The 57671-nt window shown below is 45.9% G+C and carries 48 protein-coding genes (2 of these 48 cut by a window edge); 42 read left to right on the forward strand and 6 right to left on the reverse strand.

Annotation, left to right across the window (positions count from 1 at the left end; translation table 11 throughout):
- The 4 genes from ABEW32_RS22425 to ABEW32_RS22440 form a co-directional block, all read left to right on the forward strand.
- A protein-coding gene (locus tag ABEW32_RS22425; protein WP_430191888.1) for a glycogen/starch/alpha-glucan phosphorylase crosses the window boundary here: on the forward strand, positions 1–308 show its 3' end. It extends 2146 nt beyond the left edge of the window; the window shows 308 of its 2454 coding nt (coding positions 2147–2454); its start codon lies off the left edge, out of view; the stop codon is at positions 306–308.
- Between the two features lie 133 nt (positions 309–441).
- A complete protein-coding gene (locus ABEW32_RS22430) occupies positions 442–1050 on the forward strand; it encodes a DUF2062 domain-containing protein (protein ID WP_013370880.1) in 609 nt (202 codons plus the stop codon).
- A gap of 322 nt (positions 1051–1372) precedes the next feature.
- Positions 1373–4048: a YhgE/Pip domain-containing protein gene (locus tag ABEW32_RS22435; protein WP_430191890.1), complete on the forward strand. Its 2676-nt coding sequence runs from the start codon at positions 1373–1375 to the stop codon at positions 4046–4048.
- 280 nt (positions 4049–4328) lie between these two features.
- Complete coding sequence (locus ABEW32_RS22440) at positions 4329–5303, forward strand: aldo/keto reductase (protein WP_430191892.1); 975 nt, start codon at positions 4329–4331, stop codon at positions 5301–5303.
- A 113-nt stretch (positions 5304–5416) separates the two neighbouring features.
- On the opposite strand, the gene ABEW32_RS22445 is transcribed toward ABEW32_RS22440, so the two are convergent.
- Positions 5417–6397 (reverse strand): DMT family transporter, encoded by a 981-nt coding sequence (locus tag ABEW32_RS22445; protein WP_430191894.1) that lies wholly within the window; start codon positions 6395–6397, stop codon positions 5417–5419.
- Positions 6398–6578: 181 nt separating this feature from the next.
- Here ABEW32_RS22445 and ABEW32_RS22450 point away from each other — a divergent pair, with 181 nt between their 5' ends.
- Positions 6579–7766: a GTP-binding protein gene (locus ABEW32_RS22450; protein ID WP_430191896.1), complete on the forward strand. Its 1188-nt coding sequence runs from the start codon at positions 6579–6581 to the stop codon at positions 7764–7766.
- Between the two features lie 4 nt (positions 7767–7770).
- Here ABEW32_RS22450 and ABEW32_RS22455 read toward each other — a convergent pair whose 3' ends face one another.
- Positions 7771–8637 (reverse strand): LysR family transcriptional regulator, encoded by an 867-nt coding sequence (locus ABEW32_RS22455; protein WP_430191898.1) that lies wholly within the window; start codon positions 8635–8637, stop codon positions 7771–7773.
- 131 nt (positions 8638–8768) lie between these two features.
- On the opposite strand from ABEW32_RS22455, the gene ABEW32_RS22460 reads away from it, so the two are divergent.
- The gene (locus ABEW32_RS22460; protein WP_430191900.1) at positions 8769–9098 is read left to right on the forward strand and encodes an antibiotic biosynthesis monooxygenase family protein; all 330 of its coding nucleotides are present in this window, start codon (positions 8769–8771) and stop codon (positions 9096–9098) included.
- A gap of 126 nt (positions 9099–9224) precedes the next feature.
- Here the strand turns inward: ABEW32_RS22460 and ABEW32_RS22465 are convergent, their stop codons facing one another.
- Complete coding sequence (locus ABEW32_RS22465) at positions 9225–10094, reverse strand: DUF421 domain-containing protein (RefSeq protein WP_430191902.1); 870 nt, start codon at positions 10092–10094, stop codon at positions 9225–9227.
- A gap of 271 nt (positions 10095–10365) precedes the next feature.
- Between ABEW32_RS22465 and ABEW32_RS22470 the strand changes: the two genes are divergently transcribed.
- The 26 genes from ABEW32_RS22470 to ABEW32_RS22595 all read left to right on the forward strand — a co-directional run bounded on the left by ABEW32_RS22470 (position 10366) and on the right by ABEW32_RS22595 (position 39447).
- On the forward strand, positions 10366–10635 hold the full coding sequence (locus ABEW32_RS22470) for a glutaredoxin family protein (protein ID WP_430191904.1): 270 nt from the start codon (positions 10366–10368) through the stop codon (positions 10633–10635).
- Between the two features lie 77 nt (positions 10636–10712).
- Positions 10713–12053 carry an LLM class flavin-dependent oxidoreductase gene (locus ABEW32_RS22475; RefSeq protein ID WP_430191906.1) on the forward strand — a complete coding sequence of 447 codons (1341 nt, stop codon included), beginning with the start codon at positions 10713–10715 and terminating at the stop codon, positions 12051–12053.
- A 17-nt stretch (positions 12054–12070) separates the two neighbouring features.
- Positions 12071–12601, forward strand: a complete 531-nt coding sequence (gene ssuE / locus ABEW32_RS22480; protein WP_430191908.1) for an NADPH-dependent FMN reductase — start codon at positions 12071–12073, stop codon at positions 12599–12601.
- 107 nt (positions 12602–12708) lie between these two features.
- Complete coding sequence (locus tag ABEW32_RS22485; protein WP_430191910.1) at positions 12709–13599, forward strand: LysR family transcriptional regulator; 891 nt, start codon at positions 12709–12711, stop codon at positions 13597–13599.
- A gap of 160 nt (positions 13600–13759) precedes the next feature.
- Positions 13760–14611 carry a transporter substrate-binding domain-containing protein gene (locus ABEW32_RS22490; protein ID WP_430191912.1) on the forward strand — a complete coding sequence of 284 codons (852 nt, stop codon included), beginning with the start codon at positions 13760–13762 and terminating at the stop codon, positions 14609–14611.
- Between the two features lie 76 nt (positions 14612–14687).
- Positions 14688–15467 carry an amino acid ABC transporter permease gene (locus ABEW32_RS22495; protein ID WP_430191914.1) on the forward strand — a complete coding sequence of 260 codons (780 nt, stop codon included), beginning with the start codon at positions 14688–14690 and terminating at the stop codon, positions 15465–15467.
- Positions 15464–16174 (forward strand): amino acid ABC transporter permease, encoded by a 711-nt coding sequence (locus ABEW32_RS22500; protein WP_430191916.1) that lies wholly within the window; start codon positions 15464–15466, stop codon positions 16172–16174. The genes ABEW32_RS22495 and ABEW32_RS22500 overlap by 4 nt, the downstream gene beginning before the upstream one ends.
- The gene (locus ABEW32_RS22505; RefSeq protein WP_430191918.1) at positions 16171–16923 is read left to right on the forward strand and encodes an amino acid ABC transporter ATP-binding protein; all 753 of its coding nucleotides are present in this window, start codon (positions 16171–16173) and stop codon (positions 16921–16923) included. Before ABEW32_RS22500 ends, ABEW32_RS22505 begins: the two co-directional genes overlap by 4 nt.
- Before the next feature lie 16 nt (positions 16924–16939).
- Positions 16940–17956, forward strand: a complete 1017-nt coding sequence (locus tag ABEW32_RS22510) for an LLM class flavin-dependent oxidoreductase (protein WP_019687083.1) — start codon at positions 16940–16942, stop codon at positions 17954–17956.
- A gap of 57 nt (positions 17957–18013) precedes the next feature.
- Positions 18014–19171, forward strand: a complete 1158-nt coding sequence (locus ABEW32_RS22515; protein WP_430191920.1) for an amidohydrolase — start codon at positions 18014–18016, stop codon at positions 19169–19171.
- A gap of 190 nt (positions 19172–19361) precedes the next feature.
- A complete protein-coding gene (locus tag ABEW32_RS22520) occupies positions 19362–20312 on the forward strand; it encodes a dockerin (protein ID WP_430191922.1) in 951 nt (316 codons plus the stop codon).
- A 230-nt stretch (positions 20313–20542) separates the two neighbouring features.
- Positions 20543–21481 (forward strand): ArsR family transcriptional regulator, encoded by a 939-nt coding sequence (locus tag ABEW32_RS22525; protein WP_430191924.1) that lies wholly within the window; start codon positions 20543–20545, stop codon positions 21479–21481.
- 127 nt (positions 21482–21608) lie between these two features.
- Entirely contained in the window at positions 21609–22523 is a 915-nt protein-coding gene (locus tag ABEW32_RS22530) for a class I SAM-dependent methyltransferase (RefSeq protein WP_113050558.1), read from the forward strand.
- A 220-nt stretch (positions 22524–22743) separates the two neighbouring features.
- Positions 22744–24468, forward strand: coding sequence for an ABC transporter substrate-binding protein (locus ABEW32_RS22535; RefSeq protein ID WP_430191926.1), 1725 nt, complete (start codon positions 22744–22746; stop codon positions 24466–24468).
- A 107-nt stretch (positions 24469–24575) separates the two neighbouring features.
- Entirely contained in the window at positions 24576–25529 is a 954-nt protein-coding gene (locus ABEW32_RS22540; protein ID WP_430191928.1) for an ABC transporter permease, read from the forward strand.
- Between the two features lie 15 nt (positions 25530–25544).
- Entirely contained in the window at positions 25545–26471 is a 927-nt protein-coding gene (gene opp4C / locus ABEW32_RS22545) for an oligopeptide ABC transporter permease (RefSeq protein ID WP_430191930.1), read from the forward strand.
- Positions 26472–26484: 13 nt separating this feature from the next.
- On the forward strand, positions 26485–27468 hold the full coding sequence (locus ABEW32_RS22550) for an ABC transporter ATP-binding protein (RefSeq protein ID WP_430191932.1): 984 nt from the start codon (positions 26485–26487) through the stop codon (positions 27466–27468).
- Positions 27461–28429, forward strand: coding sequence for an ABC transporter ATP-binding protein (locus ABEW32_RS22555; RefSeq protein ID WP_430191934.1), 969 nt, complete (start codon positions 27461–27463; stop codon positions 28427–28429). Before ABEW32_RS22550 ends, ABEW32_RS22555 begins: the two co-directional genes overlap by 8 nt.
- Positions 28430–28711: 282 nt before the next feature.
- Positions 28712–29704 carry a cation diffusion facilitator family transporter gene (locus ABEW32_RS22560; RefSeq protein WP_430191936.1) on the forward strand — a complete coding sequence of 331 codons (993 nt, stop codon included), beginning with the start codon at positions 28712–28714 and terminating at the stop codon, positions 29702–29704.
- A gap of 201 nt (positions 29705–29905) precedes the next feature.
- Positions 29906–31822, forward strand: a complete 1917-nt coding sequence (locus ABEW32_RS22565; RefSeq protein ID WP_430191938.1) for a heparinase II/III family protein — start codon at positions 29906–29908, stop codon at positions 31820–31822.
- A 16-nt stretch (positions 31823–31838) separates the two neighbouring features.
- Positions 31839–33749 (forward strand): glycosyl hydrolase, encoded by a 1911-nt coding sequence (locus ABEW32_RS22570; protein WP_430191940.1) that lies wholly within the window; start codon positions 31839–31841, stop codon positions 33747–33749.
- A gap of 55 nt (positions 33750–33804) precedes the next feature.
- Positions 33805–34941: a glycoside hydrolase family 88 protein gene (locus ABEW32_RS22575; RefSeq protein WP_430191942.1), complete on the forward strand. Its 1137-nt coding sequence runs from the start codon at positions 33805–33807 to the stop codon at positions 34939–34941.
- Positions 34942–35338: 397 nt separating this feature from the next.
- Complete coding sequence (locus tag ABEW32_RS22580; protein ID WP_430191944.1) at positions 35339–35857, forward strand: RDD family protein; 519 nt, start codon at positions 35339–35341, stop codon at positions 35855–35857.
- 100 nt (positions 35858–35957) lie between these two features.
- On the forward strand, positions 35958–36962 hold the full coding sequence (locus tag ABEW32_RS22585; protein ID WP_430191945.1) for an ABC transporter substrate-binding protein: 1005 nt from the start codon (positions 35958–35960) through the stop codon (positions 36960–36962).
- Positions 36963–37186: 224 nt separating this feature from the next.
- Positions 37187–39154, forward strand: coding sequence for an ATP-dependent DNA helicase (locus tag ABEW32_RS22590; RefSeq protein WP_430191947.1), 1968 nt, complete (start codon positions 37187–37189; stop codon positions 39152–39154).
- Positions 39148–39447 (forward strand): DUF6509 family protein, encoded by a 300-nt coding sequence (locus tag ABEW32_RS22595; RefSeq protein ID WP_430191949.1) that lies wholly within the window; start codon positions 39148–39150, stop codon positions 39445–39447. Before ABEW32_RS22590 ends, ABEW32_RS22595 begins: the two co-directional genes overlap by 7 nt.
- A 115-nt stretch (positions 39448–39562) precedes the next feature.
- On the opposite strand, the gene ABEW32_RS22600 is transcribed toward ABEW32_RS22595, so the two are convergent.
- Positions 39563–39925, reverse strand: coding sequence for a hypothetical protein (locus tag ABEW32_RS22600; RefSeq protein ID WP_430191951.1), 363 nt, complete (start codon positions 39923–39925; stop codon positions 39563–39565).
- A 253-nt stretch (positions 39926–40178) separates the two neighbouring features.
- Here ABEW32_RS22600 and ABEW32_RS22605 point away from each other — a divergent pair, with 253 nt between their 5' ends.
- The 3 genes from ABEW32_RS22605 to ABEW32_RS22615 all read left to right on the forward strand — a co-directional run bounded on the left by ABEW32_RS22605 (position 40179) and on the right by ABEW32_RS22615 (position 45184).
- Positions 40179–41102 (forward strand): PLP-dependent cysteine synthase family protein, encoded by a 924-nt coding sequence (locus tag ABEW32_RS22605; RefSeq protein WP_063212712.1) that lies wholly within the window; start codon positions 40179–40181, stop codon positions 41100–41102.
- A gap of 1 nt (position 41103) precedes the next feature.
- Complete coding sequence (locus ABEW32_RS22610; RefSeq protein ID WP_430191953.1) at positions 41104–42234, forward strand: bifunctional cystathionine gamma-lyase/homocysteine desulfhydrase; 1131 nt, start codon at positions 41104–41106, stop codon at positions 42232–42234.
- A 193-nt stretch (positions 42235–42427) separates the two neighbouring features.
- Positions 42428–45184 carry a PHB depolymerase family esterase gene (locus ABEW32_RS22615; RefSeq protein ID WP_430191955.1) on the forward strand — a complete coding sequence of 919 codons (2757 nt, stop codon included), beginning with the start codon at positions 42428–42430 and terminating at the stop codon, positions 45182–45184.
- 138 nt (positions 45185–45322) lie between these two features.
- Here ABEW32_RS22615 and ABEW32_RS22620 read toward each other — a convergent pair whose 3' ends face one another.
- A complete protein-coding gene (locus tag ABEW32_RS22620) occupies positions 45323–46240 on the reverse strand; it encodes a hypothetical protein (protein ID WP_430191957.1) in 918 nt (305 codons plus the stop codon).
- Positions 46233–46385 carry a hypothetical protein gene (locus ABEW32_RS22625; RefSeq protein WP_430191959.1) on the reverse strand — a complete coding sequence of 51 codons (153 nt, stop codon included), beginning with the start codon at positions 46383–46385 and terminating at the stop codon, positions 46233–46235. Before ABEW32_RS22625 ends, ABEW32_RS22620 begins: the two co-directional genes overlap by 8 nt.
- Positions 46386–46685: 300 nt before the next feature.
- On the opposite strand from ABEW32_RS22625, the gene ABEW32_RS22630 reads away from it, so the two are divergent.
- The 7 genes in view from ABEW32_RS22630 to ABEW32_RS22660 are tightly spaced (at most 45 nt apart) and all read left to right on the forward strand, a layout consistent with a single transcriptional unit that may run on beyond the window.
- A complete protein-coding gene (locus ABEW32_RS22630) occupies positions 46686–48488 on the forward strand; it encodes a vWA domain-containing protein (protein ID WP_430191961.1) in 1803 nt (600 codons plus the stop codon).
- A gap of 24 nt (positions 48489–48512) precedes the next feature.
- Complete coding sequence (locus tag ABEW32_RS22635) at positions 48513–51902, forward strand: tubulin-like doman-containing protein (RefSeq protein WP_430191963.1); 3390 nt, start codon at positions 48513–48515, stop codon at positions 51900–51902.
- A 2-nt stretch (positions 51903–51904) separates the two neighbouring features.
- Positions 51905–54271 carry a transcription initiation factor TFIID gene (locus tag ABEW32_RS22640; RefSeq protein WP_430191965.1) on the forward strand — a complete coding sequence of 789 codons (2367 nt, stop codon included), beginning with the start codon at positions 51905–51907 and terminating at the stop codon, positions 54269–54271.
- Between the two features lie 45 nt (positions 54272–54316).
- Entirely contained in the window at positions 54317–55606 is a 1290-nt protein-coding gene (locus ABEW32_RS22645; RefSeq protein WP_430191966.1) for a vWA domain-containing protein, read from the forward strand.
- Positions 55607–55624: 18 nt separating this feature from the next.
- The gene (locus ABEW32_RS22650; RefSeq protein WP_430191968.1) at positions 55625–56269 is read left to right on the forward strand and encodes a beta-mannanase; all 645 of its coding nucleotides are present in this window, start codon (positions 55625–55627) and stop codon (positions 56267–56269) included.
- 16 nt (positions 56270–56285) lie between these two features.
- Positions 56286–57551 carry a TRAFAC clade GTPase domain-containing protein gene (locus ABEW32_RS22655; RefSeq protein WP_430191970.1) on the forward strand — a complete coding sequence of 422 codons (1266 nt, stop codon included), beginning with the start codon at positions 56286–56288 and terminating at the stop codon, positions 57549–57551.
- A protein-coding gene (locus tag ABEW32_RS22660; protein WP_430191972.1) for a GAP1-N2 domain-containing protein crosses the window boundary here: on the forward strand, positions 57548–57671 show its 5' end (the start). It continues 2900 nt past the right edge of the window; 124 of the gene's 3024 nt are visible here — the first part of the coding sequence; the start codon lies at positions 57548–57550; its stop codon lies beyond the right edge, outside the window. The genes ABEW32_RS22655 and ABEW32_RS22660 overlap by 4 nt, the downstream gene beginning before the upstream one ends.

Consider the following 57671-nt stretch of genomic DNA (forward strand, 5'->3'; position numbering starts at 1 on the left):
AGGTGCTGGACCAACTGGTAAATGATGCACCTTTTACGCGGCATGAACGGGAATTTGAAGCCATTTATCAATCGCTGATTGATCATAACGATGAATACTTTGTGCTTAAGGATTTTGCAGCTTATGTGGATACGCAGGTTCATATTGAACAGGTGTATCGCAATCCTTCGGAGTGGACGCGACGAGCCATTGTGAATATGGCCCATTCCGGAAAATTCTCCAGTGATTGTACAATTCAGCAGTACGCGACTGAGATTTGGGACCTTTTACCTTTATCCAGCGATGTCAATAAGCGAATTGTGTTCTAAAATAGCGAAACAGGCGGAATGGCATTGCTTTTCGAACGCTGAGGGTTATAATGACAGTATAGACTAAGTAAGGGTGGGGCGATGGTTGTACTCATCCTAAACTTGAATTTGTACTGTTGAAGGAGTCCTCCTATTGATAAAGTTCAATCCGAAAAGGCTCAAACCTCATAAATCAAAGAAGAAATACAATGTGTTTCAAAATATATGGCGGGCGATTCGTCTAAATTTTATCAAGCTGTTGCGCGCCCCTGGTGGAGTTAAAAAAATCTCTTTGGGCTTCGCCATTGGCTTTGGGCTGGAGATGATCGTGATTTCTACGGCCTCTCTGGTATACCTCGTGTTCTATCCGATTGTTCGGCTGTCTGGTGGTTCACTGCCTGCAGCCATCGTGGGTAATGTTGTAGGCAAGCTGACCTTTTTGCCGATTGTGCTAATGCCCTTTGCCAAGCAACTGGGAGCTTGGATTTATCCATCACATTATCCGGTACATGTTAGGGGCGGTCGGCTGCACGAGCATTCTTTTATGGAGCTTTTTCACGGTAACTGGTCTGTATTCAGAGACTTACTGCATGGAGGCTTGCACATTCTAATTGGTATGTCCATTTTTGGTATCGTACTGGGTATAATCTCGTATTTTGTTATTCAGGTTTTGTATAACCGTTCGCTGCACAAACGCTTGGAAAAGCGGAAGCTGCGTCATGGAGCAGGATTTTCGCCTACCCGATTGCTGAAGAATGGATAATTTAATGCAAAAGAAGCTCCTTGAGCCTGTCTTGTAGGCCTAAGGGGCTTCTTTGGTATTAAGCAACCTTTTACTTTTGTGTCACTACTGTTGTGGGAAAAATCAATAAAAAGGGTACATTCTATTCACTGGAAGTTATGCCTGTAAATAGAGTTCGGAATTAGCCAAATTGATTTTTACAAAAAGCGTATGATTTTCACCAGAGTCATACGCTTTTTTAGCAACAAGGTTTATAGCATTAGCTTCATTCGCTCGAATCGTTTACAATACGGTGCATACAACATTGGACGAAAGGTTAATGTACATATGAGGAGTGGTGAAGTTGCGGAAGATATGGCAAATCTACTTAACAGACTGGAAAAATGTATTCAAAGTATCGACCGGGACTTTATTAGTCATTGGCATCATTCTTTTGCCTTCTGTCTATGCTTGGGTCAATTTGAAAGCAATGTGGGACCCGTATGCGAATACGTCTGGTATAAAAATTGCAGTAACCAGTCAAGATCAGGGTGCTGAGGTGAATGGTAAAAAGATTAATATCGGCGACGAGGTTATACATAACCTTCAAAATAACAAGAAGCTGGGCTGGACTTTTGTCAATGAAGCGGAAGCACGAAAAGGGGTGCTGAACGGTGATTATTATGCCAGCCTGCTGATCCCAAAAGATTTTTCGAAGAAAATTACAAGTGTGCTTACAGAAAATCCGCAAAAGCCGGAGATTGATTATGCTGTGAATGAAAAAATCAACGCGGTAGCTCCGAAAATTACATCTTCAGGGGCAACCTCTCTGACAAACCAAATTAGTCAAAACTTTATTGAAACGGCCAGCCAGGCTGTTTTGACGAAATTAAAGGAGGCCGGAGTAAAGCTCGAAGAGGAACTTCCGACGATTCGCAACATTGAAAATCGGGTGCTGGAGCTGAATAATCGATTGCCTGATATCGATCGGTTGGGTAAGCAGGCATTGGAGCTGGAGCAGAATTTACCAAAAATTAAGGCTCAAGGGCAAAAGATTATTGCATTGAAGGAAAAAATACCTGAAATCAACCGCGCTGGCGATCTGGTGCTCAAAATTGACAAGAACCTCCCTGAACTGGACAAGGTAGCCGCAGTGATTTTGGATATCCAAAAGAGATTGCCTGATATTCAAAAAGCCGGTGATCGAATTGTTGAACTGGATCAGAATTTCAGTAAGGTAGAAAGTGCACTCGCTACCGCTTTGGAGGACACGCAAACAGCCCTTAAGGTCATTAATGCTGCCCGGACAGCCCTGCCGGAAGTACAAAAAATAGCCGATACAGGCAAGGATTTTACAACCGGTATACTTGACTTTCTGGATAAAAACGAGGGTGCGCTTGATTCGATTGGAACTGTAGTTAAAGAAGACTTACAGCTGGTGCAACAAATTGCGAATGAAGTTTCACAGATTACAGGCATCATTCGTGGCGTGGATTTTGATCCTAAAGCCGCACAAGCTGCGGCGAATCGGATTAGCGGCAGACTAACGACTGCTGTGGGTGTGCTGGATCATATTTCTCAATTGTTGAACCGTGTGAACGGATATTTGCCTAGTCAGCCTCTGAATTCACTTATTTCCCGGGTAAACGGGGTAGAGGATCGCTTTCGCCGATTGAATAGCACGGTCACTAGCATCGGGGATGCTATTCAGCGTGGTGAGAAACCAGCCCAAAATCTACTGGATGACGCTGACCGCCTTGCAGGCGAAATCAGTAGCGGAATTGACAGCATTTTGAACAATTATGATGCGGAATATGCACCTGCCATCCAAAAAGCGCTGGATCAAATCAAATCCGTTGCCCGCAACTCTGCCAATGTGCTGGCTACAGCTCAAGAACAGCTTCCTAACATTGAAAAGCTACTAAATGACGCACAGGTTGCGGCCGAATTCGGACAGCAAGAGCTAACACGTCTCCAGCAGGACTTGCCACAATACCGTCAAAAATTACACGAAGCCGCTACGACAATTCAGGGACGCATGGGTGAGTTTACGAATGCTGTGAACAAAGCCGCAGACTTCGTGAAGCACGATTTGCCAACGGTTAAAAGTAAAATTCATCAGGCAGCAGACTTTGTACGTAATGATTTGCCAAAAGCGGAACAACAGTTTGTTAAAATGGCAGACTTGATTGAAAACAAATTTCCTGAGGCTGAAAAAGCGGTACACCAGGTAGCCAATTTTGTGAGAACCGATCTTCCTGCTGCCGAGGATTCCATACGTCAGGCCGCAGACACAATCCGCAAGCTTAAGGGCGAAAATGCACTTGGCAGAGCGATTGCGTTGCTTAAAGGGGACGTAAAAAAAGAAAGTGATTTTCTCGGCAGTCCAGTATCGCTGAAGCAGGAGCGGATATACCCGATTCCTAACTATGGCTCTGCGATGTCGCCTTTTTACACTACCTTATCGATTTGGGTAGGTGCGATGTTACTGGTCTCCATGTTCAGGGTAGATGTGGATGACCCGGAAGGGCAATATAAAAGCTACCAAGTATATTTTGGACGGCTAATGACATTTTCCACAATTGGTATTTTTCAGGCGCTGAGCGTATCGCTAGGAGATTTGTTCCTGCTAGGAACATATGTAGATGCCAAAGTAGCATTTGTACTCTCCTCTATGCTGATCAGTCTGGTATTTACGGCCATGACCTATACCTTGGTTTCGGTGTTCGGCAATATCGGGAAAGGTCTGGCAGTCATCCTGCTGGTACTTCAATTCTCCAGTTCAGGGGGGACATTTCCCATTGCGACGAGCACATCTTTCTTTCAGACCTTGAATCCGGTCGTACCGTTTACTTACGCGGTTAGTTTGCTGCGGGAAACGGTAGGAGGGATGTTGCCTTCAACGGTCACACGAGATGTAGTGATGCTATTTGTGTTTATCGGCATTTGCTTCCTGTTTGGCTTGGTGCTTAAGAAACCGCTCAGCAAAACTACGAAGAAAATGGCTGAGCGTGCAAAAGAAACAAAATTGATTCCTTGATGGTAAAAAAGAGAGTGAGTTACGGTGGGTGAAGAGTGCTCTGCTGGCAACCACCGTATAGTCATCTTTCTTAACATTTGGCGGGTAGTGTAGGGGAGGGCCTTCGCATGTAATGCTTCGGCATGGTGCGGAGGCCTTTTTTGCATGCGCTATCCAACTTTTCAAATCCATTTTGGGGTGTTTCAAAGGGGGTTATTCTGGTGAATGAAGTGGGTATGGTCTTTTTTTATGCAATTTTTGCGGAATTTAAAAAAATCCTTAAGCAAAGGCGGGAGACAGTATGGAATATTCATACTTAGGCAAGTCAGGCCTGAAGGTTAGTCGGTTATGTCTGGGCACAATGAATTTCGGACCGGAAACTGAAGAAAAGGATGCTTTTAAAATTATGGATGCCGCGCTGGATGCGGGCATTAACTTCTTTGATACGGCTAATGTATATGGCCATGACCGCAAAGGCTGGACAGAAGAAATTATTGGACGCTGGTTCCAACAGGGCGGTGGAAGACGCGAGAAGGTCGTATTGGCGACCAAGGTATATGGAGACATGAAAAATGAAAATGACGGACCCAATGCAGGGTCGGGCTTATCTGCATACAAAATTCGCCGTCATTTGGATGCGTCGCTGAAACGTCTGCAAACAGACCATATAGAGCTATATCAAATGCATCACATTGACCGCAACGTGTCATGGGATGAGCTATGGGGCGTATTTGAGTCCGTGGTGGATCGGGGACAGGTTGGCTATATCGGTTCCAGTAATTTTGCGGGCTGGCACATTGCGGTGGCGCAGGCCGAAGCGAAGGCACGACGTTTTCTGGGACTGGTATCGGAGCAGCATTTGTACAACCTGAACGAACGTTCCGCTGAACTTGAAGTATTACCGGCAGCTCAAGAGCTCGGTCTGGGTGTAATTCCATGGAGCCCGTTGGCGGGTGGACTGCTGGGGCGCAATGCGTTAGCGGGTACAGGTTCCCGCAGCGCACGTGCCAAGGAAAAGGTTGAGCAGAACCGTGCGAAGCTGGAGCAATTTGCAGCATTGTCACGCGAGCTAGGCGAAAAGGAAGATGTGATTGCCCTAGCATGGGTGCTATCCCATCCGGCTGTAACGGCTCCAATTATCGGACCACGGACATTAGAACAGTTAGAAGATGCTCTGCGGGTACCTGAGGTTAAATTAAGTGAAGATGTGCTTGCCAAGCTAAATGAGATTTTCCCGGGCCCAGGTAAACCTGCACCAGAAGCCTACGCTTGGTAATATGGATTGATCATAAATCGGCAAAAAGCAGCAGATCAGAAGCATCCTTTCTGATCTGCTGCTTTTTTGGTTCTTTATTGAAGCTTAAACGATCAGGCAAGAACATATATGCGCTAAATGGAATCTGCCTTTTTAGATCGTATGTGCTGAACAGCCGTCTTTTGATGGGATATAAAGCTGTGCAGACTCATGCCAAGGATGACGATGAACATTCCCAGCCATGACCAAGCAGACGGGATCGGGATTGATAAAAAGATTAATTCTCCTATTAGTGCAAAAAGCACTTCCAGCGATTGTGTGGCTTCTACTGTAGCCAGCTTTTGCATATTTCCATGTACCTGATCTGTAGCTTTAAAAAATAAAACCGTAGCCGTTACCCCTGAGAACACGGCCACCAGTGCAGACTGCATGGCCTGATCCTTGCTTGGCATTCCTGCGCTGAACATCCCATACAACGAAAGCAATAACCAAAAAGGCAGGCTGGCTATAGTCATTCCAAGCACACGTTGATAGGCATCTAACCGCCCCGCACAGACTTCCATCATTTTGCGATTTCCTAATGGATAGGCGAAGGAGGCCAGTATGACAGGCAATATACCGAATAAAAGATCTTGAGTAGAAATTGATTGCGCCTGTTCGACCTGCATCACAATAACTCCGATTAAAATAACCAGAGACATTAACAGTCCTTGGACGGGGATTTTCCCTCTTACTTTGACAGGGCCGTTCTCCGTTTGGAGAACCTCAGTAAATAAAGGGACAAGCAAAGAACCGGAAATAATGGTTAATTGCCAAGTCCCCGCGATCAACCACCCCGGTGAATATGCCGATGCGAAGCATAACGGAGCATAAAATAAACCAAATCCAATAAAGCTCCACCACAGCCACGTTCCCGGTTGTTCCTTCATGACTTTCCACAGAGGCTTGAGCTTATGCTGGGCCATGACAATGACGAATAGCATAGGAACCATAAACAGATAGCGTAATGAAGCACTCCAGACCCAGCTCCCGCCAGACAGCTCCATGGACCGGTTAAGAACAAATGTAAAAGCAAAAAAGAAAGCCGCTAACACACCTAACCCGATTGAACGCATAGCATTCTCCTAATCCTTAAGTATCGTTATTTTTCATTTAATAACTTTAGATCATTGATTTCAAGAGTTTATTTACAGTTGACAAGGAATAAGGAATGCTGTATATTTCTGAATGCTGATTTAATAGTAATGATTACGATTAATATGATGATAAGCCAATATTTAAGGGAGTGGAGAAGTAATGAATAAGAAACCAATCCCGGTAACCGTGTTGAGCGGGTATCTGGGTGCAGGAAAAACAACGATTTTAAATCATATACTAAACAATCGAGACAAAATGAAAGTAGCAGTCATCGTTAATGACATGAGCGAAGTGAATATAGATGCCGAGCTTGTTAAAAAAGAGGGTGGCTTGTCCAGGACAGAAGAGAAGCTAGTCGAGTTGTCTAATGGTTGTATTTGCTGCACATTGCGTGAAGATTTATTGCTTGAGGTCAAGAAGTTGGCAGAACAAGGCGCGTTCGATTATATATTAATTGAATCTACAGGCATCAGTGAACCCGTCCCCATTGCTCAAACCTTTACATACGCAGATGAAGGAACGGGCATTGATTTAGCTTCGCTGGCAAAACTGGATTGCATGGTGACTGTAGTCGATGCAAACCGTTTCTGGCATGACTTTAAATCGGGAGAAACGCTGCTGGATCGCAAGCAGGCTACTGGTGAAGATGATACACGTGATATTTCTGACTTGCTGATTGACCAGATTGAAACATGTGATGTGTTAATTCTGAATAAGTGCGATCTCGTTCAGCCCGTAGAGCTGGACAAGCTGGAAGGTGTGCTGCGGAGATTGCAGCCTGAAGCCCGAATCATTCGCACCTCTAAGGGAAAGGTCGCGCCTTCCGACATTCTGAATACGGGGCTGTTCAACTTTGACAAAGCTAGTCAATCCGCTGGCTGGATTCGCGAGCTGGAGCTGGAAAGTCACACACCGGAGACGGACGAATATGGAATCAACTCCTTTGTTTATCGCCGTAGAAGACCGTTTCATCCTGCAAGATTGGCAGAATTTATGAGCTGCTGGCCGGAGGAAATCGTCCGCGCCAAAGGTTTGGTCTGGCTTGCGACCCCGCAGGATTGGGCAGCGAGTATCAGTCAGGCAGGACCATCTATTCAATTTGGTCCAGCGGGAAGCTGGCTTGCGGCGTTGTCAGAAGAAGAACGGCAGGAAATCGTCGCAGCCAATCCTGAGGCTCTGGACCATTGGGATGAGCAATGGGGAGATCGCATGAACGAAATTGTTATGATCGGTATCGGAATAAATCGAATGAACCTGGAAGAAGAGCTAAATGAATGTCTGCTGAACGATCGCGAAATGGATATGGACTGGTCCAGCTTTGAGAATCCGTTGCCTTGGCCGACATGAAAAACTAATTGATCCATTCAGTAATAAAGTCCATACACTTTTTGGCGGCCGGAGCCATGTTCTTTAACGAGCCAGTAGCGATACCAACGGAACGGAAATATAGTCCATCCAAAGACCGAATACAAATTTCATAAGGATTTTGAACTAACATCATTTCCGGCAAGATGCTTACGCCCAAGCCATTTTGTACCATAGCCATAATGGCATGATCGTCCTCTAATTCATATTTGATTTTCGGAGCGAGCTTGTGCTGGGAAAAAATTCTCCGTACATCTGTGTCACAGCCTGAAGCCGGCATAATGAAGGGTTCGTTGAGAAGCTGTTCTACACGTATGGTTGTCTGCTCTCGAAGCAAATGATTAGATGGAAGTATGCACAGCATTCTTTCTTTTTTTAACGGCAATACTTCCAGTCCATCGAGAGTGGGCAAATTAACGAAGCCAAAATCAGCCTCTCCGCTGGCTATCCAATTCTCAATGTCATGGTAGTTCCCGTCGAGTAATTTCAATTCAATAAGTGGGAACTGCTCGTTAAACTTTTGGATGATCCCAGGCAACCAATGGATGGATACACTTGAGAATGTACCTATTTTTACAGTTCCGGTTTCCAGTCCTTTGATGAGGGCGACCTCCTGATACAGCTTTTCATTCATTTGTATGATTTCTCTGAAATGCTTCACCAGACGTTCTCCATTGCTGGTCATTTGTATACCTGAGCGACCTCTAATCAAAAGAGTCAGCCCCAGTTCATGCTCCAAAGCAGAAACGGCATGACTAATAGCGGATTGTGTAAGATTGAGGAGTTCTCCTGCTTTGGTAAAGCTTCCTGCCTCTATTACGCTAAGAAAAACCTTGTATTTAAACAAATTCATATGTCCTCCAACTTAGAATGAAATATATTCATATATAGTATCATATATATTCATTTTTTTTATCTCAGCTATGCGGTTATAATCGAAATTGAGAAAAATGACGATTAACCATTCATTTCTGGGAGGTACCTATGAGTTCAATTGCAAAAACACCACAGCCCCCTTATTATGCAGCTATTTTCACTTCTGAGCGTACGGAAGGGGATGGCGGATACGGACAGATGGGAAATAAAATGGTGGAACTGGCTGCCAAGCAGCCTGGATTTCTAGGTGTGGAAAGTGTTCGGGATCAAGACGGAGTGGGCATCACAGTATCTTATTGGGAATCCTTGGACGCTATAAAACATTGGAAACAGAACGGGCTGCACAAGGTAGCACAGGAGAAAGGGAAATCCGAGTGGTATAAAACATTCGGTTTGAGAGTGAGTAAGGTAGAACGAGATTATTTTTTTACAGTGTAAATAAATATGCATAGCGGCTCTGTCGTCAAAAAAAGAGCGTCTTCCAAGCCATAAATGGCTGGTAGGACGCTCTTTTTTTCCTTTTTAGTTCCCATGTTTATACGCTTATGGGCTATACGTATGTGGTCAGGAGTTAGAGGTATTTATCGGCTTCATCTCTTGTATAGCTTCCTTCAAACTTTGTGAGCATTGCTCATATAGCTGTTTTCTTTGCTGCTCACTGGAACCAGATGCGAGCTTTTGCAGTTCAGTAGTGCATTGCTCCAATAGAGTCAGCACGGCTTGATTAGAGTCTTGTACTTTGGATTGTTGTACATTATCGCTATATTGGTCAATGTAGAGTTCTCCTTGTGTATCCACTTGGGCGAAAAACACATCTTTGACCTTTAGACTCTTTTCCTTAAGCTTGGCATCCAGCCATTGCTGAGTAATTCCCATATATGACATTTGCTGCTCCATGAGTTGTCCATCCATAATGACTACTGTTGGTTCCTTCTCCGGTAATTGCAGCATATTTAGATCCTTAAGCGTCACAGGCTGTTTGTCTTTGGTTAACAGCACATTGACTTCGCCACTGGTTTCCATAAGAGCAAATTCCACGTCAGATACTTTAAATACATTCTTGCTTCGAAGCTGCTCCATGAGCTCATCCAGAGTGAGCCGTTCTTTTCTCAGATTATCCTCTAAAATTTTGCCGTCTTTGATCAGGATTGTTGTCCTTCCATCTGATATATCTCTGATTTTCTTGCTTTTAATTTGCAGATATTCTATGCCAAGTGTTGTCAATACCCATACTGACAAGGCTATGAGGCCTAAATACCAAGTGGATTCACGCTCCATAGGAATGGTAGCGGCCAGGTTACCTATCGTGATTCCTGTTATATATTCGAACAAGGAAAGCTGGGATACCTGACGTTTTCCAAGAATTTTGGTGATCAAAAATAATATAGCGACAGCCATTAATGTGCGTGTAGCAACCTCGGCCCAATCCTGCATTTGTCCAACCCCATTTCATTCCGCCGCAAGGGCGCTAATATTCCAAGGATATCCGCGTCAAGGCTCATTTAAACTTCAATTCCTCTAAATTAAATATCCATGCTGCTAAAAAGCGCTGAAATACAATACAAAATTAAAATTTTCTATCGTTGAATTAGGATTGTCTATTACACAAGCGATTGACGGAGAAGAGGGTGGCAGGATACATTGTATATATAATTCTTATTTAATTCATCGGGATTATAAACATTAAACTCACGGAGGTATGTACATGTCGTCCAAACCTAAAGTTGTATTGTGGAGCAAAACCGGCTGTCATTTTTGTGGAGAGATCAAATCGTACCTGGAATCTCAAAATCAGCCGTATGAAAATATTCAAGTGGACGGAAATGATGCACTGCGTGATGTGTTAGAAACTAAATATGGTATTCGTTATGTTCCTGTCGTAGAGATAGGTAGAGATAACAAATATGAGGCACTCCTTAACCCGGATCTAGAGGAGCTGGAAAAAGTGCTGGAAAGATATAATCAAGCGGTATAAAACGTTAGGAAAAGATAGCAGCGAAAACAATCGTTAGCCTTAGAATAACAATTATATTTATGAGAGGTGGAAGGGTTATGGCTAAGAATAGACAAATTAAATTTGGTGCAATTATTCACGGTGTGGGCGGAAGCATGACGACCTGGCGTCATCCTGATGTACCTGCGGATGCAAGTGTTAACTTTGAATTTTATAAAACGCAGGCGCAGAAGGCAGAGGAAGGGAAATTTGATCTCGTATTTATCGCAGATGGCCTGTTTATTAACGAGAAATCTATTCCTCACTTTCTGAACCGTTTTGAACCGATTACGATTTTGTCTGCTTTGGCTGGGGTGACAAAGCATATCGGACTGGTAGGTACGTTATCCACTTCCTATAGCGAACCGTTCACAGTAGCACGTCAGTTTTCCTCCATCGATCATATTAGCGGAGGGCGCGCAGGCTGGAATGTGGTGACTTCCCCGCTGGAAGGTTCTGCGCTCAACTATAACAAAGGTGAACATCCATCGCATCCACAGCGCTATAAAATTGCCGATGAATATTTGCAGGTCACCAAAGGACTGTGGGACTCATGGGAAGAGGATGCGTTTGTTCGTGATAAGGAAGCCGGCGTATTCTTTGATCCCGACAAACTGCATACACTGAACCACAAAGGTGAGTTTTTCTCTGTACAGGGCCCGCTAAACATTGGACGATCCAAGCAAGGACAGCCGGTTATTTTCCAGGCAGGTTCCTCAGAAGATGGCAAAAACCTGGCTGCCAAGGAAGCGGATGCTGTATTTACAGGACATGAAACATTGGAGGAGGCGCAGCAGTTTTACCGTGATGTGAAAGAACGTGCGGTACGCTATGGCAGATCGGAAGAGGATATTGTCATTTTGCCTGGCATTTCGCCGATTATTGGCAGCACGCCAGAGGAAGCGGAACGTAAGTATGAGGAGATTACTAATCTGGTGACGATTGAGGCTGCATTAAAATATTTAGGCCGTTTTTTCGATCATCATGATTTCTCACAATATCCGCTGGATGAGCCATTCCCTGAGCTTGATGGTATTGGCAGTAATTCATTCCGGAGTGGTACAGATAAAATCAAACGAACAGCCAAAGAGCAGAATTTGACCCTGCGTGAGGTTGCATTGCGTTCAGCAACGCCGAGAACCTCTTTTATTGGAACTGCTGAGCAGGTAGCGGATCGAGTGCAAGAGTGGTTTGAAGGAAAAGGCGCAGACGGATTCATTATCGGTTCCGACGTGCCAACGGGCCTACATGATTTTGTAAATCTGGTTGTGCCTATTTTACAGGAGCGCGGTATTTACCGGCAGGATTATGAATTTAGCACACTGCGTGAAAACCTGGGCGTGCCTATTCCTGAGAATCGTTATACAGCAGCCAGATCCAAAGTGAAGATTGATGCATGACAGAAGGAGGGAATGAGATGTCCAAGGTTGTCATCCTATCAGGCAGTCCGTCCACACAATCCCGTTTGTACGGCTTGATTCACTATACAACTGAGCAGCTGCAGGAGGTTGGAGCAGAGGTCACGCTACTGAATGTGGTCGACCTGCCAGCTGAGGATTTGATTAAAGCCAACTTTAATAGTCCGGACGTCACAGCATCGCTTGCGTTGCTTGCAGACGCAGATGCCGTCATTGTGGCTTCACCAGTCTATAAAGCCGCCTATTCAGGGCTGTTGAAAATATTTCTGGATCTGGTTCCACAGGAGGGACTGAGAGAAAAACCTGTCTTGCCTTTATTTATTGGCGGTACACTGGCCCATTTGCTGGTCATTGACTATGCCCTGAAGCCGGTGCTCAACGCGCTGGGGGCAAGACATATTCTTGGAGGTGTATATGCGGTGGACCAGTGGGTCGAGCGCCTGCCGGATGGAGCATATGGATTGTCCGAAGAGTTGGTTGTACGATTGGAACGTTCTGTTAAAGAACTAAATGAGCTATTGAAGTTATAGATATTTTCAATATTTCCATTGACAGGTCGTTCAGTGAGTTTTATGATACAAAAAACCAAGTTAACTCATTGGATAAATGTATATAAAACTTACTGGGGGACTTGCGTATGAATATCGAGAATATGGAAGCCTTTGTATACGTGAATCATTATGGAAGTTTTAACAAGGCGGCAGAAGCGTTATTCTTGTCACAGCCCTCTGTCACAGCCCGGATTCAGACGCTGGAACGCGAGCTTGAATGCAAGTTATTCGACCGCCAAAGCAAGCAAACAATTCTGACCGAGGATGGACGAAAGTTCCTTCCTTATGCGGAGCAGATGCTCCAAGTGCTGCAAAAAGGGAAGCAAAAGCTTCAACAGCGCAAGAAAGCCCCTCAGCAAATTCGAATTGGCTGTACAATATCGGTGTCGAACTATATCATTCCTGAAATATTAAAACAGCTTCGTGCTCGTTATCCGGAAGTTAACTACAAAATTGTGACGGCTACGACGGATCAACTGGTACATAAACTGTTGAACCGTGAGGTAGACATTAGTTTTGTCCGTAAAGTCATGCATCCGGCTATTCGTACGCTTGCCTTTTATGAAGACCCGATTTCTCTGTATGTATATGAAGGCCACCCGTTTACGAAGACAGGCAAGGCTAGTATACAAGATATCCAACGTGAAACACTGGTGTTTTTTGAATGCGGATCATTAGATTGGATGAGGATTCATCGATCTTTTGAATCACTGGAGCAGCCACCGGATATCGCTTTTCAGGTAGATAATGTGGTCACGGCCAAAAAGCTGGTATTGCAAGAGGCGGGCATTGCCTTTTTGCCGGATGTCTGTGTGAACCGTGAAGTGAAGGATCAGAAGCTGTTCCGCATTCATGTTCCAGAGGTGGCTGGGGTATCTATGCAGATTAGCATAATCGCGACCAAAGAAGACTGCGCAGTGACCTCGGATTTTGCAGATGCACTGACAGAAGGCTTCCGGGAGGCTGTTTTGTTATAGAAAAGTTCTATAGGTTGGTGGATTGACGTATTGATTTCCAAGTGTTAAATTAATCACATCCTAAAACCAATTAAGTTTATAGGAATTATAAAATATGAAATGTTATAGCTATCATGTATGTCGCAAACTGCTGATATGCAAAGAGATGAGGGGGATTCATATGAAAAAGTGGTTTGCAATATTGTCTGTTATGGCAATCATTCTGGTGTTGGCAGGCTGCGGTTCCTCAGATGACACGTCTAGTGCGTCAGGTTCAAGCGGAGACGTGAAGAAAATTATCGTAGGCACAGGCACTCAATTTAAAAATGTATGCTTTATTGACGAAAATGGAAATTTAACAGGCTTTGATGTGGAGCTGATTAAGGAACTGGACAAGCGCCTGCCTCAATACGAGTTTGAATTCAAAACAATGGATTTTGGAAATCTGCTGCTCAGTCTCGATGCCGGCAAGATTGATATGGTATCGCATCAAATGGAGAAAAACCCGGAACGCGAAGCCAAGTATCTGTTTAACAAAAATCCGTATAGCATTTTTCTGAACAGAGTGGCTGTAGCAAAGGATAATAATAACATTCATTCCATTGATGATTTGAAAGGGAAAAAGGTACTCACCAGTCCAACCAGTAATGCGGCGTATGTGCTGAAAGAATATAACAAAACCCATGGAGATGCTCTGAATATCGTGTATACGTCTGGTGCAGCCAATGATACAGTGCAACAAATTACGAGCGGTCGTATAGATGCGACCATTACGACAGATTTTGCGAACCGTTTTAACACTGATGAAAAAGGAGAAGTAGCATTGAAAACCGTTGGTGATCCTTTGACTCAATCAGATGTACTGTATGTACTGAACAAAAATGAGCAAGGATTGGCGGATGATCTGGACAAAGCCATTCAGGAAGTGAAGGACGACGGCACGTTGTCGAAGCTGAGCATCAAATGGCTTGGAGAGGACTTCACGAAGTCCCTGGAGGATGTGAAAAAAGAGGGCTCCAGCAGTAAGAAGTAAGGATAGACTTGGACATTTCAGCGGTCAGGGTACTTCATGTATTCTGACCGCTGATGTATAGAAAGGAGGCAGGCATATGAGCAGAGAGTTCAATATTGATTATGTTTTTAGCTTCATCCCGAAAATGCTGTCCTATTTGCACATCACCTTGTTTATTGTGGCAAGTTCGCTTGTGTTGGGACTGATCATTGGTCTGTTGGTTGCGCTGCCTCGCATGTATAACATTCCATTTCTCAAACGTGTTTCTCAGGTGTATGTCTCCTTTTTCCGTGGAACCCCTATTTTAATTCAATTGTTTCTAGTGTATTACGGCCTGCCAGAACTATTAAAGCTGGTGAATATCAATTCCTCCAGGTGGGATGTGCTGTGGTTTGCCATAGCGACCTATGCGCTCAATAGCGGAGCTTTTATTTCTGAAATCATCAGGTCTGGCGTAGAAGCTGTAGATCGGGGACAAATCGAGGCTGCACAGTCAGTCGGCATGTCAGGGTATCAGACTTTTACACGTATCATCTTGCCGCAAGCGCTGGCTGTGGTGGTTCCGGTATTTTCCAACCTGGTCATTGGCAATCTGAAGGATACTTCGCTGGCGTTTACGATCGGTGCGATGGAGATGACAGGAAAATCGCAAACACTGGGTTCGGCTACCCAGCATTTTGTGGAAACGTATATCGCATTGTCTCTTATCTATCTGGTGATCAGTCTGATTGTACAAAAATTATTCAAGGTGCTGGAAAATATACTTCTCCGGCATGAGCATAGAGATTCGGTGCAGAAAGAGCCTGCAAAACGAAAAGGTTTTGTGGTGCGTTATCTGAGAAGTCCTCATCTGAGTAAAGGAGGTAAAGGCATATGAGTCTGGACTTTGGATTTGTATACACCGCCTTTTTAGGATTGTTCTCCGCGTTGCCCAACACTTTAATCATTACAGTGGTTTCCGTGCTGGCAGGGTTGGTCATCGGAATTATAACGGCGTTGGCACGCATTTATAACATTCCTGTGTTGTCCCAGATCTCTCACGGATACGTTACTTTTATTCGAGGCACACCGATGCTGATGCATTTGCTGCTTATTTATTTCAGTTTGCCCTTGTTGATTGATGCAGGAGCGAAGCATTTCGGATGGTCGCTGCATTCCAAAGATATACCTTATATGGTATTTGCACTCATTTCGTTCTCCATTACCAGCGGCGCTTATATGTCTGAGGTCGTTCGCTCTGGAATCCAATCGGTCAACAGGGGGCAAATTGAGGCGGCCTATGCGGTCGGTATGACGACATGGCAAGTATTGAGACGCATCGTATTTCCGCAGGCGTTCGTGGTGAGCTTGCCGAACCTGACGAATTCCGTTATTGGGATGCTGCATGGCTCCACCTTGGCCTTCACAGTTTCGGTCACCGAAATCCAGGCACAGGCTGAAATTATGGCATCCACAAACTGGAAATATTTAGAGGTGTATATCGCGGCAGCACTGCTATTTTGGGGTTTGACGGTATTAATTGAGCGGATTTCCGGCTTGGTGGAGAAAAAAATCAACGTGTTTAATGGAGGTCGAGCATCATGATCCGTCTGCAAAATATTACAAAGTCGTTCGGCAAACATGAAGTGCTCAAAGGTATTGATTTGACTGTGAACAAAGGCGAGGTTGTCGTTATTTTAGGACCAAGCGGTTCAGGAAAAACGACCTTGCTACGCTGCATTAATTATCTGGAAAAGCCGAACGACGGAGAAGTCAGCATTGGCGATTTTACCGTGAACTGCAAGCGGCCTGCGCAGAAGGATGTTTTGGCCTTGCGTAAAAAGACAGCTATGGTCTTCCAGCAATATCATTTGTTCAAGCATAAAACTGCGCTGGAAAATGTCATGGAGGGACTCGTTGTTGTCCGCAAGGTTAAGCAAGAGGAAGCCAAAAAAATCAGTATTGAAGTGCTGGAAAAGGTTGGCCTCGGCGAAAAACTGAATCATTATCCGAGCCAGCTATCCGGCGGGCAGCAGCAGCGTGTCGGCATCGCACGCGCTTTAGCGCTGAACCCGGAGGTAATTTTGTTCGATGAGCCGACTTCGGCGTTAGATCCTGAACTGGTAGGTGAGGTGCTGTCGGTGATCCGCAAAATCGCAAAGGAAGGCATAACAATGATTGTTGTGACACATGAGATGGGCTTTGCGCGTGATGTTTCTAATCATGTGGTTTTTATGGATGGTGGTCATATTATCGAGGAAGGCACACCGGACGCTATTTTTAATCACCCCAAAGAGGAACGTACCCAGCAATTTCTGAAGCGAATTACACCAGAATATAACTATTCCATTTAGACGGGAGAGGCAGAAAATGAGCATAAAAATCGGAGTATTGGATCAAAGCCCTATACACGAGGGTGAAACGGCGGCACAGGCCCTTCGCAACACAATTAAGCTGGCGCAGCGTGTAGAAGAGCTGGGATTCACACGCTTTTGGGTATCAGAGCATCATGATTCCGAGCAGGTTGCAGGCTCATCACCAGAGGTGCTTATTTCCCATCTATTAGCACGTACCGAGCGTATTACCATCGGGTCTGGCGGGGTAATGCTTCAGCATTACAGTCCATATAAAGTGGCTGAGAACTTTAATGTGCTAGCCTCTCTTGCACCGGGACGTGTAGATTTGGGTATCGGACGTGCGCCAGGTGGGTTGCCGAAATCTACACAGGCGTTACAACGCAACGTGCATGATGCGCCTTCTCTTGAAGAGAAAATTGATGAAGTAAGCCGCTATATTCATAATATCCCGCCTGAAGAAGGACCGCTCGCCGGATTACAGGCGAATCCGATTCCAGAAACACCAGCAGATATTTATGTTTTGGGCACTAGCACAGACAGTGCTGGCATTGCCGCGCGTTTGGGGTTGCCCTATGTTTTCTCGCAATTTATTAATAGTAGTGAACAGGTTGCACTGGATTCATTCCGTACGTATCGGGAGTCTTTCGATTACAGTTATGGACGTGAGCCGAAGGCTCTTTTTGCACTATCGGTTATTGTGGCGGATACTTCCAAGGAAGCAGCGGAGTTGGCCGGTGAGCAGAAGCTATACAAGATTCACCTGGCCAGTGGCAAAACGGCTACGGTGGGCGCGCTGGAAAGTGCAGAGGAATTTGGTAAGCAATCGGGTGAAGAATATACAATTGAAGTTACAGAAGCACAAATTAACAAAGGAAATAAAGACGAAATCTATGCTGCGCTGACGGATATACAAGCGAAGTATCAGGCTGATGAACTGATCGTGACGACAGGCATACGGGATATCGAAAAGCGTGTGCGCTCATTCGAGTTGTTGCATGAGGCTTTTGCCGGATTGCCTGTGCAGTTCTAGATACTATTGACATAAGAAAGTTATAGCCAATAATGGATTCACAAAGGAGGAATAGGGATGAGTGGATCAACCGGGACAAAGGAGCAGGTTTTGGAGCAGAAGCTGGTGGAAATTCGCCGTCATCTGCACCGTTATCCCGAGCTGTCTAACGAGGAGGTTGAAACTACTGCCTATATTCGCCGCCTGCTCGAAGAACAGAATATAACGATTCTGGATGTGCCGCTGCGTACCGGATTGGTAGCGGAAATCGGCGGACATCAGGAAGGTCCAACGGTCGCGCTTCGTGCAGACATTGATGCGTTGCCCATTCAGGAGGAGACGGGATTACCTTATGCCTCGGTACATCCCGGCAAGATGCATGCCTGTGGGCATGATTTTCATACGGCATCCCTGTTAGGTGCAGCCGCATTGCTGAAGCAGCGGGAGCAGCAGTTGCAGGGTACAGTCCGATTGGTATTCCAGCCGGCTGAGGAGAAAGCCAAGGGTGCTGCCCAAGTGCTGGCCAGTGGTGCGCTGGCAGGGGTGCAGGCCATCTTCGGCCTGCATAACAAACCAGACCTGCCCGTAGGCACGGTCGGTATCAAAGAAGGACCGCTGATGGCAGCGGCAGACGGATTTTACATCGAGGTGGAGGGTCAGAGCACACATGCGGCGGTTCCGCATGCAGGGATTGACCCCATCGTGGTGTCGTCACATATCATTACGGCGCTGCAATCGATTGTGAGTCGGAGCGTTAATCCGCTCGATAGCGCGGTCATCAGTGTCACGAAGCTGCACAGTGGCAATGCCTGGAACATCATTCCAGACCGCGCTCATTTGGACGGAACCATTCGCACCTTTGACGAGAACGTCCGAGCTCAGGTGGCTGAACGCTTCGAGCAGGTCGTCAAGGGTGTAGCCGATGCTTTTGGCACGAAAGCGACCATTCGCTGGATCGAGGGTCCGCCACCTGTACTGAACGACGGTAAGTTGGCTGTTATCGCGGTGCAGACGGCCGAAGCGGTTGGTCTGGAGGTCGTTCGCCCTATACCTTCCTCGGCAAGCGAGGACTTTGGATTTTATCAGAAGAACGTCCCAGGTGTGTTTGTCTTTATCGGCACTGCGGGAAGCCAGGAATGGCATCATCCTGCCTTTGATCTGGACGAACGCGCACTGCCTGGAACAGCGAAGCTGCTGGCTTCACTGGCTGAAGCGGCTTTGAAATCCATAGAGTAGGAATACAATTCTACTCTATGGATGCTGATCCCCTCTTTATGAAGAGGGGATCTTTTTGTTTGACGGCATATTATTCCAATGATAATATAAAATTGCTATTTTATTCAAAAATGAGAGTGGGTGTAGATGATAGAATAAACGTTGTCATTTTAAATGTGCTCTTACAATAACAGGTATGGAGGTTGAAGAAATGCTGAAGAAAAAAGGAATGCTGATAGCTTCTTTTTCATTGGTAATGGCTGCTTCTTTATGGGTTAGCGGGGCTAATGTCGGTTTGGCAGCCTCGGATTTGGAAAGCACTTCGAATATAGAAACAACGAGTAATAGCTTGGCTGCCGCTGACTTACCTGCCGCTGACTTACCTGCCAAATTTAAGTCTTCGGTAGAATGGGTTTGGAAGAATAGGATGGTCAAAGAAGGCTCAACTAACCGTAAAAACTTGATTTTTGATCAAATTTATGCGGGTAAAGGAACGCTCAATTATGTAGTGCGCTGGCAATCCTCTAAAAATATCACTCTTCAGCAGCGTAAAGATATGGCTTCCATGTTAAGTCGCCAAATAAATAACTGGAATAAGCAGCTAAAAGGATATGACGGCTGGCCGTATGATTATATTACTGTAAAAATAGTAGGCTGGGCTGTTGCAAACCCGTCGCAGATTCTTAACAAACAATCTAATGAAATCGTTTACACAGATACGATTATTGATGACTTAAGTAAAACAGACCCGAATATTCCAGCTAAGCTTCCGGTTGCTCCTAATGCACTGTCGAGATTTGAACATTTTATGGACCCTAACTATACGTATCCGGGCGGACTGGACAAGCGGTTTGATATGTATTTATGGGGAACGTCTAATTTTCAGGGTGGAGCCGGTGGTGACTGGGGACAACGCATGCCTGATGATTATATCCTGAGCACCTTGAATTCGGATGAAGTTCAGATTACAGAGCATGAGATGGGGCATGGATTCGGCTTGCCTGATTTCTATGAAGAGCACGAGCGTCCACCTGGCGGGTTCCCTGTGCCTACGATTATGTGGGCCGGAAATTCTCCTAAGATCACCGAGTGGGATACCTGGATGTTGCGTTATACCTGGAGCCAGGTCAAGAAGGACACCTCTCGTTTTCCTACCCGTTAAGAAATACGTAGAATAGAAATGTATGTATTCAAAGGTTGTCTCCTGCGATTTTTGGTGGGAGACCACCTTTTTTATTTTATAGATAAATAGTTTGACTCGGGTGGGACTGGCTTTGGCTTTGCATCAGTATTGTGTCTTCATTTTCGCAAGAATGAATCACTAAGAATGAACGGATGTACGATAGTATGTATAATGGACATCAGATATGAAAGAAAAGAGGACAGAAAGCGATGAGTCACGACGTGAATGCTCCTTATGATGTACATGTAGCATATGGACCAGTGTTTGAGCTGCTCAGCAGCTTACACACTTTTATTTGTCGTAAAGCGTATAAGAAGACAGATTTACTAGCATCCAGATGGGCGGACCAAGTGCGTGGAACGCTGTCTCCGAGGCTGTCCGCGTTACTGGAGTCCATGGAGATCAATACAGACTGGAAAATTATTTATGGACTTGTCTGTATGCTTTCTGATCAGGGAGGCATTGAAGAGGTCGTGGACCGTTTGGAAAGTCAGACTTTACAGCATTTAAAACAACAGGCATCAGCCTATGGGATTCCGCTGTCTGACGACATGGAGAACCTTCGTAAACTTGCTTTGCAACTGCTATCTGGCTGGAACGAGGAGTATTTTCGTCACGTGGATTCAAGGATTCTCAGCGGCCTGGAACTGGAAGCTGAATGCAGAAAACGGGAGGAGAACGCGTATAGCTCAATGGAGCGAGTGGATCGTATAACTAATGGCTTCCGGTTCGAGCCTTCCGCTGGACTGACGCAGGTGTTGCTGGTACCGCAATATCATTTTCAGCCGATGAATATTATTTATCGCTTTGGTTCACTTCTGTTATGTCATTATTCCGCAGGAGTATATGTTCAGGAGGACGATTTTTTATCACCGCAGGAATACCGAATGATTCGAAGTTTAGGGGAGAAGAGCAGGCTCAAGATATTAAAATATTTGTACCAAAGCCAGTCTCCGCGAACTTTTATTGAGATTGTCCGTCATCTCAAGCTATCCAAGGGAATCACGCATGATCATATATTTAAGCTCCGTGCCGCTGGCTTTATTCATGCACATTTTGATGGCGAAACATTGCTTGGCTACAGTGCACGGCTTACGGCTGTGGATGAGATGCATGGGAGTATCCTTGGTTATATGGAGCGAAGGTAGATCGCAATATTAATTATTGACAAAAATATTTATTTGTGCTATAATTTACAATTAATCCTATTGATATTATAATAAGATTCTCCTGGCCAGGGGAATCTTATTATTGTTTTTATAGGAGGATCAATGTATGAAGCCAAATGAGTCTAGTTTAACTTCCTTAATATCAGCTTTTGGCCGAGCATATCATAGTCAACATGACACACCCAAAATTTTTGATGATTTTATGGCTAAAGATTTAATTTCCCAAAATGAGTTTTCAGATATCAGAGAGAATATGATTAAAGGAATAGCGTTTTTCAATAAAGATATTGCGCAAAGGTTCCAAGATGATCCGGATGAAATTTTAAAATGGATTACACAAGTTCAACTTTCTCCAACGACCTTAGCACGTGCTGCATATTGTGAAAAAGTATTACTTAATGAAGTTAGGTTAGGATTACAGCAGTATGTCATACTAGGGGCCGGGTTAGATACGTTTTGTTTCCGACATCCAGAATTGAAAAATAGCTTAGAAATATTTGAAATGGATCATCCAGCAACACAGGAATCTAAAAAGAAAAGGTTAGCTCATGCAAATTTAAAAATACCGAGCAATCTTCATCTGGTTTCTATGGACTTTGCCCATCCATTTTCGTATTCCAATCTATTGGATGAAGGGTTTGCTAATAAAAAAACATTCTTTAGCTTCCTAGGCGTTTCTTATTATCTAACTAAAGAGGAAATTCCAAGATTAATGAGTCATTTGTTTACCAAGGTCCCGTCGGGGAGTTCGATCGTTTTTGACTATGCAGATGAAAACCTTTTTAAAGAGAAAGGCATGTCTAATCGAGTTGAAAATATGGTGAAAATGGCTTCAGTAAGTGGTGAACCCATGAAATCATGCTTTGCTTATGATGAAATTGAGGGAATGTTAGAAGCTTCAGATTTACTAATTTATGAACATCTATCCCCGGATACAATAAATAGCCTTTTCTTTGGTGAGAGGGCAGATTATTTGTCCGCATTCGAAACGATTCATTATATCCATGCTATAAAAAAATAATATAACAATAAATAAGAGACAGCCTCTCAATCTACTATTAGGGATTGAGAGGTTTTATTTATATTTGCACATGAATTCGGATTGATGCTTATGGGCAGAGCTTTTGTATAAAAAAATGCAGTTCTCCCTTTACAGAACCCCAATAAATTCCTATAATGAGGTTTATCTTATTAATTGCAACTTGTTCTATCGGAATTTAATTATTTAACTCGGGGGGATTATGTTGAAAAAAGGGATTATTTTACTTAGTAGTATATTATTGGCGAGCTCTACCTTGCTGGCGGCTTGCTCCAACGGTGGATCGGATAGCGCTAACAATACGACAGCCCAAAATAATGGTGACTCACAGACAACTGCTACAGCGCAGCCATTAACAAGTCTGGTAAAGGCTTCTGATATGTCCAAATTGCCGGAAGTGTCTCAAAAAAGAAACGACACCATTATTGTCGGGCTGACTGACCCGGCAGGGGTATTTACCCCGTATTTTAACCAAAGCGGCTATGACGGGAATGTCATTTCACAATTATGGACTCCGCTGGTTACGGTGGATGAGAAAGGGCTTCCGCTGCCCAATCTGGCGAAGAGCTGGGATATTTCCAAGGATAATTTAACATATACGTTTCATCTGGTTCCTGATACCAAATTCAGCGACGGCTCACCTTTGACAGCAGAGGATGTCGCTTTTACCTGGACGTTGATCTATGACAAGGCCTATCCTGGCGACAGCCAAATCCGCAAGCTGAACATTAAAGGCGGCAAAGCCTATACGGAAGGCAAAGCAAAGCAAATTGATGGAATTAAAGTCATTGATCCACAGACTATTTCTGTGACATTGGAAAAGCCAAACGCGCTGGCTCTGACTATTCTCGGTGAATATGTATTGTCCAAAGCTTACTACGGCAAGGATTATAAGTTCGGACAGCTGGATTATTTTAAAAATTTGCATGGTAGCCCACTGGGGAATGGGGCATATAAGTTGGAAAAATTCATTCCAGGGCAAGAAGTTCGTCTGGAGGCAAACGATCACTTTTTTAAAGGCAAACCGAAAACGAAACACTTCATTTATAAGACTGCGGAAGGCGATGCTTGGCAGTTCATCGAAACAGGGGATACAGACTTTGCTCAATTTACTGCAACTCAGGAAAATATCGACAAGCTGAAAGGACTTGGCTTTTTGAATATTTTGCCTTATACACCGAGCACCTATGGATATTTGCAAGTCAATCTGGAAAATGAAAAGCTGAAGGATAAAAAGGTTCGTCAAGCGCTGACCTATGGGCTGGATCGTAAAAGCATCTATGTTGACGCAGCTCAGGGAGCAGGGGCGGTCGCCAACATTCCAGCTTCCCCTATATTCTGGTCATACACGACCGATGGGATTAATCCATACAACTACGATCCGGAGCAAGCAAAAAAGCTGCTGGATGAAGCAGGCTGGGCAGAAGGCAGTGACGGCATCCGTGAGAAAAACGGCCAGAAGCTGACCATTCACTTGCTGACTTCCAAACGTCCGGAAACAGACACTTTTATCGCGCTTGCGGCTGAAAACTATAAAGCGATTGGTGTTGACTTGCAACCGGAAATCTTTGCAGACTTTAATGCAATGGTCGCCAAATTGGAAGGTAAAGATTATGATCTCGCCGCCTTCTCGACAGCCATGCTGACAGACCCGTCTGATGGAATTGAGCCATTCGTGAATGGTGAAATCAAAGGATATAACAATCCAAAGCTCAAAGAGCTCTATGAAAAAGGCTTGGCTACGACGAATATAGAAGAACGCAAGAAAATATATAAAGAATTATATGTACTGCTAAATGATGAACTCCCCGTTATTTTTACCAACTATAAAAAGACAGTATATGCTTACAATGGTCGGATGGAACATGTAAAGGTCAGCCCGTTCATTGGCTTGTCTGGTAATCTGTTCGAATGGTCCCTTAAATAAGCCATCTTTGCGGGCCCCTTGTGAAGAACGTCAGGTTCGGATCAAGGGGTCTCCCAAATGGAGGACGCATAATGAACAGCCCGACCATGAATTGAAAGGAGTCTGTCATGAGCTCGTTTTTAACGAAAAGACTGACGTATATGATTATTATTTTGTTGGCCGCTTCGATGATGATTTTTTTCCTGTATGCCATGACACCGGGAGATTTCATTAGCGGTAATTTGAAGCTGTCGCCAGAGCGAAAGGCGGAGCTGAGGGAAATTTACGGGTTGAATAAGCCTATTCTTGAGCGCTACGGAAATTGGCTCGGCAATGCACTGCAAGGTAATTTCGGCTATTCACTCGCTCAACAAAAACCGGTACTGACCTTATTTAATGAATATATCTGGAACTCGTTCTTGTTGGCCATCGTATCGACTTTCCTGACCTGGCTGATTGCGGTCATTATTGGTGTGGTCGCTGCTTACAAGCAGTATTCATGGTTCGATACGTTGGTCATGGTGTTAATTTTTGCCGCGATGTCTGTTCCATCTTTTTTTATCGGGCTATATCTGATCAAAATTGCGGCGGTCGATCTGAAGTGGCTGCCACCGGGCGGTATGCTCAATACAGGTAGTAACGCTACAGGCATGGAGTATGTGAAGGAGGTTCTCCAGCACATGACCTTGCCAGTGATCGTAATGACACTGCTGGGATTGGGTTCGCTGACCCGCTACTTCCGCAGCAATATGATCGACGTGATCCAGCAGGATTATATCCGCACAGCTCGTGCAAAGGGCTTAAAGGAAAGAAAGGTGCTATTTACACACGCATTGCGAAATGCATTGTTGCCTGCCATTACGCTCGTTGGCTTTGAATTGCCTGCGCTGTTTGGCGGGTCTCTGATTATTGAAAAGATTTTTAACTGGCCTGGGATTGGTCAGTTGTACATGCAATCCTTTTCGCTTCGGGATTATCCGCTGCTGATGGGCTTCACGATGCTGATTGCCATATTGAGCGTGATCGGAACGCTGTTATCCGATATTTTGTATCGCATTGCTGACCCGCGTGTGAAAGTGTAAGAAGGAGGCTAAGGAATGTCATCCGTGAGCAGTAATTTGAGCAAGAGCAACGGCAGACTGCGAACAATCGCCAAATCTTCAATGTGGCAGCAAGCGCTTCGGCAGCTGTTTAGAAACAAGCTTGCTATGACGGGACTGCTCGTTGTGGTATTTATGTTTTTGCTCTGTTTTATCGGTCCGTTATTTTCTCCTTATTCCGATAACAAAACGAACATATTAATAATGAACAAGGCGCCGAATATCCATCACTGGCTAGGGACAGACAAGCTGGGACGGGATGTGTTGACACGTGTAATGCAGGCTGGTCAAATATCTCTTACGGTGGGTTTGGCTTCTATGGTGTTGTCTGTCTTTTTGGGAGCCACACTGGGGGTTATATCTGCCTATTTTCGCGGAATTATGGATCAAATCATTATGCGTATTGCCGATTTGCTGCTGACTATACCCAGCTTGCCATTGCTATTTATTATGGGGGCGCTGTTATCTGACTGGAAGGTTCCGCCCGATCAACGGATGTATATCGTTATGCTGATGCTGAGTCTGGTCAACTGGCCGGGAATTGCACGGATGGTGAGAGGTCAGATGCTTAGTTTGCGGGAACGTGAATTTATGCAGGCTGCGACGGTGTTGGGACTTTCGAATCGTCGGAAGCTGTTTAAGCATCTGCTGCCCAATATTTTGCCATTGCTGATCGTTATCGCTACATTGAATATCGGCGGAGCCATCCTGAGTGAATCTGTACTTAGCTTCTTTGGTCTTGGTGTACTGCCTACGACTCCAACTTGGGGCAATATGATTGATGCCGCCAACAATGTGCTGGATTTTCAGCAACGGCCTTGGTTGTGGATACCGCCAGGCCTGTCTATTTTTGCTACAGTCATCGCTATTAATATTTTTGGTGACGGGCTACGGGATATACTCGACCCGAAACATAAGAGGTAGGTGATCACACACCATGGACAATTTACTTTCTATTGAACATTTAAGTACTCATTTTTATACAGAAGAAGGAACGCTCAAAGCGGTAGATGATATCAGCTTTCGCGTGAAGCCGGGGGAGACGGTATGCATTGTCGGTGAATCGGGCTGCGGCAAAAGTATTACCGCCATGTCGATCATGGGCCTGATTCAGAGTCCCGGTGGTAAAGTGGCAGGTGGAAGTATCCGTTTTGAGGAAACCGATCTGCTAGAGCTTAGTAGAAATGAGATGCGCACGATTCGCGGACATGAAATCTCCATGATTTTTCAGGAGCCGATGTCTTCATTAAATCCGGTGATGACCATTGGTGAACAACTGTCTGAGCCACTGATTGAGCACTTAAAGATGGGCCGAAAGCAAGCTCACAAGCGGGCGCTAGAGCTGATTGAACAGGTCGGCATATCCCGACCGGAGCAGATTTTAAAAAGCTACCCCCATGAACTGAGCGGAGGGATGCTGCAGCGAATTATGATTGCTATTGCTGTTTCTTGCGGACCCAAGCTGCTTATTGCGGATGAGCCGACCACGGCACTGGATGTAACAATTCAGGCACAGATTCTCGACATGCTGCGTGAATTTAAAGCCCAATCCAATATGTCGCTCATGCTAATCACTCATGATCTGGGTGTTGTTGCGGAGATGGCCGATTATGTAATCGTGATGTATGCGGGCAAGATCGTCGAGGAAGGCGAAGTGGTGCAGCTATTCAATCACCCCAAGCATCCCTACACACAGGGTTTGCTCAAGTCCAAACCGGTGCTTAATCAGCGCCAAAAAGAGCTGTATTCTATCCCTGGGCAAGTACCTAATCCGCTGGAGTTGACGACTTCCTGTTATTTTCATGACCGCTGCGGGCATTGCATGGACATTTGTCGTGTAAAGGAGCCTACACTAAAAGAAGTTGCAGCTCAGCAGAAAGCATCCTGCTGGTTATATGAGGAGGCGGTTGTTCATGGCTGAGCCATTGCTGGAAATAGAACGCTTAAAAACGTACTTTCCGGTAAAGTCCGGTTTTATGAATCGTACTTCAGGGCATGTGCGGGCAGTTGACGATATTAGCTTTACGATCCGTCAGGGTGAAACCTTCGGCCTGGTGGGAGAATCGGGGAGCGGTAAAAGCACGGTGGGCCGTACGATTGTTAGATTGACGGATAAAACGGAGGGTACCGTAAAATACAAAGGGGTGGATCTTCACAGCTTGTCAGCCAAAGGGATGCAGGAACTTCGTCCCAAAATTCAGCTGATCTTTCAAGACCCGTACAGCTCGCTGAATCCGCGTGTACGGATCGGAGATGCCATTGGTGAAGCGCTGCTTGACCACGGTATAGCTACCAAAGAGGAGGTCCGGCAGATTGTGCTGGACGTGCTCAAGCTGTGCGGATTGTCGGAATATCATATCGACCGTTTCCCCCATGAATTTTCGGGAGGTCAACGTCAGCGGATCGGCATTGCCCGTGCACTGGCGCTTCAACCAGATCTGATCATTGCTGATGAGCCGGTGTCAGCGCTGGATGTGTCCATACAGGCGCAGATTATTAACCTTTTCGCCAAACTGCAGGCCGAGCGGGGGCTAACCTATTTGTTCATCTCCCACGATTTGAGCGTAGTTGAACATCTATGCTCACGTATTGGTGTGATGTACCTAGGCTCTATGGTCGAAACAGCTTCACGTGACGAGCTATTCGGCAATCCGCTACATCCATATACAAAGGCGTTGCTATCAGCTGTGCCTATTCCGGTGCCGAAGCTGAAAAGAGAACGCATTTTGCTAAAGGGAGATATTCCAAGTCCAGTGAATCCACCTTCGGGTTGCAAGTTTCATACTCGCTGCCCCTTTGCAATCGACCGCTGCTCTCAAGAGATTCCACTCTATCGTGAAGCTCATCCAGATCACTGGGTAGCTTGCCATTTGGCTGAATGAACAGAGTTAACTCAGCAAGTTTTGCAGCCGTTGACCCGGTGGAACGTTCATCACAATGAAACGCTTCTGCTATATCAACGGCTTTTTTGCTTTGAGGAATCCGTATCTGTGTTCTTCCGTTCCGTAAGTGTAAGGGGGAGGCTTTATGATGGAATATATTATCATATGTATTGATTCTCCTCAGCTGGTTAGGTAGAATATGGACGGGTTATAAATAATACATAACAAGCGATTACATAATGTGGATATTCAGATTATGTATACCTCAGGAGGAGCTACAAGATGGAAGTGAAACAGAGAGAGGACTCCTTTTGGAGTATGGTCAAAAAAGGAAATAAATCTTCGGGCTCGGCGGCGTTGGGGAATACTGGCATTGCCCTGGTAAAGGGGATTGCTTTTGCCTTGACGGGCAGCGGCTCTATGTTTGCCACGATGATGCATTCCATTGCGGATGCAGTGAATCAAGTGTTTGTATTTGCGGGCAGTGTATTGGCAGAGAAAAAACCTACGAAACGTTTTCCTACCGGCTTCGGACGGGTAATTAATCTTTTTTGTATGGTTGCCGTTATTGTCGTAACCATCATGGCGTATGAAACTGTATTGGAAGGAATTCATTTGCTACAGCATCCGGCCGAATCCGCACAAGGATTTTGGATTAATGTAGTGGTGCTGATTTTGTCATTGGTGGTTGACGGATTTGTATGGAGCAAAGCGATGAAAGAGGTGCTGCATGAATCCAGAGTGGAAGCAAAGGGGCTAAGCATTTTTACCTCTGCCTTTCGTCATGTAGGGCGTGCTGCGCCGCCAACCCGCTTGGTGTTCTATGAGGATTTGGTAGCAACGACAGGTGGGGTACTTGCCCTGCTGGCTGTAGTGGTGACATCGCTGACAGATTTTAAGCTGCTTGACGGGATTTCGAGTATTCTCATCGGCTGTCTGATGGTTGGTGTGGCTTTCCGGGTCGGTTATGACAACATGGTGGGTTTAATTGGTGTATCAGCACCCCCTGATATCGAAGAACGTGTAGCTTCCATTATTCTCGCAGATACACACGTGACCGATATTTCTCAAATGCGTATTTTGCAGGAGGGGCGTTACTATCATGTCGAAGGGGTGATCGAGCTTACTCCAGGCATGACGCTGGCAGATGCTGATGATATTAAATTCAGAGTCGAGGACGCTCTGCTGCGTGATCCTCATATTTCAGATGCCGCATTGGGGATTCTAGAGGATGACGGGATTAGAAACTGGAAACAAGAGAAGCCTAAAGCCTAGAAAAATGGACCCAAGCGAATCTGGACGGAACTTAAAAACGTAAATAAGAACCTTCATGACCACGACAACGTGGCGTGGAGGTTCTTTTATATTTTTCCAAATGTATTCCTACCCCTTTGAATTTAGGCTGATTGTTAGATACAATGAAAGCGTTAACAAAAAGAAGGTGAAACGAATGCTTCTCATGGGGAGGAAATGCGAATGAGTCTTCTGAAGGAGGCTTGGCCTGCTTCGCGGCTCGTCAACGCGCTGGCTGGCAAAGTGCAGGATTCAGCAAGACAACGGTTAAGGAGTAATTGGACCCAAAGACTGCGGGCAACTGTCGATGAACCGGCTTACGCCGAGCTGTGGAAGGACATCAAGCGCATCTGCAATGATGTTCGGGAAGCGCCTTGGCCTGAACTACCATTGTCTCTGTTCCGGAAATTTGCTAATACAGGGGAGCGCAAGCCGTATGAGGATGTATACTTTGAACGGCGCGGACGGCTGGTTGCCATCGTACTAGCAACTGTTGCCGATCCAGAGCCGCGGAATATGGAAAAGGTGGAATCTGGACTGCTGGACCTATGCAGCGAGTACACTTGGGCGCTTCCTGCACATGTCAACGAAGAGGACAGTGTAACACCGCCTTGGCAGCAGGTGGATTTATTCGCGTCCGAAACAGCGCAAATACTGGTTGAAATTGTATTGCTGCTCGGAGAACGACTGGCTGATCACGTAGTCGTTCAGGTACACCAAGAGGTCGAGCGTCGTGTACTGGAACCTGTTTTTTGGCAGCCTCGTCATTTTGATTGGGAAACGGCAGAGCATAACTGGTCGGCAGTATGCGCTTCCGGTTGCGGAATTGCAGCATTGCTGCTGGCAAAAGACGACCTTTCCAGAGCGGTAGCCATCGAGCAAATGCTGGGCGCGCTGGATTACTTTTTGGCAGGCTACAGTGAGGACGGGGGATGCCCTGAAGGCGTAGGTTACTGGGTGTATGGGTTTGGTTATTTTATGTATTTTGCCGATATGCTGCGTGAGTTTACTGAGGGGACTGTGGAAATTGTGAGCTCCGAAAAGGTAAGGCAAATGGCAGCCTTCGCAGAACGTGTCCATCTATCAGACGGTATTTTCTCTAATTATTCAGACAGTAGTGAAACTGAAAGCTTGCCTTCCGGTCTTATCTCTCATGTGAATTTTTTGCGCGGTCGCCCATCTGCACTCCCTTTTCGCGTACCTGGTCTGTTGGAAGATCCGTGTCGCCGCTGGGCTCATGTATTGCGTAACCTGGTCTGGACGAATCCTGAGGCTTATGGATGCAGTGAAGCCGTAGTCGATTATTTGCCACAACTCGGCTGGTTGATGTGCCGCAGCCGCAGTTACAGTCATCGCGAATCTGGGAGGGTGCAGGCTGAATCAGATGACGTACTTGCATTTTCAGCCAAGGCTGGGCATAACAACGAGCCACACAATCATAATGATCTTGGACATTTCATCCTTCATGGCGGTGGCGAAAATGTACTCTGTGATCTGGGAGCAGGCTTGTACACGAAAGCCTACTTTTCACCAGGACGGGAGTCGATTATCAATATTTCCTCCAGCGGTCATTCCGTGCCTATCATCAATGGAAACACGCAGCAATCTGGAGCAAAGGCAAGAGCCGTTGTACTCGATGCTGCTATGGATGAGATGGAGGGAGAACAGACGTTTACAAGGTTTAAGCTCGATTTGACATCTGCTTATCCTGTAGATGAGTTGACTGTTTTCACCCGCTCTTTTGTCTGGAGTGTACTGGAAGGTAACGAGGGAGCAAGGCTGACTGTCACTGATCATTTTGAGTTTGAGACGTCTGGTATGAACGTGAAGCCGTGGGATGTGGAGGAGTTTTTGATCAGCCGTATTCGTCCCAATACAGGACCAGGCTTCGTGGAATGGAAGGGAACGAATACCGTGGTTAGGCTAGATTATGATGCCGGCGTGCTGAGACAGAGGTTGGAGGCTGTAAAGCATATAGATCATGACGGAGCGCCCTTTACGTTTTATAAGACTTCGCTGCAAATGGACTCCAATCGCTGGAACGGCCCAGCAAGTATAGATTGCAATCTATTTTTTACCATACATCAATCTTCATGTTGAATGGGAGGCATACAGAATGAATAAGCTTCATACAGGCAGCGTATACCCTTGGCAGACAGAACTGGAGAGATTTATAGAACAGGTGGAAAGCGCACCAAATCGAGAGAATGATGGATGGACACACGAACGTAAGCTGGCTGTGCTGGAAAAGCTGGTTCGCGCATATGCCTCGTATCAAGATGAAAACGGAGCTATCATTGACCCTCATTCTGAAAGTGAACGGTACTACTCCACTCCATCTTACGCCATGGCTGCGGCGGTGTTAGTCAAAGAAGGCCGGCATGATTTACTTGAGTCTGCTGCTGCGGCCTTGACGCATAGCATAGCCTGTGTAGTGGAGGAAAAAGCGCCGGATCATCATCCGGACTTTTTTCCGATTATGGTAATGGGCGCGTATCGTATCCTTAAAAATCTGCTGCCAGAGCAAGCCACGGCTTGGAAGCAGCAATTGAGTAGGATTCAGCCTGAGCAGACCTACATTTTTACGATGAGCAAAATGAAAAATCCAAACCGGATGATCAACTGGAACGCGATCATGATTTCCGGTGAGTTTTTGCGTGCCACTGAAGGGATTGCAGCCGACTCTGAGTGGATGGAGACGTATATCCGCAACTACCATTTACCTCGTTTTACCGGTTTGGGGCTGTATCAAGATGGTCCGCTGGATCGGCCCAATAGCCCATTCGCCTACGATATTGTCACACGGTTTCATCTGGGCGTGATGCTGGAGAGCGGATATAATGGCGGCTGTGCTCTCGAAGTGCGTGACTACCTTCGCAGAGGTGCACTCAGCTCATTGCTGACTTTATCCCCACATGGGGAAATTCCTCCGCGTGGAAGAAGCGCGCAGCACCAATGGAACGAAGCGGCTGCGGCTTTTGTTTATACAACACATGCTCAGCAGGCGTATACAGCAGGCGAGCATGGGCTTGCAGGTGCATTTCGACGGGCAGCAGATCTATGCTGGCAATCCATTAGCCGATGGCAGACCGATGATGGCAAGCTGCATATCGTTCGCAATCATTACTCGTCTGAGGCACGCCATGGATTTGAGGTGTACTCAAATCATACATGCTACAGTCTGTGGACGGCAGCGCTGCTGGCTCATACCCTCCTATATGGGAAGGAGATCGAGCGTATTCCGCCAACCTCTATCCCGGCAGAGATCGGCAGTCGGGTGCTGGCAACGGATGGCTGGTTTCAGACCGTCATTGCAGCTGTAGACGGGCAGCAAATGCTTGTGCAAACTTCAGTCAACGATCCCTACAATATTCCGGGTATCGTACGTATCCAACGTTCTGCATTGCCGTCTCTGATCGGCCCGTCCTCAGCAGGACACGCAGATCGCGGCTTTACGGGTTTCGCAGAGGGAGATATTTTCCCGCTGAGCTATACACCGGCCTGGCAAACCGAGGACGGAAAGTGGCACAGCTTGTCAGAAGGAATCCCCGGTACATTGGAGTTCGACCGGGATGGAGGGATTGATCCGCAGGATGGCGGAGGAAACGTACAGATGGAGCGAAGCTCAGCGTCTGCTGGAGAAACAAATTTTACGCTGCTGTGGGAAGGTCCATTCCCAGGAGTGAGGGAAATTCGAACACATTATCATCAGGTACCCGGCAAAATTGAAGTGTTATATGAGCTTCAAGGCAACATTCAGAATGTGGGGGCACTGATTCCATTAATGGCGTATGACGGTCGGGAACGAAGTGTGATTCATCATGTGATGGCAGCCGGGAAAGAAACCGAAAGCATTCGAGTCGAATATGCAGGCGCAAGCCTTGAAGTCATCCCCACAACGGAAGGAACAAATGTGGTATGGCCGGAAGAATTGACTGCCGTAGCCTGTCGGAATGGATTACTTAAGGGAGCGCGTTTGGAAAGTGGCGGCAGTCGCATTTCCTTTATTATTCGGTTACCTGAATAATTAGGTTGGCAGCTATAGTTATCTTCAATCATGTGGAAAGGGAGAGGAAAAAGGAATGACAAAATCAGAAGCATGGCTGGAACAATCATGGGAGCTGGCATTGGATAAAACACTTGCCTTGGCGGCAAGACTGGGGGACGCCTTTCCACATGTTGCAGAGGGTGGACGTTATGATAATTGTGAGGAAGCATGGTGGACAGCAGGCTTTTATCCCGGGCTGCTGTGGCTAGCCCATCGGGCACGTCCTGACTGGGAGACCGACAAAATTGCACAACGCTGCGAGGCTCGATTGGAAAAAATACTCTACAATAGTGAAGCTGTAGACCATGATCTTGGCTTTATTTGGCTGCTTAGCGGTGTGGCCGCTCATCGGCTAACTGGAGATGCAGAGTCCAGAAGACGGGGATTGTTGGCTGCTAATCTGCTGGCCGCCCGTTTTAACGTGAATGGCCGCTTTATTCGCGCGTGGAACTTCCACTCGAAGGAAATGGATACACGGGGGGTTGCCATTATAGACAGTATGATGAATTTACCCTTGCTCTATTGGGCCTCGGAGGAAAGTGGAGATCCACGCTTTGCGGCTCTCGCTGTCCAGCACGCAGATACGGTGGCACGTGAGTTCATTCGTTCGGACGACTCCATCGCGCATGTGATTGAGTTCGATCCGGAGATTGGAAAAAAGGTCGCCGAACATGGCGGACAGGGATTTGCTCCCGGTTCCGCCTGGGCACGTGGCACGTCTTGGGCGCTGTACGGTTTTGCGCTGTCATACGGGTACACGCGCGATTCGCGTTATTTAAAGGTGGCCGAGAACACGGCTGACTTTTTCCTGTCCCAGCTGGACGATGCGTGCTTGCCTGTATGGGATTTTAGAGCAGTAGAAGGGCACCGCGAAGCATGGGATTCGTCAGCTGCGGCCATTGCCGCCAGTGGTTTGCTGGAACTGGCAAAGTATTCGACACGTGCGGAGCCATTTACCAAAGCTGCAGAATCCATCCTTAAGGGCTTGCATCACACATGTACGGCGTGGGGCGAAGAACATGAGGGATTGCTGATGAACGGAACCGTACATTATCCTGAGCAAAAACACATCAATGTGCCCATTATCTACGGTGATTATTTCTTTGTCGAAGCGTTGGCAAAGCTGCGTGGTGAAGAAGGTTTGTTTAGTGTTGAACGGCGAAAAGTATAGTGAGTAAGATAGACAGGAACAAGCTCATTCGAGCTGAGCTATTGCTTGTCACATCCACGGAATAAATAGTGAGGCAGCGTGTGTGTAATCTCGTTTACATATACGCTGTTTTTTTGTGCGGAAAAAAGGATTTTATTTAATTCGATGCCAAAGTACTACGTGTAGGTAGATCAGAGACTGTAGCAGCGCTTATTTCGTGCCTAATTAGAGTGAAATCACGGTATATAAGCTCTTAAATCCTATAAAAATGTTCATTTTAATGCATGGAAATAGGTCTTTTCACTTGTTTATGAGTGTTTATTCGTAAATTGACAATTCAGGGAGGTGACCGTATGATATCTCCTTGGGTAAAGGAATAAAATGGATTTTAACAAATGCAAAGGAGTTATACATCATTATGACAGTAACAAGTGATAGGGTAAGAAAGATTTACGGAGGATTTTGGGTGAGAACGGCAGCGTTTGTGATTGATCTGATCATCCTTACTGCCATAATCCTTTCAATAGGGGGAGCAATTTACATCATCCCCGATATTTTGGGTATAAAGGAGACGGTGTTCATACAAGTACTGCTTATGTGGTGGCCGCTAATCTTTTGGCTCATGGTGCCATGGCTGTACTGTGTATTATGGGAGTCGTCGAAGGTAAGAGCAACACCAGGTAAGCTTGTGTTCTCTTTAGTTGTTGTAGATAAGGAAGGAAAGCGTCTTGGATTCTTACATGCCTCAGGGCGCTACTGGATTAAAGCCATTTCTTTTGTGATTTTACGTCTTATTTACATTGTGGTCGCTTTTACTGCGAAAAAACAGGGAGTCCACGATCTTTGTGCCAGCACCTTAGTTGTAAATAAAAAAGAGTTGCTGCGACATGAGCAGCAATCGACCTTGCCTCCAGTAGCTTCTCATATGATGAATTAAGGAAATCGCCGTTGCAGAAGATGGGACTATTATGTAGTATAAGGTGAATGATAATGATTATCATTTTCTATGAAAATACATAGCTTGGAGGATACATTATATGCAACATCTAAAAATATCGCCTCGACTCCCTGTGTTGATGAGTGTAATGCTCATTATAGCCATTGTACTTTCAGCTTGTAGCTCACAAGAAAATGGTGCCCAAACTTCTCTTACAGCTGAACAGGCTGTCAACAGCACCGATCAAAATGAAACGGCATCTACAGCGCCGGCCACCATGGAATATACAGATTTTCAAAAACGTAAAGTCACGATTCCGGTAAATCCGCAGAAGATTGTTTATGTAGGTAGTGATCCGGGGGATTTGCTTGCCTTGGGTGTACGTCCAGCGGGTGCGAGTCTGAGCGTCATTCAGTCACAAATTGTGTACGCAGACCTCACCAAGGATATTACTGATATAGGCTCCCCGGTGAATCTGGAGAAAGTGACGATGCTGAAACCGGACCTTATTCTTTTCGACAATTGGGATGTAAAGACGCTTGATACGTTAGCTAAAATTGCACCTACGGTGGTTCTCAATTCCGAACTGGAAACTTTTGGACGTATGCAGGAGCTAGGTAAACTTCTTGGAAAAACTAAAGAGGCAGACCAGTTTAAAACCTTATATGACGAGAAGGTCAAACAAATGAAGGCCAAGCTGGATGACGACATTAAGCCGGGAAAGACAGCAACAGTGCTGTTAGTTATGGGGGATAATCTGTATGTTATGGGACATCAGGGTATATCCGTGTCGTTGTATGATATGCTCGGTTTTATGCCAGCTCTCAAGGTACAGACAGACCTGATTGATAAAAAAGAGCGTTTTGCCACTATTTCTAACGAGGTGCTTCCTTCATTTATCGGGGATGAACTTTTTATTCTGTCGGATCAGGACAAAGAAACAATTGTGACAACCAGAAATCTAATGAATAGTGAAGTGTGGAAAACAATTCCGGCTGTTCAGAATAAACGGGTATATACGCTCGACAGCTCTTGGAATTTTGATGATGCCATTACGAGAGAGAGATTGCTGGAACAAATTCCAGCTTTGATGAAGCAAAAGTAAACAAGAAACCAGCCAGTACCTGAAAGCATTCGCTGGTTTCTTTGTTTTTTCATTAGGGCAGTGTAACGTCCTTACAAACAAACCCTTCGATGTCCTTTCTTTTATAGAATTTCATGGAAAAATAAAAAATGTAAGTTGTTCTTACAGTTTACATGTTCTTTTTAGCTTGTTTTGCGTTATAATGAAAGGATGCACATTATGAACGAATTGGAGGCACAGCCCGATTGACTACTTACCCTTTTGCCTTTGATCCGTCCAAGCCGTTTATTGAGCAGGCAAGTGACTGGATTGCAGATGTATTTTATGAAGTTTTGCCTGAAGTCGGCTTTGAGGTTCGAGATGAACAAATTTATATGGCATTCCAGCTGGAACGTGCCTATAAGGAAAAAAAGACCATTTTCGCGGAAGCAGGTGTAGGTACTGGTAAAACGCTAGTATACCTGCTGTACGCTATTGCATATGCCCGGTATATGAGAAAACCAGCGATTATCGCCTGTGCGGATGAATCATTGATTGAACAACTGGTGAAGCCAGAAGGAGATATCGCCAAGCTGGCGCGGCACTTAAGCTTGACGATTGATGCCCGATTGGGAAAGTCGCCGGATCAATATATTTGCCTAAACAAGCTGGATGAGGTACGAAGCGGGTTGGATGAGGACGCGGATGTTTTCCGCGATATTTACCAAGGCCTGCCTGATTTTGTTCATTTTCCAGATACGTTACAGTCCTTTACTCCATACGGAAACCGCAAAGAGTATCCCGAGCTAACCGATGGGCAGTGGAACAGACTTGGATGGGATGTATTTCAAGACTGCCTCGTTTGTCATCAGCGTCATCGTTGCGGACAGACGTTGTCTCGTGATCATTACCGCAAAGCGGCAGATCTGGTCATCTGCTCTCATGACTTTTACATGGAGCATGTCTGGACCTACGAAGCGCGAAAGCGTGAAGGTCAGCTGCCGTTGCTGCCGGAGCACAGTTCTGTTGTGTTTGATGAAGGGCATTTGCTGGAGACAGCGGCACAAAATGCGCTTACTTACAAGCTTAAGCACACTCAATTTGAGTCTATTATTACCCGACTGCTGGAGGGAGAAGTGCGGGAATCGCTGGCGATGACGATCGAAGATGCAATTTCTCAAAGTGAGACATTGTTCGCCGCCCTGGATAAGAACAGTCAGCCAGTGCAAGGGTCTAATCGCAAGGAATTTATCCTGAATGAATCGTTGATTCGGGAGGTGAACCGTTTTGGTGAACTGATCGGCACGATCGAGGAAGAGCTTGTGTTTGAAAGCGGGTTATTCTCTCTGGATGAGTATCAAGTCAAAATTGTAGAAGAGCATTTGGAAATGATTCAAACGGCTTTGGCTTTGTTTAAACGTCCTGAACTTCTCATTTCGTGGGTGACGGAGGACCAGGGCGGATTAACGCTTGTAGTTATGCCAAAGATGGTAAAAGAGATTCTCAAAGAACGAGTATTTGCACAGCATATTCCAATCGTATTCTCTTCGGCTACACTTTCCGTGGAGGGTTCATTTGACTATATGGCGCAGAGCCTGGGTATTGAAAACCCGCTAACGTTTTCTGTCGCTTCACCTTATGACTACAGTGATCAGATGCAAGCGGCACTGTACCCGCTGCAAACAGGACATAACCCAATCGAGAGAGCGCTGGCGCTGCTGGAGAAATCGCAAGGAAGAGCGCTCATCCTGTTTCCTTCTCAAGAGGAACTGACAGCATTCCAAACGGGTCTCGCAGCTTACCCAGAGGCATCCGCCTATCGTTTTCTGTATGAAGGCTCGGCTGAAATCAGCCATCTGATCTCCGCTTTTCAGCATGATGAGGAAAGTGTGTTGTGCGCTATTACACTATGGGAAGGATTGGACATCCCTGGACCATCCCTGTCCCATGTTATCATCTGGTCGCTGCCATTTCCTCCGAATGATCCGGTTTTTACGGCTCTGCGCAAGGATGCAGCAGATCCGTTCAATGAGATAGATATGCCTCACATGGCACTTAGGCTCAGACAAGGCATAGGGCGTTTAATCCGCTCGCGTAATGATCAGGGCTGGATCTCAATCATGGGTCAGGATTTGAATCGTCCAGAAGTGCGCACACAAGTTGAACAGCTACTGCCTGCGGGCGTAGAATGCACCGTAATTAAAGGAAATCCGGAGGGAATAAAAACATGTTGAATTTTACAGCATACACAGTAGATCAAATTAAAGATGCTTTTGGTATTTTGAGTGGCCAGCGTTATGAATTTATCATTGAGGTAGAGGTAGAGGAAGACGACGAGCTATATACTGAAAACGGGATATATATCCGGGCTCTTTATTTAGTAGACGAAGAAAAGACAAGACTGCTGAAGTATGAATTGTTTGAAAAAGTAACGGATCGTTACATTGAGCTTGAACTTGAAGAGGACGAGCTGCAAGCAGTTGAGAACTTCTGTAAAGAGCATGTACAGGATGGAGCAGTTAATTAATAATAAGGACATTAGCTAGCACAGCTATATACTGTAACCTATAATGAGAATAACAAGGAGCCTTGGCATGATCGGGCTCCTTTTTTCTATGCCCAGTGAAGAAGAGTTTTCTGCTCTAGCGTAGTCTGTCCCATACATTGACCATAAACAGCATAACACTCGCCGCAAGTAACACCCACCCCGTAACGACCCACATTTCAGCCTCTGCAATCGCGTGATTTTTACCGATAATCCCCAATATTAACAATGGCAAACCGATATTATGTATCCAAAAGTGGATACGTGCCAGAACCGTAGCTGAAAGTGCGGGAAAGGCCACATAGATTAGACCAATAATCCCAAGAGTCGTCCAACCCAGCAAATGGATATGAGACTGAATAGGGGACAGGCTATAATCATCCGACACGCCAATGATTACACTAAGCAGCATTCCGAGGGCAAAATATACGGCAGCTATCTTTAAACATTGCTTACCCATAGATGACATCCTCCTATGTTAGCCGCGGGTATTTTGATAGATATCACCATCATATCGAGATAGGATATCAAGGGTGTGGGTGTTGTGAATGGTCCATTTGACAAAAGCTTCAAATACACATAAAATCTTATTGCATCAATACTTACCGTATTACTATGTTTTTTCGGAGAAGACATTAAATGTATCTGACAATGCGTGCTAATTTTTGACCGTTGGTTTATTTTGGATTCGCCATTAAAAGGAGCTTGAATTTATGAATGTATATCGCAATACCCTTGAACTCATCGGGCGTACGCCATTAGTGGAGCTGAATAGCTATTCTCTACCCAGAGGAATACGCCTGTTCGCCAAGCTGGAGTTTATGAACCCCGGCGGTAGCGTAAAGGACCGGGTGGGAAAGGCTCTAATTGAAAAAGCGTTAAAGACAGGCCAGCTAAAGCCGGGCGGGACTTTAATAGAAGCAACAGCAGGTAATGCAGGTATCGGTCTTGCGATGGCTGCGCTTCATTATAATATCTCGGTTATTTTTGCCGTCCCTGAAAAGTTCAGCCAAGAGAAGCAGGACTTGATGAAGGCATTGGGAGCACGTATCGTTCATACCCCGACAAGTGAGGGAATGAAGGGAGCCATTGAAAAAACAAAACAATTGGCTGCTGAAATCAAAGATGCATACTTGCCGCAGCAATTTAGCAATCCTGATAATCCAGAGGCTTATTATACGACAATGGGACCTGAAATTTGGAACGATCTGGACGGTAAAGTCGACGTATTCGTGGCAGGAGCAGGCTCGGGGGGCACATTTATGGGAACCTCGCGTTACCTTAAGGAGCAAAATGCAGCCATTAAAACGGTCATCGTAGAGCCTGAAGGGTCTATTTTGAATGGTGGCGAGTCAGGCCCTCATAAAACAGAAGGAATCGGCATGGAATTGATCCCTGAGTTTGTAGACAAAGGCTATTTTAATGCCATTCATACCATTAGCGATGTGGACGCATTCAACCGCGTCAAGGAATTGGCGGAACGTGAGGGTATCCTCGTTGGCAGTTCCTCCGGTTCAGCCCTGCATGCTGCTTTACTGGAAGCAGAGAGCGCACCGGATGGTGCACATATTGTTACCATTTTCCCAGATAGCAGTGAACGTTATCTGAGCAAAAAAATATATGAAGGCGGGATATAAAATGAGACGCAAAACAAAACTGATTCACGGTGGACTCCCTACCGATCCTCATACTGGCGCGGTTAACGTTCCTATTTATCAGGTAAGTACTTATGAGCAAGAGGAAATTGGTGTTCATAAGGGATACGAATATTCGCGTACAGGTAACCCTACCCGGTTTGCGCTGGAAGAGCTGATCAAGGAACTGGAGGAAGGCAAACGTGGTTTTGCTTTCGGTTCGGGTATGGCAGCGATTCATGCAGTATTTTCCTTGTTTAAAGCAGGGGATCATATTTTGCTGACCGATGATGTATATGGGGGCACTTATCGTATTGTAAGTAAAGTGCTTAGTCGGATCGGGATTGATTCCACATTTGTAGATACAACTGATCTGGAGGCTATTTCCAAAGCAATCCGTCCCAATACGAAGGCATTGTATGTCGAAACACCAACGAACCCGCTGTTGAAAGTTACCGATATTCGCGCAGTTTCAGAACTGGTGAAAAAGCATGAGCTTTTGTTGATTGTGGACAATACATTTGCTACCCCTTATTGGCAGACGCCAATTACACTTGGGGCTGACATCGTCGTTCACTCCGCAACCAAATATTTGGGTGGACACAGCGATGTTGTAGCCGGTTTGGCTGTAGTCAACAGTGAAGAGCTGGGCGAGCAGCTTCATTTTCTGCAAAACGCCATTGGTGGTATTCTCGGCCCGCAGGATTCCTGGTTATTGATTCGTGGTATCAAAACCTTGGGTCTGCGTATGGAAGCAATCGAGAAAAATGCAAAGGAAATTGCAGCCTTTTTGGAAAAGCATCCGAAGGTTAGTAAGGTATATTACCCTGGACTGGAAAGCCATGCACAGCACGAGTTGTCCAAAACTCAAGCTGAAGGCTTTGGCGGCATCATTTCCTTTGATGTAGGTAGCGATGCCAACGCGGTTGCTCTCCTGAAAAAAGTGCAGTATTTTACACTGGCTGAGAGCCTGGGAGCGGTTGAAAGTCTGATTAGCGTTCCGGCCCGTATGACGCACGCCTCCATTCCAGTAGAACGTCGTGCAGAGCTTGGCATTACCGAAGGATTAGTGCGGATTTCGGTGGGGATCGAAGATCTGGAGGATTTGATCGAAGACTTGCAATCAGCATTGTAAGAAAATAAGTGCAATGATCAAGAGAGGTAGCAGAAGCTGCCTCTTTTTTGTTGTGAGCATAGCTTCTTTTTTAGAAAGCACAAAGGAGTACACGGAGGTGGCAACGAATAGTTTTATATAGTTCATTTGAAGGTTAAACCGAATATAACGCAGCTACGTCTCTGAGGAAACAAAAACCTGGAGGGGGAATGTTATGAGGTTCACACATCTGGAAAAAGCAACTACTGTACTGTCGGATCATCCGGTGCGTCTGGCGTCTGCTTATGCAGTGGGTCCAGTCGAGCTTCCGGAGAATTGTGGTGTAGGCAGGGAATGGTCGAGTCATTTTACTCAAAAGGAATGGAATTTGGAAAAGGCTTGTGGTGAAGATGGAATCGAGCTTTCAGCAGGAGGAAAGGCAGCATGCCGATTATTAACCGAGCTTGACCCTCGGACCTCTGAACTGAATCTAGGTGTTTTTCCGCCTTTGGCTGAACAAGAAAGACTTTTGCTGGTTTCAAATCTACGTTGTATGACGGCACAGGAAGTGATTTTCAGACCGTTTGAAGGAACCGGACAAATTTGGATAGATGGCACATTGGTATATGCCGAATCTGGTCCCTTTCGCTTGTTTCTGGAGGAAGGTGATCATACAGTCGTTATCATTGCTGCGTTTATTCCTGATGAGGCCCGCTCTATTCGTATCAGTGGAAGACAGGTGTGCGATGATCCAGATGTGATAGAACTGCATCGTGAATTCGTAGAGCGTAATATACGTAATCATATGGCTTGGTTAGAGGTTGAGAAAAGTGCTGGCAGGGCAGGAGAAGACAGCCCGATTTTGTTTTATTTGCTGCGTAAGGACCGGATACTTCTTCCCTCAAATCAAACGTTATGGGTCGAGGTAACGAATGATGAGGGCAGGAAGCTGGATCAGTTTCCAGCAAATTGGGAACAGGAGCAAAGCTATGCTTGGGATGAGGAGAAGACTGGGAATACGGGAATGCTGCACTTCACCGTTACATATCGGGATCATGAGGCTGTAGAGCATCATTTTGTGTATTCGGTACTTGTGCGGCCTTTGTCAGTCGTCGTGGAGGGCTTGCAGAAAGAGTATGACCAGTACATTCAAGCTTGCGCAAAAGATCCTCTTCATTCTGCACAAAAAATACAAATAGAAGGCCTGCTTGAAGAATTAAACAGGTTGACGGATTTGCCGGAAGACCCTTTTGAAGTCTGGGATTCTCGGGTGGTGCGTGAATATATCAAGCTATTAAAACAAATTTTTATACATGGACATACCCAACAGTCACAGCCCCCATCGTTACTTCAGAAAGAACACATTTTTTTGATGGCTGACGGCATTGGTGAAGGTTTTTTTGTCTCCCGTTTGGACAATAGTCTGCAACGGTATACCATCCAGCTTCCCAGCAACTACACGACTGAGCGACGGTATCCTCTAATTGTTCTGATGCCTGGCAAGCGATATGAGCTGGGACTTCCGGATTTTCAGAATAGAGGTTTTGGGCGAGGCTGGGAAGAGGAAGCTATATTTGTTACTTTTTCGTGTCGTGGCGTTACGCTGGGCAGTTATATTGGAGAAGCTGCCTTCTTGGAGGGGCTAGATGTCATACTGCAGGCGTACCGAGTGGACGAAGAGCGCATCTACCTGACGGGTTACTCGAATGGAGCTTATGCTGCCTGGGCGATGGCACAGGCTTATCCTTCTCGGTTTGCAGCTATTGCGGTTATTTCAGGGACACCCCATCCCAAGCATCTAATAAATCTGTTAAATATGCCAATATTGGATGTGTGTGGAGATCAGGATTACTTATTTGCTCAAGCATACACAGCCCCTGTAACAGAGCTTTCATCGAATCATTTTAAAGGTGTGGTAGAGCGGCAGTCTAATCATTGGGATACACATGAGTTAAGACTTTTGGACGGCATACTGGGTTGGCTTATGCAATGGAAAAGAGTTGCCGTACCTCAGCGTATTGTTTACCGGACAGAACGAGCCAGACATAATCGGGCTTACTGGCTGGAATTAATGCGAATGGATGAAAATGAAGAATATGCCGAGTTGCATGGCGAAATGAGCTCCACAGGTGAATTAGATATCGAAGCTGTACACGCCGAAGAATTTGTGATTCATCTCTCACAAGAGGACATGTCTCAGGAGCTGGCCCAAGTTCGTATCGGAGCTCGCATTTTCATGTTGGATTTGCGAGAATACAACCGCTTTCGCTTTGTTAAAACACAATCGCCCAAACGCCCCTCACCTGAATACCGTTTGATCGCTGAACGGGAGGGAGAGAGCGCAGAGGGCGCTACAAAAAAAGCGGATGCAGCTAGGAAAATTGCCAGCTCACAAAGCGTGGGAAGAAATGATGTGAATCATGGTATGGGGGTGCTTGGCGTTTACATGGATCGACTTCATATCGTTGTTCCATCCAGCTATGCTACACCAGAGGAAGAACAGGCGGTGAAACGAACGGCGAACGCCTTGGCCAGCCCGCGGACAGCGACCTGGAACCCGTACATTGGTGTTCATTATCCGGTGGTGTCTTCTAATGATATTTCAGAGAAAGCACTTGCTGATAGCAACGTGATTTGCATCACTTCAGGCTTGTCCAGACATGAGCTGCTTCAGAAGCATCAAGCTCATCTTCAAATTACATGTACCGAGGACGGGTATACATGGGGTGACGATTTTACGGCAGGCGAGTACTGTTTGTCATATATTCAGCCTAGCCCATGGTCTGCAAACCAGCAGCTGCTTGTCGTAGCGACCAATTCACCACGTATGCTGGGTAAAAATCTTTTTATGCGCAGACTGATTATGCCTGGATATTTTAATGGTCTACACCCGTATTTGAATAAAGAGATTATTGTATATGATAGCAAGGGAGTACGAGCATTCAATTTTACATCCATTAGGTATGCGCAGCAAAAACTGCAAGGTCAATGAAAAACTCAAGAGTGTTATCATAATTTATATTAAAAAACCGTCTGGAGGCACATTGGCCGATCCTGACGGTTTTTTACTGGTTCATTGCAGTGATTCATTGGCTGGTCTACGTCATATATAAAAGGGCGTGGTAGTAGCTCAGCTCTTATACTGTTCCATTAGGTACATGATCTTTACTTCGTCGGCCAGATCTCCAAAGGGTTCTAACGGATTCTCCTGAATGATATGATATAAACGTTGGATTCGTTCCTTTGGCAGCTTTCGAACATATCTGGAAATGAATGCGGCATGGGTGACTACGTAGCGCTTTTTGCGAACAGCGGCACTGGCTACGCGAACGAGAATATCTTCGCCCCCTGCCATTTCCAAAATACGGCGCTCATAAAAAGCCACATATCGGAATGTCCGATCTTTAATCAGCTCGCGATTCAGTCTTGCAACCTCACCAATGTATCTGACCATAAGGGGTTCAAAGCTTTTGATCAGGAGAGGATCGAGCGTTAATTCCATGTCCTTGCGAAGAACAAATGATTGCAGCAAAGCGACCTGCTGAAGTCTTATCCGATCATTGTGAATGAGTACGGCAATCTCGCGTAGCATTTCATAGCAGACACGCTCACTAAGCTGCCGCAGGGCAACTGCGTTCTTATGATTGACGTTCAACCCTTCCTGGATCTGTCCTATACGGCCTCTGAATAGTCGTATAAGCTGCCTACGCTGTTCATAGGGAGCAATGCGCTGCTGTAAAAGGATCAAGGGCAATAGGAGAAGCGCACCGACGATACCACATAGTAGCATTTGCTGTGGCGAGTGACCGAAAAAGACAGAAGCAGCCAGCAGCACGATGCCGACGGCAAGGTCTTTATGAAAATAACGTTTGGCTCTGAGTCTGGCATACTGCTCTACAGGAACCAGCGTATCTCGACCACATGATGTACATTTCTCTTCCCAAAGGGCGGTGAATTGTCCGCAGCGCTTGCAGACTTTCAGCTTTTGGAAGGCATGCTCTGTACGGGTAAAAGTGCGAAATTGCACAGCCTGCTTGGAACTATTCATTGTGCTCACTTCTCCGATTCAGCAGCGCAAGAAGCTCGGTGTCGATTTGTGTAATCGACGGGGCGCGTTTTTTATGTATATAGTAGGTTAGTGATTTAATGACGACAAAAAGAAACATAATCGCCAGACATCCGTATGAGATCATAGTGTACTTCCTCTTTCTACTTAGATTTTTATTTTACTATTTTACATGTGCGGGTTTCGCTAGGGTTATTTTTGTCGTATAAAGGAGAAGGCTGGTGCCCGATTGCCCTTGTTGGGGTATAATTATATCATTACTGCAGGATATTGGTAAAATCTCGCGGTATAATAGGCTTTTTGGTCGCATTCGGGCTTCTCGGGCAGGATTTTCAGCTGGCGCTCATGTAAAACTCATTATAATTTAATAGTAGTGGAGTACAACTGTAATTTAGAATGAGAATTAATCGGCAAAGGGGTACAAGCGATGTTTAGTAGAGACAGAAAATGGTTTTTGGTCATCGGAATCATATGTACAATGATCATGACTTCGATTGCAGCCTGGCAGCCACAGACGGTGAATGCAGCTTCACCCTCAGCTTCTAAAGTGGATGCGGTGCTGGTAGTCGATGTAAGTAATTCGATGAACACCAGTGATCCTGGGAAAATTGGCAACGAAGCCATGAAAATGTTTATTGATATGTTGTCAACGCAAAATGACAAGGTTGGGATTGTAGCGTATACGGATGTCGTACAGCGAGAGAAAGCCTTGCTTAATATTTCATCCGAAGCAGATAAGCAGGAATTGAAGACATTTATTGACGGGCTGAACCGGGGGGCGTATACTGACACCTCCGTAGGTGTCAAGGAAGCGATCCGTATTTTACAGGATGGCAAAACAGCCGGACATGCGCCTATGATCGTTATGTTAGCTGATGGTAACAACGATTTTAATAAGACGACAGGCCGAACTGAAAGCCAATCCACTCAGGATATGGCACAGGCTGTCGCCGAGGCTAAAAAAAGCGGTGTGCCGATCTATACCATCGGTTTGAATGCAGATGGAAAGCTGAATAAAAATAAACTCGCCGACATCGCGCAGCAAACGGGCGGTAAGTCCTTTATTACAAGCTCGGCAGACGATTTGCCAAACATTTTGAGTGAAATTTTCGCCAGTAATCTGAAATTGAAAGTAGTGCCATTGCAGTCCATTACGGCCAACGGCGACTATCAGGACGTTACAGTAACCGTACCAAACGATAGCGTGCTGGAAGCGAACATTTCGATCATGTCCTCGAAACCAGTGGACGCGAGGCTAATAGATCCGTCGGGCAATACGAAGTCGATTCCTTCGAGCGATGTACTGCTGTCCAAGTCCAAAAGCTACTCGTTGATTAAATTGCTCAAGCCGGTGGCTGGGGACTGGAAGCTTCAGGTCAAGGGAGTGCAGCAGGATAAGATTGATATTAATCTGGTATTTAACTATGATTTGGAATTGAAGCTGGACGCACTGCCTGCGAAAACATACAAAAAAGGTGACACGGTTCAAATTCGTTCCTATCTGACGAGCAATAACCAGCCGTATCAGGATCAGGAATTGTATGCGAATATGAATGCTGTCCTGAAGGTTAAGGATCTTGATAGTGGTACAACGAATGAAGTGCCCTTGACTAACGCAGGGGATGCTTTTACTGGCTCCTATACGATTCCTGATGAGCATGACTATGAACTAACCGTCAGAGCAGAGGAAAAGAGCTTTTACCGTGAAACGCAGCCTGTAACCATCAGTGCCAAAGCTGGAGCAGCAAGCGGTACAAATACTGGCACAGCTCAGCCTACGACGCCTGCTGAAAAGTCTAAGCTGCTGCCATTCATTCTTTTGGGTGTGGGACTGCTTGTTCTGCTAGTGGCGGCATATTTCATCTGGAAGACTATTAAAAAAGCCAATCGTGGCTTTGTCGGCCAAATCGTACTGGAAATCCGGGATGAAAATACCGGCGAAAAAACATACCCGCAGTATAAGAAGCTGAACACCTTCCGGGGCAAATTCAATTTACACCAGTTGCTGCAACTGGCGCCGGAATTTGCTGGAACCGATAAGGTCGTGTTCACGCCAGCGAACCAGGATCGCATTGTGGTGCGTAGTACTCCGGAGATTACGATTGAAAAATCCGGGCGCGCTGTGGACACAGGCAACGGTCTTGAACTGAAAAACGGTGATCGTCTGACGATCCCGCTGGCTAGTGTGGACAAAACCATTTTACTGGAGTTTATTTCAGTAAACAGCTAAACGAACCCTTAGGAGGTCATATCTATGAAACCAGTAGTTAGAGAGCATATCCAACAATTAGACGTATCACTCGGCGGAGGGATCGTAAGCGATAAGATCAGAGTAGACACCATTGATAATCCTATTTTAATTATCGGGCTTGGAGGAACGGGGATTGATGCCCTTCTCCGCCTGAAATATCAAATCAATCGCAGATTTAAGCTGCCAGCAGATCCGATTTCCAAGAAAAAGAGCGAGAAGCCGGATAATGTCGAATTTCTCGCTTTTGAAACGAATGAACAAGACCGCAACAAAAAATACAAAGGGATTGGTTTGGACCCTATCAATGAATTTGTATTGCTGTCCAATGCAGAAATCGGTGGATTGCTGCAAAATCGCAGTATTCTAGAGCCATATATCACTGACTGGCTGTCTCCTGAGCTAAGCATTACCGACGGTATGAACGGGGCAGCAGGGGTACGTCAGGCTGGACGGTTGTTATTGTTCACCAAAATCAATCAGGTCGTACAAAGCATTGACAAAAAAATCAAAACCCTGTCTGAAGGCACTAATAAGAAGCTTATGGTATTCCTGCTGTCTGGATTGTCCGGCGGTACAGGGAGTGGTACTTTCCTCGATATCTCATATATCGTCCGAGGCATCATTGAGCGCGATTACGGTTCCGCTGGTGTAGACCGTGTTAACACACTGGGCTATCTGTTCACGCCGGATATTAATCTGGCGAATAAAAGCCTGAGCGAGCATACGCGTGAATATATTAAAAAGAACGGCTATGCTGCATTGAAAGAGCTGGACTACTGGATGAATGTGGACAGTCGTGGCGAACGCTTTAAGCAACAGTACGGTAACATTTTGACTGTAAACTCGCCGCTGCCTCCGTTTAATCTGTGTCACCTTATTTCGGCTACGAATACAGAAGGCAAACTGCTGGAAAATGCTTATGATTACTGCATGAATGTCACCGCCGAGAACATTACCAACTTTATGGCGAGTGAGGAAAAACAGTCGGGCGAAGAGTTCGCCATTCATGACTATATCAGCAACATTCGTACCAATATCGCACAAATGAATAAGGCGTATCCGGCAAACTACGATTACAATATTATCGGAGCTTCCTCGGCAGTGCTGCCGATGGAGGAAATGACGACATACCTGGCTTACCGGATGTTTGGTAAAATGTCCAAAATGTTTGAGCAAGCGCCGAATCAGGAGGACGTAGAGAAGTTTGCCCGCAAGCTGGGTGTCGATCTGGATAGCATGATCAAAAACTTTGAATCCCGTGTACCTGAACCCCTTCCGGGTTTTGAAAACAGTGAGCGGTTAAGTTATAACAATGTTGTTAAAATGCAAGTCGTAAATATGGATACCGAACTGGAGCAAACGTTCCTGACGCGCGCTCGCGAAGAATATATCAAAGCAAAGAAACAGCTTCCTGGCGAAATTGTAGGACAGTTTACGGATCAAATCCGCCGTATGTTCCTGCATCCTGAGCAAGGGCCGTTTTATGTATCCCGCATGATTTATACTGAAAAAGGATTTAGCTTGCTGAAAATGCTGCTTTCCTATGTTGAAGCGCTGCGTGAATCACTGCACCGGATTCCAACGGATATTGAATGGGCGCGTGAGCAGGCGAACGAGAAGCTGGGTGATGCCAAGAGCGCATTTGTATCCAAGGATAAAAAGAAAAATGCTTATATTGAAGCAAAAATCAACGAATATTGGCTGCGGGCTGATGTGGAACGTACAGAGCAGCTCATTGAATTTTATGAAGACTTGTATGACCTGCTAAACAAAGAAAATAACCGCATTTATAATGTATTTACTGAAATTTTGAACGCGCTGAGTGCCATTTTCGAGAAGAATGGTGATTTGCTGATTAACGGCGAGGAGCAGTCCGATCATAAAGGCAACAAAACGTACTATTGGAATTTGGTAAGTGTACCGGATATTTCGGAAGTTGTGACCAAGCTGCTGGATAACCGCAATGGTGACGATTTGATTCGTGATTTTGCCCAAGAATTGCTGGAAAATTCAGACCAATGGGTGAAGGATCAGGATATGGACATCATCAGCTCGATCTCCAATTTCTTGACTGACAAATTTGGCGATCTCATTACTCGTTCCATGGAAGATTTCCTGGTCATGAAGTATGGGCAGGACGAAGCGATTGAAAAATTTGTGGAGCGTTACATTGCAAGCAAGCTGGATGAGGAGGCTGTACCTGTCTTCCATCTGAGTAACAGTTCTGGCAATTTGTACTTCCCCTCATGGGGATTCGTTTCGGTACCTGTACAGTCGCCTAATATCCTGAAAGGCGTTCGCAATTATCAAAATAATGCCATTGGTAAATCGCACTTTACTATTAAAGAAAGTGAAGTTCGTAACCGGATTTTCTGGCTCAATACGCGTAATGGTGTTCCTCTGTTTGTATATACACCGCTCAAAGTGTATGAAGAGAGCTATGAGAAAACCATTCTTGACCGTGAGGGTATTGGCCGACATCTGGTGCAGACAGGACAGAACAACTGGACGAATCTGCCGTCGCCGATTCCTGAAAAATCATGGGGAGAAACTTACGTCAACTCGCGTGTGCAAGCTCACAATGCCCGCATTCGTAATGATTTCGACCGGGCCAAGTCACTCGGCGTGATTCGGGAGAAGGATGTTGATCAAAATACAAGCAGCCGCTTTACTGTAATCCGCTCACAAGCGCTAGATCTGAATGCACTGCTGGCAGGCTATGATATGCGCTTGCAGGAATCCAAGCCGAATTTGGGTGAGGTGAAAAGAGCATGGTCTGAGCTGAAGCGCCTACTGGCTGAAGGGCTTGATCAGGCCGGAAGCAAGGATATTTTTGGCAGCATCAATGAAGAGATGGCGAAGGAAAACCTGATCCGTTCACCAGAGCTAACGCAGGTGGTTCGTGATGAACTGGCGAAATATGTACAAATCGAAGCAAAAGCCGCCGAACTGGAAGCACTGCTGAGCAAATATCAGGATGAAGAAAAATGGTTGGATCAGTTCATTCAGGCACTCTATACAGATACAATTACGAAAAAAGGCGCTTTGTACGTCTATGATCGTGATGAAGAGGAAGAAGCCTGGGAGCCGTTTGCCAACGTCATGAAAAGCCGCAATTACGTGGAGTTTGAAGTGTTTACAAACTTCCGCGGGCTGGATGAAAAGAAATTTGCAGCTCTAATGCGCAAGGCGGATCGCCGTGATGCTGTACTGACTTCATCTGAGGATATTACACCACTGCTGTCGAAGTTGGATGAGCTGGCTGCCATCTACACAGAGGCTCGCAATCAATTGGAATATGAAAAGGTAGAGCTGGCTAATGGAGCGGAACTTTATGCATTTTATGCTCAAATGGCTGGAAAATTAAACGACATTCGTAGAAAGTTGAAGTAAGTATGAGAGAGCAGCTGTTACGTTATGCGGCTGACTATGCAGCCGCAGAGGACCAATTAATCGGAAGCGGGGATGGACGCAGCAGCATCCATTTCCCGTCCGTGTTTCTTTTTATCGGCGATCGCATGAGCCCGGTGATGAACACAATTGCAGATATCAACCGGACCAAGTGGGATAACAGCAGAGGGGTAACCTATATTCAGATTTGCTCGCAGGAAGAACATGCGGCTGTAGACCGTTCGGTGGATGCCATTGTTCATACGATAGCAGTACCCGAAGAAAGTAGCCATCAAACGCTACGCCGTGACCTGCACCAGGCTTTTTATACACATGAATCAAAGCTAATTGAACTTAACACCGCGTTGCGCCGGGCCAGTGGACATCTAGCAGATTACGGTCGGTTGTATTCCTCATTCGAGCGTGTACATTTGTCGATCTTGACAACAGCGGATGATCCCATGAACGTACTAATTCCTGAAATTACACTGTTGGCAGAGTATATTTTTGCGCAATCTTTTAAATCGGTACAAATGGATCTGTATGTGTTGGTGAGTGAAAGCGATCAGGTTGCTCAATTCGGCTACAGTAGTGCAACGTCCGTTGCTTTTATGCGGGAGTTGGACTATATTCAGAGCCCAGCATATACGTTCACCGCACCGCTCCATATGACCGAGGACAAATTGACCATCCCGGTATCCCATGCTCCATCTCCGTTGTTCGATCTTGTCTATGTGCTGTCTGACAAGAACGAGCGAGGCGTAACGGTGCCGAATAGCTTGCGCGAGAGCTGTGATATTATTTGTCACATTCAGCTTCTTAAAAACCGTTATCAGGCAGGGGATTCCTATCGGTCACAGGATGGGGGCTACAATAATACATCTTTTAAAAATAACATCATGACGGAATCCGGGCGGCAGGGTTATGTGTCGGCCGGATTTTCCCGGGTTAACCGACCTAATCAGTCGATTGCGCTTACGGTGTTGTATCACTTTTATGTGAAGCTGTTAGAGCGTATGAAAACAGAGCAGGAATGGGACATACGCGATAAGCTGAATTATTTTGGTTTAGATGCTGCTGAGCGCAGTCGCACGCGAAATGATCTAGTTCCTGGCAATGAGGCGATCATGGACATGAGCGCACTAATGACAAGCGGAGCCAGTTACGGCTCGCTGAAACGAATGACATTGCGTGAGGCAGAGGAAGCCTTGTTTGGTCAGGGTTGCGAAGCCTTTTTCCGCGACAACTGCGAACGGATCGTACATAAGCGCTTGGGAGATTTTCAGGCGGATATGCGTTTGCAGGTGGCCGTAAACGAAGCGGCTAAGGAACATCCTCAAATCGGCTTTTTCGAGCTGACAGCTTGGACGGATGAAAATCAAACAGGGAATGTACTTACAGCTGTTCGAGGACTGATTCGTGATACGTCCAATGATTTGCAGATTAGTGCAGCCGAACTGGATGCCTTGTACAGCGGACGAGTAGAGGATCAGCCCTTTCAACGGCTGCCACTTATGGATAAACATAATGTGCGCAGCTTGATCCGTTACCTGACTGAAACAGTCTATGGGCATAAAATGCACATGCTGCGGATTCAAGTGGATTTGGAGCTACTTCGCCGCTATGAACTGGCACTGGAAAAGTGGCATGCACAGGCGAAGCATATTACAGTACAGCTTGCCAACCTGGAGCGTGATTTGCATCAAGCTGCAACGGACAGTATTCGGCAAGCTGACAGTTACACAGGCCAAAACCTGTTCGAGTATTATGAGCGTGTGACGGAGGATGTCATGCGTGAGCTGGAAAGCAAGCGGGGGAAATCTATATTCTTTGACACCCGGCATATGGGACCTGTATCTGGGCTGCTGGATGAAGGTCTGTCTGCGCTGGTGGATAGACTTACGCAGACCTGCCGTACCTTGATTCTTAGCTCACAACCGTTTAATCAGACATTCGAAGAAGAATTATTACGACGTGCTAATGTAGCTGCTGCATATGAAAATCGGCTGGTCGTTCCGAAGGATGAGCTGTTTAAAAAGCTGTATCAAACGTTGGAAGAGCATGGCGGAATTAATGTACGTTTGCTTGACTATACCCATGAGCATCGGTATGAAGAAAAGTATTTCTTTGGTGACTACGAAGGTGAATTTCTCCCTTATGCGATGGACGTGGACATTACTTCGCGAATTTACAAGCTGGGTTTTGTGCATGAGCGTCGCAGCAGTGGGGTGGAAAAACTGCATTTGATGGGCGGCTTCCATCTGGAGGATCTGATGGTTTACCGCAACGGCAAAACGTATTATGAGACTTATACTGCGAATGGTTTCGTGTTTCATGGAATCGACGTGAACCGGTTGCCGGAATTGCGGTAGCCACATATTATCCTACTTTAATGATGGAAGGAAGCAACGAATCTTATGAAGCAACGTAAATTTAACGTTCTCCTATTGGTGTTCGGCTTGCTGGGCGCTGTAGTGGGCTTCATCTTGGGAGAGCTTATTCTTCACAAATTGATAGGCCACTGGCCGCATATTATCGTGGTCGGGCTGTATTTTGGCATCATGACATTGTGTATTGGTCTAGGCTGCCTTATCGGCGAACTGATTTCACCACACTTAAATGGACATTCCTGGCGACAACGATACTCTGGATTGTCCTGGAAATTGCTAGTACCTGCTACACTCGTCATGTTGTTCGTGGCAGGTCTATTATTGGAACTGGGTTATCAGGTTAACCCTGAAGGGCGCAAGAGTGTACAGGATCTCGTGCTTGTGATTGATAATTCTGGGAGTATGCAGCAAACAGATCCCGATAATGAACGCCTAACGGCTGCCAAGAGTCTAATTGGGCAAATGGATGGAGACAAGCGCGTAGCCATTGTTTCATTTGAATCCACTGCGCAGTTGGTACAGCCATTCACTCCCGTTGGCACAGACGCAGAGAAGCAAGCGGTTTATTCCAAAATCGATAGCATGCAAACTATAATGTCAGCCGGTACAGACATCGGGCTTGCTTTGGACGAGACGATCAAGGAGATTGAAACCCAAGGCAATGCGGAAAAAGGTTCTCTCGTTATTATGCTCTCTGACGGCTTTAGCGAACTGGATACGCAAACTGCATTGGCTCCTTACATTGACCGTCAGATTCCGATTAATACAATCGGGCTGAAGCTGGCAGAATCGGAGGGTATAGCTTTATTGCAAAATATTGCTAACTTAACGGGCGGAACTTATTCCAATGTGGCTAATGCCCAAGGACTTACGCAGGCATTTGGTAAAATATATGACAAGATCGGTGATCGCACGCTGGTAACGGAGCGGACAGGTGAGTATGCCGACAGTGTGTATTTTGCCATTTATCGTGTAACGGCTCTGGTTATTATCGGGGTTCTATTGGGACTGGCACTTGGGCTGATGTTTGATAACCGTTTTTTGGCGCGGAATTTCGCGATTGGTGGAGTTCCAGCCGGCTTGCTCGCTGGCTTGATTTTGGAAAAGGGGTTATCTGGCTCACCTATAGGTGACTTGATGATTCGTTTGCTAGCAGCGCTCGTACTGGCGTCTCTTATTGCTGTCTTTTCACTTATTCTGCCGATTGCGGAAAATACTCGCCGATCTTCTGGTGGTGGAAGTCAAGGTGGGCCATCAGGCCACCGAAGAGGGGCGCCGGAAGGGCCAACGCGCAATCGACGCAGTAGTGGATTTTAGAACTGGAGGCTGGAACATATGCAGTATAAGGATGCACAGCCCGGTGATCCTGTTATTTCGGAGCTGAGTCACAAAATTGACGATAATCAGGTCGTGTTACGCTGGCAGTGGCCTGAAGGAGCAGCTGTAGTATATATTGCCAAACAATCAACCGATGCAGGTATGAATGGGCAGAATGAAGCACTGCCTTTTTCTAAGCTGAAACTTTTTACACGCGAGGAATATAAGGCTGCTGGCAGTTACCGAGATCGAATTGAAGGCATTGGACGTGTGCGTTATACCGTATACCCGGCTGTTCGGGAGAATGGTGACACCTTCGTAATCCGTCAGCAAGACGGAGCCAACCAGCTGGAGCTGAGTACGGGGAGAGCTAAAATTAAATATGCGGTTCACCATAAAAAAAGCTGGTTTCGCAGCCGCAAAACAGTCCAAATTCAGGTGACAGCCGAAGTCCCTGTTCCGCAGGAGGCGCTTTGCTACGTGAAGAAGCGTGGTGGCTATCCGGCAGACCGGGAAGATGGAACCTTGTATCCGTTCACGGCATCCTTTGCCGCAGGACGGAATGTCTTACCCGCTATTGAAGTGGGGGGAGATGAGTATGTGCGGCTGTTTTTTACGGACGGTCAGAAGTATGGCACGATATATGAGTTAGTCCCTGAATGAAAGGAGGCCAAAACCGATGAGTTTTCTTAGCAATTTATTCAGAAGAAAGCCACAGGCAGAGCCAAGGCCGTTATTTTATGATATTGTGTGCCCTTATTGCTTCAGTAAATTCTCCCCGGAGGAAGTGGTATTCCGCGCTTCACATCACCGTGAAGATGATGAGGATTATGCTTTGGGTGAAGATGAGCTATTGAACAAATATCGGGAGCGTTTTGGCTTGGATAGTGTACATGATATGGAGGCAATTCTTCATCCCTATGATGTACCTGAGGAGCATCGCTTGTATTCAGATCACGTCCTGACAGGTCTTACGGACCGTTACGGGGAGCTGACCCGTCATCGACTGTGTCCACACTGCCATAACGAGCTGCCTGTGACCGCAGGCAAAGTGCCGAGCAACATCATTTCAATTATTGGAGCTTCGCAGGCGGGGAAATCTGTATATATGACCTCGCTGATTCACACGCTTCAGCATGTGACAGCCGATCATTTTGACGCGGCTTGCATGCCGCTCAATGCAGAGATCAGCCGCAAGTTCCGCACCATGTACGAGGAACCACTATTTGAACGAGGCGATCTGCTTACATCAACGCAAAAGGAAAAGATGCAGGAGCCTTTTATTTTCCAGTTTGTATTTAAGGATGAGGAAAAGCCGCCACTGACATTGGTATTTTTTGATGTGGCTGGTGAAGGGATGGTTGATCAGGACTATCTGGGACTGCATGGACAGCATATTAAGAATTCTGCGGGTATTCTTTTTATGGTCGATCCCTTGCAAATTCGTTCTATCCGGGAACGGATCAAGATTAATCTTGGCGATAAGCCTGGTGAATTTGTCTCGCAATATGATGAACCACGTGATGTCGTACTTACGATGTTCGGTGACTTTATTGCATACCAGGAGAAAGGCAAGACGGACATTCCAACCGCTGTGGTCCTGACCAAAAGCGATATGCTTACTGCGCTGGCAGATGAAGAAGGCACATATATCAAGACAAACAGCAATATTTTTAATCCAATGGAACATCGCAAATACATGGATTTGGATGAGTTTGCGAACATTGATGGCGAAGTTCGGCGCTTTATCGAAAAGGTGGATAAACCGTTCAAGGGCACAATGGATGTATATTTTACAGATACAGCCTATTTCGCGGTGTCTGCTCTTGGCAGCAATCCAGTGGAACAAAAGCTGCAGGGGTTGGTTAGTCCCATCCGTGTAGATGAGCCGTTCATTTGGCTGCTCTATAAGCTGAAGTACATTGAGGGGAGAGAATCGCAGTGAGTTATTCTACCTCTCATATGATACAGCAACAAATGTACACACGGGAACGGCGCGGTATTTTCCGTTCTACCGAAGGCTTTGATACTGTGGCTAATTCCAAAGGGCTGGATGCTTCATTTA

Origin of the sequence: Paenibacillus jamilae (assembly GCF_050482105.1) — a bacterium.
Lineage (GTDB): Bacteria > Bacillota > Bacilli > Paenibacillales > Paenibacillaceae > Paenibacillus > Paenibacillus jamilae_B.

Excerpts from the sequence above, each read along its gene's own strand:
- ABEW32_RS22440 (WP_430191892.1), top strand. The coding sequence starts at position 4,329 with ATGGAATATTCATACTTAGGCAAGTCAGGCCTGAAGGTTAGTCGGTTA.
- ABEW32_RS22445 (WP_430191894.1), bottom strand. The coding sequence starts at position 6,397 with ATGCGTTCAATCGGGTTAGGTGTGTTAGCGGCTTTCTTTTTTGCTTTT.
- ABEW32_RS22450 (WP_430191896.1), top strand. The coding sequence starts at position 6,579 with ATGAATAAGAAACCAATCCCGGTAACCGTGTTGAGCGGGTATCTGGGT.
- ABEW32_RS22455 (WP_430191898.1), bottom strand. The coding sequence starts at position 8,637 with ATGAATTTGTTTAAATACAAGGTTTTTCTTAGCGTAATAGAGGCAGGA.
- ABEW32_RS22460 (WP_430191900.1), top strand. The coding sequence starts at position 8,769 with ATGAGTTCAATTGCAAAAACACCACAGCCCCCTTATTATGCAGCTATT.
- ABEW32_RS22465 (WP_430191902.1), bottom strand. The coding sequence starts at position 10,094 with ATGCAGGATTGGGCCGAGGTTGCTACACGCACATTAATGGCTGTCGCT.
- ABEW32_RS22470 (WP_430191904.1), top strand. The coding sequence starts at position 10,366 with ATGTCGTCCAAACCTAAAGTTGTATTGTGGAGCAAAACCGGCTGTCAT.
- ABEW32_RS22475 (WP_430191906.1), top strand. The coding sequence starts at position 10,713 with ATGGCTAAGAATAGACAAATTAAATTTGGTGCAATTATTCACGGTGTG.
- ssuE (WP_430191908.1), top strand. The coding sequence starts at position 12,071 with ATGTCCAAGGTTGTCATCCTATCAGGCAGTCCGTCCACACAATCCCGT.
- ABEW32_RS22485 (WP_430191910.1), top strand. The coding sequence starts at position 12,709 with ATGAATATCGAGAATATGGAAGCCTTTGTATACGTGAATCATTATGGA.
- ABEW32_RS22490 (WP_430191912.1), top strand. The coding sequence starts at position 13,760 with ATGAAAAAGTGGTTTGCAATATTGTCTGTTATGGCAATCATTCTGGTG.
- ABEW32_RS22495 (WP_430191914.1), top strand. The coding sequence starts at position 14,688 with ATGAGCAGAGAGTTCAATATTGATTATGTTTTTAGCTTCATCCCGAAA.
- ABEW32_RS22500 (WP_430191916.1), top strand. The coding sequence starts at position 15,464 with ATGAGTCTGGACTTTGGATTTGTATACACCGCCTTTTTAGGATTGTTC.
- ABEW32_RS22505 (WP_430191918.1), top strand. The coding sequence starts at position 16,171 with ATGATCCGTCTGCAAAATATTACAAAGTCGTTCGGCAAACATGAAGTG.
- ABEW32_RS22510 (WP_019687083.1), top strand. The coding sequence starts at position 16,940 with ATGAGCATAAAAATCGGAGTATTGGATCAAAGCCCTATACACGAGGGT.
- ABEW32_RS22515 (WP_430191920.1), top strand. The coding sequence starts at position 18,014 with ATGAGTGGATCAACCGGGACAAAGGAGCAGGTTTTGGAGCAGAAGCTG.
- ABEW32_RS22520 (WP_430191922.1), top strand. The coding sequence starts at position 19,362 with ATGCTGAAGAAAAAAGGAATGCTGATAGCTTCTTTTTCATTGGTAATG.
- ABEW32_RS22525 (WP_430191924.1), top strand. The coding sequence starts at position 20,543 with ATGAGTCACGACGTGAATGCTCCTTATGATGTACATGTAGCATATGGA.
- ABEW32_RS22530 (WP_113050558.1), top strand. The coding sequence starts at position 21,609 with ATGAAGCCAAATGAGTCTAGTTTAACTTCCTTAATATCAGCTTTTGGC.
- ABEW32_RS22535 (WP_430191926.1), top strand. The coding sequence starts at position 22,744 with ATGTTGAAAAAAGGGATTATTTTACTTAGTAGTATATTATTGGCGAGC.
- ABEW32_RS22540 (WP_430191928.1), top strand. The coding sequence starts at position 24,576 with ATGAGCTCGTTTTTAACGAAAAGACTGACGTATATGATTATTATTTTG.
- opp4C (WP_430191930.1), top strand. The coding sequence starts at position 25,545 with ATGTCATCCGTGAGCAGTAATTTGAGCAAGAGCAACGGCAGACTGCGA.
- ABEW32_RS22550 (WP_430191932.1), top strand. The coding sequence starts at position 26,485 with ATGGACAATTTACTTTCTATTGAACATTTAAGTACTCATTTTTATACA.
- ABEW32_RS22555 (WP_430191934.1), top strand. The coding sequence starts at position 27,461 with ATGGCTGAGCCATTGCTGGAAATAGAACGCTTAAAAACGTACTTTCCG.
- ABEW32_RS22560 (WP_430191936.1), top strand. The coding sequence starts at position 28,712 with ATGGAAGTGAAACAGAGAGAGGACTCCTTTTGGAGTATGGTCAAAAAA.
- ABEW32_RS22565 (WP_430191938.1), top strand. The coding sequence starts at position 29,906 with ATGAGTCTTCTGAAGGAGGCTTGGCCTGCTTCGCGGCTCGTCAACGCG.
- ABEW32_RS22570 (WP_430191940.1), top strand. The coding sequence starts at position 31,839 with ATGAATAAGCTTCATACAGGCAGCGTATACCCTTGGCAGACAGAACTG.
- ABEW32_RS22575 (WP_430191942.1), top strand. The coding sequence starts at position 33,805 with ATGACAAAATCAGAAGCATGGCTGGAACAATCATGGGAGCTGGCATTG.
- ABEW32_RS22580 (WP_430191944.1), top strand. The coding sequence starts at position 35,339 with ATGACAGTAACAAGTGATAGGGTAAGAAAGATTTACGGAGGATTTTGG.
- ABEW32_RS22585 (WP_430191945.1), top strand. The coding sequence starts at position 35,958 with ATGCAACATCTAAAAATATCGCCTCGACTCCCTGTGTTGATGAGTGTA.
- ABEW32_RS22595 (WP_430191949.1), top strand. The coding sequence starts at position 39,148 with ATGTTGAATTTTACAGCATACACAGTAGATCAAATTAAAGATGCTTTT.
- ABEW32_RS22600 (WP_430191951.1), bottom strand. The coding sequence starts at position 39,925 with ATGGGTAAGCAATGTTTAAAGATAGCTGCCGTATATTTTGCCCTCGGA.
- ABEW32_RS22605 (WP_063212712.1), top strand. The coding sequence starts at position 40,179 with ATGAATGTATATCGCAATACCCTTGAACTCATCGGGCGTACGCCATTA.
- ABEW32_RS22610 (WP_430191953.1), top strand. The coding sequence starts at position 41,104 with ATGAGACGCAAAACAAAACTGATTCACGGTGGACTCCCTACCGATCCT.
- ABEW32_RS22615 (WP_430191955.1), top strand. The coding sequence starts at position 42,428 with ATGAGGTTCACACATCTGGAAAAAGCAACTACTGTACTGTCGGATCAT.
- ABEW32_RS22620 (WP_430191957.1), bottom strand. The coding sequence starts at position 46,240 with ATGAATAGTTCCAAGCAGGCTGTGCAATTTCGCACTTTTACCCGTACA.
- ABEW32_RS22625 (WP_430191959.1), bottom strand. The coding sequence starts at position 46,385 with ATGATCTCATACGGATGTCTGGCGATTATGTTTCTTTTTGTCGTCATT.
- ABEW32_RS22630 (WP_430191961.1), top strand. The coding sequence starts at position 46,686 with ATGTTTAGTAGAGACAGAAAATGGTTTTTGGTCATCGGAATCATATGT.
- ABEW32_RS22635 (WP_430191963.1), top strand. The coding sequence starts at position 48,513 with ATGAAACCAGTAGTTAGAGAGCATATCCAACAATTAGACGTATCACTC.
- ABEW32_RS22640 (WP_430191965.1), top strand. The coding sequence starts at position 51,905 with ATGAGAGAGCAGCTGTTACGTTATGCGGCTGACTATGCAGCCGCAGAG.
- ABEW32_RS22645 (WP_430191966.1), top strand. The coding sequence starts at position 54,317 with ATGAAGCAACGTAAATTTAACGTTCTCCTATTGGTGTTCGGCTTGCTG.
- ABEW32_RS22650 (WP_430191968.1), top strand. The coding sequence starts at position 55,625 with ATGCAGTATAAGGATGCACAGCCCGGTGATCCTGTTATTTCGGAGCTG.
- ABEW32_RS22655 (WP_430191970.1), top strand. The coding sequence starts at position 56,286 with ATGAGTTTTCTTAGCAATTTATTCAGAAGAAAGCCACAGGCAGAGCCA.